We start from the raw sequence: 57671 nt of genomic DNA, 5'->3' as shown, positions 1-57671 counted from the left end.
GCTCTCCACGAACTACTCGCCCACCTATGTCTCGAACAATGTGTTCGTCTACGACGGAAGTCAGCTCGAGTCATTCCACGACGAGGTGTTGAAGAGCCGCGTGTACTTCTTCAACAACGTCTTCTACAACACGTCGACGACGCCCACCAACTGGTACCGCAAAGACGGCGCGCTCGACCTCGGCGTCTTCTCGAACAACGCGTACTACGAGGCCGGAGGCACGCCGTCCCCGAAGCAGCCGAAGGACGACGCAGCCATCACCGCCGACCCGCAGTTCACGGGGAACGTGGCCGATTACGCCCGCAACGCCGGAGTGGAGAACATCCGTCAGTCCGCCAGCCTGTTCGAGCTGAGGGACACGTCGCCGCTCATCGACAAGGGGCGCTACAACGAGCGCATCGGGACCACGGACTTCTTCGGCAACCCGAACTACCGCGGCTCCGCGCCGGACATCGGCCTGTTCGAGGCGGCGCGCGGCGACGTCGTCACCTCGCCGAAGGACACCGACCCGATCGAGAACGAGGGCGTCGACACGCGCACGAACCTCGCCCTCGGCAAGCCCGCGGTGGCCAGCTCCACCCACCCGCACAACAACTTCTCACTCAAGGCCGCCAACCTCGTCGACGGCGATGCGAGCACGCGGTGGGCGGCGGCGGACAACGCCACCTACCCCCTCACGATCGACATCGACTTCGGAGCTTCCACACGCTTCGATGAGGTCGACCTGTCCGAGTACACCGACTCCGGCACCGATGCCCGCATCGCCGCCTTCTCCCTGCAGCGATGGGACGCATCGACCGGCTCGTGGGTCACGTTCACGTCGGGCGACGGTGTCGGCGCCGAAAAGGTGGTGCGCTTCGATCCGCAGACCAGCAGCAAGCTGCGCCTGTCGATCGCGGGCATCAAGACCGGTCAGATCTACGCCCCGACCATGCGGGAGATCGCGGTCTACGACAACGGCACCGCGCAGACCAACCCCGTGGTGACCCCCGCCGCGGGCTTCTACGACCGCAACCCGTCGCAGGCCTCGTCGGCGAAGAACACGGTGTCGTACCGGGTCGACCTCGGCGGAGACACGGTGCGCTCGCTCGGTTACGTCACGACATCCGGAGCCCTGGTGGGCAGCCTGGATGCCGCGGACTTCACCGTCAGCGACGACGCCGGGGTGAAGGTCTACACCCTGACCCCCGCGTTCTTCGCCGACAAGGACCTCGGCACCTCCGGCATCGTGTTCGACTTCGCCTCGAACAAGACCGCTCGGGTGTCGATCGAGATCGGCGACACCACCGCACTCGAGAAGGCGCTGGCGACGGCGTCCTCCATCGCGCCGGGCACCTCCGCCGCGCACGCCACGCTCCAACGGGAGAAGCAGACGGCTCAGGGCGTCCTCGACGCCGCGAATCGCACGCGCGTCGGCTCGGGCAACGACACCGTCACACAGACGGCCATCACCACGACGGTGACCGCTCTGAACGCGGCCATCACGGCGGTGAATCCGCTGCCCGTCGACGCAACGGCATCTACGCGCAAGCTCGGAGGCAAGGCATACGTCACGGTCACCGCTGTGAACCGGTCGACGGTGCCGGTGCGGATCGACGTCGTGACCGTGTCCGGCAAGAAGTCGTTCGCTGACGTGCAGCCGGGGAAGAAGGTCAGCGTGTCGATCAACTCGACCAAGGCCTCGCTCCCGGCGGGTGCGGCGACGGTGACGGCCACCGCCACCGTGGACGGCAAGAAGCTCACCTCGAGCGTTCGCGCCTCCTACGCCGCGCAGAACTGACAGAACGGGCGGGGGCCGTGGCGCCTCCGCCCGTTCGCTCCGGACGGGCGCCGCGCCCCTTCGAAATCCCAGCCGAAAGAGAGAGAAATGAAGAACACGACTCGCGTCGGCGTCGCCATGCTGGCCGCCGCGCTGATGACGACCGGCGGCGCCGCCGTCGCGGCCGTCGCGGCCGACCCCGTGGACGACAGCCAGATCGGCGTCGACGTCGAGGTCTCCCCGCAGGAAGGCCCCGGAACCCTGGTCCTCACCGTGGCGGCGGGACGGGCCACCCTCGCCGAACAGGGCTCGACGGGAGACATCCGACAGTTCACCGGCACCCTCCCCGAGGTCACGGTGACCGACACACGCGACAGCGACGAGACGGCCGACGGCGCTCGATGGTCGGTGCTGGGCTCCGCCAGCGACTTCACCGCCGCCGACGGCTCCGTCATCGAAGCGAAGTACCTGGGGTGGAGTCCTCGCCTGGTGAGCGGGGACGAGGATGCCATCTCCGTCGGCGGCGACGTCGACGGCGTCTTGCAGGGCGAGCTCGGTAGCGAGCAGAGCCGAGGCCTGAAGGACCAGGAGCTGCTGTACCTCAGCGATGCGGACGCCCTTCCCGATGGCGGGGCCACCTCGGCCGCGACGGCGGACCTGACTCTCCGTGTGCCCGCCACCGTCGCCGCCGGTCGATACTCGTCCACCATCACGCTCTCACTCTTCGAGTGACTTTCCGTGTCCGGCCCGGTCGACGAATCGACCGGGCCGGACTGTTGGGACCCCCATGCCTTCCTCACGTCATTCGCGCGTGACTGCGGTGATCGTCGGCGCCATGATGCTGGCATCCTCGTCCATCGCCCTCTCGAGCCCAGCGCGGGCCGATACTCCCACGGACGCGCCTGAGACGGTCACCTGGTCGGTCGAGCCCGCCGACGAGCACGGCCCCACGGGAGAAGCCTGGACAGAGCTGACCCTGGACGCCGGGCAGTCCGTGACCGAACACATGCTCGTCACCAACCGCGGCCGGGGCGATGTCGTCTTCCACCTGAGCGCCGCCGACGGGTACTTCACCGAGTCAGGCCGGTTCAACATGCTCCCGGCCGACCAGGCATCCACCGACGCCGGCACCTGGATCACGATCCAAGACTCGATCGAAGTCGGTGCCGGGCAGAGCGTCTTGGTGCCGTTCCGCGTCGCTGTCCCCGCCAACGCGACCCCCGGCGACCACCCCGCCGGCGTCGCCGCAGGCATCCGCACCGGAGACAGCACGATCGGCGTGGAATCGCGGGTCGGCTTCCGAGTGATGACGCGCGTGAGCGGTGACCTCGCTCCCGCACTGACCGTCACCGATCAGACGGTGGCGTACACCCCGTCGTGGAACCCCTTCCTCCCCGGCTCCCTCGCCGTGACCGCGACCATCGTGAACTCGGGCAACACTCGACTCGGCGCTCTCCCTCGCGCCTCCTCATCCGGCCCCCTCGGCCTCTTCGCCGCCGACACGACGCTCGCGCAGATCCCGGAGTTCGCCCCGGGCGAGTCCCGTACGGTCAGCGTCGCCATCCCGGACGTGTGGCCCGTCTTCGTGACCGAGGCGCGCACGATCGTGGACTCCGTCCCGCTCGACGGAGCCGAACCGCTCCCCGCCGTCTCCGCTTCGACGCAGACCACCCTCTGGACGATCCCGTGGAGCCATCTCCTCCTCATCGCGGTGCTCGCTCTCGCGATCGTCCTGTTGCGCTGGCGAGGCACTGCACGACGCGCGGCGGTCTCCCGGATGATCGACGACGCGCGTGAGGAAGGGCGGCGGGATGGGGCTCTCACCAAGACGGGACTCCTCGCCGTGCTCATCGCCGTGATCGTTGCCGGCATCGTGACGAGCGAAGCCGTACCGAGCTTCGCGTCGGCGGAACCGGGCACCGTCTCCATCGACGTCGAGGTGACGTCACGTCCCCCCGATGCCCCCGGGCCGACGACAGCGACGCCGACCGCGGTGCCCGCGCGGGGAGATCTGGCGCTCACCGGACCGACTCTCGATCCGGGGGTCGCGCTCGTCGCCGGCGCCCTCGTCGCGGCCGGCGCCGCGGCCATCCATGTGTCGACGCGCCACCGACGAGCGGGCGCGTCCGCACGGCGCTCGCGACGCTGATGCCCTTCCCTCACCCGCGCGCCGGCTTTCGGCATCTCCGCGCCCGCACCGGCAGCCCCGATGGAGACGGCGGGATGCCGGAGTGTGCCAGCCGAACCCGCCCGTCAGGAGCGCGCGGACGTGCCGTCGTTTCCGTTGCATAACGGTCTTGATACATCGAATGGGAGCAGTTGTCATCGATGCCAATTGCCGCCATCATGATGTCACCCGAGCACCAGAGGGCATCAGACGAAGAAGTTGATCGCTGCAACGCAGCACTCGCGTCGGCCGCCACCCGAGGGCGTGCCCGGCCTAGCCGAAAGGAAACTCGTGAAGAAGACCACACTTGCCGGATCGATGGCGATACTCGTCACCGTCAGCCTGCTCGCCGGATGCGCCGGCGGACAGACCGGTGACTCCAGCGGAGACTCCGGCACCCTGAAGGTCGCGGCATTCGAGGGCGGCTACGGATCCGAGATGTACCAGCAGGTCGTCGACGCTTACAAAGAGGTCGCCCCCAACGTGACCATCGAGCTGACGACAAGCAAGACCCTCGCGCAGGAGCTCACCCCCCAGGTCGCCGCCGGGGATTTCCCCGACGTCGTGATCCTGGGTCAGGGAGCCAAGGAGGGCTTCACCGAAGGCTTCATCCGCGACCGAGGACTCGAGGACCTCACGAGTGTCCTCAGCGAGACCGTCCCCGGCGAGAACAAAACCGTCGGCGAGAAGCTAACCGAGGGAATCGTCGGAAACCTCAACACCAACCCCTACGGTGACGACCAGGTCTACCTGATGCCGATGTACGCCTCGCCGACGGGCCTGGTCTACAACAAGGGCCTGTTCGAGCAGAAGGGGTGGGAGGTGCCGACCACCTGGGACGACTTGTTCGCTCTGGGCGACAAGGCCAAAGCCGAGGGGATGTCGCTGTTCACCTACCCCACGGCGGGCTACCTCGACTCTTACTTCTTCGCCCTGCTGTCCTCGATCGGCGGTGACGACTTCTACCGCGACGTCGTCACCTACAAAGAGAACGTCTGGGAGCAGCCCGACGCGCGCGAAGCGCTCGAGCTGACCACGAAGCTGCTCACCGAGTACACCGCCCCCTCGACCGTCGGATACGCCAACGGCCAGGACTTCACCAAGAATCAGCAGACGATCCTCGACGACACCACGCTCTTCATGCCGAACGGCACCTGGATCGCGAACGAGATGAAGGACGCACCCCGCGCCGATGGCTTCGCCTGGGGCCTCGCTCCCGTCCCCGCCGTCAAGGCCGCCGGCCAGCGGTACCTGACGACGTTCGTCGAGAACGCCTGGGTTCCCAGCGGAGCGAGCAACAAGGATGCGGCAAAGGCGTTCATCGCGTTCTTGTACTCCGACAAGGCGGCGGCGATCTTCGCCAAGACCGGCGCGATCCAGCCGATCACCGGGCTCGCGAACACTCTGTCGGGCGACTCCGCCGAGTTCTACGCGGCGTACAGCGAGCCCGACGTCAAGGCCCTCGTCGGAGGCTTCGCCGCCACCGAGCCGGTGCCCGGCGTCGACCTGAAGGCGACGCTGTTCGACACCGCGAACAGCATCATCAACGGTACGGTCACGCTCGATCAGTGGCAGAGCCAGGTCAACGAGGCGAGCAACCGCCTCGGTGCCGCCGCGAAGTAGTCTCCCGAACATCTGTCGCCCGCCGCGCATACCGGCGGGCGACAGATGTTCACCGTTCGAGAGGTCCCCATGTCACGTCGCTCTTCCGCCCTGACCCGTGGCCGAGGTCGCTTCATCTTCTTCTGCCTGACCCCGGCATTCGTCCTCTACGTCGTCTTCATGGTGATTCCCACCGTCGACGTCTTCCGGATGTCGCTGTTCCAATGGACGGGCTTCACCGGGACCGCGCGGTTCATCGGCTTCGACAATTTCATCGCCCTGGCCGGCGACACGCAGTTCCTGCGATCAATGCAGAACACGCTGCTCCTGCTGGTCGTCGTCACGATCGTCACGATGGCTGCGGCGCTCGTCATCGCGGCTCTCCTGATGAACCCGCGCGTGAAGGCGCGCAACTTCTACCGTTTCGTGCTGTACCTGCCCAGCGTGCTGTCGATCGTCGTGGTCGCCGCCATCTTCTCGGCGGTCTACGACCAGCAGAGTGGTCTCCTCAACAACTTCCTCTCCACGATCGGACTCGGCCACCTGACGCAGGTGTGGCTCGGCAACGAGAGCATCATCATGTACAGCATCGCCATCGCGATGCTGTGGCAATCCATCGGCTACTACGTGCTGCTCTACCTCGCGGGCATGAGCTCGATCCCCGCGGACGTCTACGAAGCCGCCTCCATCGACGGCTCCGGACCCGTACGCACCTTCTTCACCATCACGCTGCCGTTGGTGTGGAGCACGTTGCGCACGACGCTGACCTTCTTCATCATCTCGTCGATCAACCTGGCCTTCGTGCTGGTCCGGGCGCTCACCGACGGCGGCCCGAACGGCTCGTCCGACGTGCTGCTGAACTACATGTACCGCCAGGCCTACACGAACTCCAGCTACGGATACGGCATGGCGATCGGCGTCGTGATCTTCGTGTTCTCGTTCGTGCTCGCCCTCATCATCAACCGCGCCACCAAGCGAGAGGTCTACCAGTTCTGATGGCTCTGAACCTCACCCCCCTGCGCCCCGAAGCGCGAAATCCGGATGCTCGACGATTGGTACCCGCGCGTCCCGGATCGACCCGCACCTCCGGCCGCCTCAACCACACCGTGATCAACGTCGTGATGGTCGCGCTCTGCGCGGCGATCATCGTTCCCACGGCGTGGGTGTTCATGGCCTCGATCAAGACCCGCCCCGAGTTCTACGGCGATCCATGGGCTTTGCCCCTCGGCGTGCACGTGCAGAACTTCGTCGACGCGTTCGTCAAGGCCCGCATGGGCGACTACTTCCTCAACTCCATCGTGGTCACCGCGCTCGCCCTGGCGATCTCGCTCGTCGTGGCGGTGCCGGCAGCATATGTGCTGGCACGCTTCGACTTCCGCGGGAAAACCGTGCTCGAGGTCGCGATCCTGGCGGGACTGTTCATCAATGTGAACTACATCGTGGTGCCGATCTTCCTCCAGTTGCTGGGCTGGGACCGCGCTTTGCGCGGGCTCTTCCCCCAGGGCGTCTTCATCGACAACCTCGCCGTTCTGGCTCTGGTGTACGCGGCGACGTCGTTGCCGTTCACTATCTACCTGCTCTCGACCTTCTTCCGCACCATCCCGATCGAGTACGAGGAGGCCGCGATGCTCGACGGCAGCTCGCGCTTGCGCACCATGGTGTCGGTGATGCTGCCGCTCGCCCTCCCCGCGATCAGCACCGCGCTGCTGTTCAACTTCTTGGCGTACTGGAACGACTTCATCATCTCGCTGACCCTCGTGCCGGGCGACTCGAAGACCCTCCAAGTGGGCCTGCTCAACCTCTTCCAGGCCCAGCGCGCCGCCGCCGATTACGGCGTGCTGTACGCCGGAATGGTCATCGTGATGGTCCCCGTCATCGTCTTCTACGCCGTCATCCAGCGCCGACTGCTGCAGTCGGTCGGAGGAGGAGGAATCAAGTGAACACCCCCCGCCACCGCCGCACCGTCGACGTACGCGAGATCGTGACGGCCACGGCCGCCCTGCTGGTCTTCCTGGTCTGCGTGACGGTCGTGATCGTGAACCAGCAGACGGTCGGCTGGGTCAACTTCCTCGCGATGCTGGCCGGCCTGGGCGGTCTCATCGTGATGCTCGCGCTCTACAACCGGAGATTCCGTTGACCTCACCTCTGTCGCCGCGCGTCCTCGAGGCCGCGGCCGTCGTCCCGTCCCCTCGCCAACTCGCGTGGCAGCAGCGCGAGTTCAGCGCGTTCTTGCACGTCGGGATGAACACCATAACCGACCGGGAGTGGGGCGCAGGCCACGAGGATCCCGCACTGTTCGACCCCTCCGGGATCGACACCGACCAGTGGATGCGAGCGGTCGCCGCCGCCGGGGCGCGGGGGGTCATCCTCACCGCCAAGCACCACGACGGCTTCTGCTTGTGGCCCAGTGCGCAGACCGCGCACACCGTCGCCGCCAGCCCCTGGCGCGACGGGCGGGGCGACCTCGTGCGCGAAACCGCCGAAGCCGCGGCCCGTCACGGTCTGGCCTTCGGTGTCTACCTCTCGCCGTGGGACCGGACCGAGGCGTGCTACGGCAGCGGTCGGGCCTATGACGACTTCTTCGTCGCCCAGCTCACCGAGCTGCTGAGCGACTACGGCGCCATCTCCACCGTCTGGCTGGACGGCGCCAACGGCGAAGGCCCCGACGGGCGCGTGCAGCTCTACGACTGGGACCGCTACTACGAGGTCGTGCGCCGCCTACAGCCCGACGCGGTCATCAGCGTCTGCGGACCCGACGTGCGGTGGTGCGGCAACGAAGCCGGCCACACCCGGGCCGACGAGTGGAGCGTCGTCCCCGCCTCGCTGCGCGACGCCGAGCGGGTGGCATCCCGCTCCCAGCAGCAGGACGACGCAGCGTTCTCGCGTCTCGTACGCTCCGATGAAGAGGACCTCGGTTCGCGCACCGCGTTGGAGACCTCCGACGACGAGCTGATCTGGTACCCGGCCGAGGTGAACACCTCCATCCGGCCCGGCTGGTTCCATCACCCCGCCGAGGACGACCAGGTGCGCTCCGCCGAGGAGCTGTTCGACATCTATCGACGCAGTGTCGGCGGCAACAGCGGCTTCCTTCTGAACGTGCCGCCGGATGCCACGGGCGTCGTGCACGCGGCCGACGTCGAGGCGCTCCGCGGCCTCGGGGCACTCGTCGCTGAACTCTCCGCCCGCGACCTCATCGGTCGCGCGACGGTTGCTCACGACGGACATCCGGTCGCGGCGGTCACCCGCGCACAGCCGCTCGACGTTGTCGAGGGTGATTCCGTCGTGGTGCGCTGGGATGAGCCGGTCGAGATCGACGGACTGATCCTCGACGAGGACATCGCCCGCGGCCAGATGATCGATCGCCTCGACGTCGATGTCGAGGATGCCGACGGCACCACCCGCACGGTGCTGACCGTCGGCGCCGTCGGGTACCGGCGAATCGCGGAGCTGCCCCGGATGCACACCCGCGAGGTGCGCATCCGGATCGTCGGCGCACGCGGTACAGTGCGCCTCTCTCGCCTCTCCCTCCTGGCACCCTCGACACTTCTCGCGACCGGCAGCGGCCCGCGGCTAGCATGAGAGTTCTGGTCGCGGGATCGCGCTCGATCGCGGAGAGGAACGTCGGGTCAATGGTCATGGAGCACAGCGGCGCCAAACGCCTGCGGGCACCCACGATGGCCGATGTCGCATCAGTGGCCGGCGTCTCGCCGCAGACCGTCTCGCGCGTGCTGCGCGGGCACCCCAATGTCTCCGACGTCACCCGGCTGCAGGTCGAAGAGGCCGTCGAGCGCACGGGCTACCGCCGCACAGGACTCGCGCGCGCGCTCGTCACCGGACGCAGCATGACCCTCGGCGTCCTCACGCACGAATCCGACCAGTACGCTCCGGCGGCCATCATGCTGGGCGTCAATCGCGCCGCGCGCGAGCGCGGATACTTCGTGAGCGCGGCGGGGACGACGTCTGTGTCACCCGCGGCGATCACCGACGGCGTGGAGCATCTGCGCGACCAAGGCGTCGACGGCCTGATCGTGGCCGTTCCGATTTGGGACGAGCTGGCACTCGGCCGGGTGACGAACGGACTCCCCACCGCCGTCATCGATGGATCCAGCTCCGCCGAAGACGACGTCGTCGCGCTCGATCAAGAGCAGTCGGGCCGTCTGGCCACCCAGCATCTGCTCGAACTCGGCCACGAGACGGTGTGGCACCTCGCCGGTCCCGCATCGTGGCGCGACGCCTCGGGACGCACGACCGGGTGGGAGTCCGCTCTGCGTGAGGCGGGCCGCTCCGTACCGCCGATCCTGCACGGCGACTGGACGGCGGAATCCGGCTACCGCAATGGCCTCATCGTCGCCCGGATGCCAGATGCCACGGCCGTGTTCACCTCATCCGATGAGATGGCCTTCGGACTCCTCCGTGCTCTCGCAGAGCAGGGCCGGCGGGTGCCGGAGGACGTCTCGGTCGTGTCGATGGACGACATCCCCCTCGCGCAGTTCGCCCATCCCCCGCTGACCACGATCCGTCAGCCGTTCGAGCAGATGGGGCGCATCGCGGTCGAGCACGTCCTCGCGGCGATCGATGATCCGAGCGTCGAGCGCACGCGCGTCACGGTGGCTCCCGAGCTGGTCATCCGCTCGAGCACCGCCCGTCGCTGATCCGGGGTCGTCGAGGCCGGTCTCACGTCTCGTTCCGGACGGATCCCGCCCCGGGCACCGCGTCCGCGCACTCAGCCGGCCCCGCTCAGAACTGCTCGATGTATTCCTCTTCGGGTCCGAGTTCGGCACGATCGCGCAGATCGATGCTCGTCCCTCGACGCTCCAACTCGAGCACGACGACCGTGTTCTCTCCGGCGCGCAGTAGCGGGGCCGGAACGTAAAGGGTCTGCTGGGGGCCGATCTCCCAGTACCGACCCAGCAAGAAGCCGTTCACCCAGACGAATCCGCGCACGAACCCGGGAAGAGCCAGGTGCGCGTCGGCCGGCTCCGGCAGGGAGAACACCGCCGAAGCGCCACCCGCGGCATCCGGAGTCCCCGGAACAGCCAGGAGCGCGAGCGCGGTTTCGCCGGCGGCCGCGATGTCGATCGACGTCGCCTGCCAGCCCTGCACCATGCGCCGCTCCACCAAGACGGGAGCGAGGAGCCCCTTCCGCTCTCCGAGCGACCACCCGTAGTTGACCCGGCCCAGATTCTCGATGACGATCTCGACGCGGGCGGGCGAACCCGTTCCGGTGATCGTGACCGCGCCGGACTCGGTGACCGTTCCCCGCGGGAGGCCATCGACGCGCACCATCGCGCGGTCGGCAACCCGGGGAAAGACGAGGTCGATCTCCCCCGGCGGAAGCAGCACATCAGCGCTGAGCAGCACCATCCCGGAGTCCTGTCCCAGCTCCTCGAAGGAGACCGTGGATGCCACGGGCCGTGCGGACGTCGAAAGGATCGCCAGAGCCTCTCCCAGACTGGCACCGGAGACGACCGCGACCCGCTGCGGACTCACGAAGCGCGGCGCCGTCGACACGAGGGGTGCGGTCACTCCCAGGACCGCTCGCATCGCGTGGAACTTCTCGGTGAGCGTGCCGTCCTCGGCGATCGGTGCGTCGGAGTCGTAGCTGGTCACCGTGCCGCGCAACTCGCCATCGACGCGATTGGCCCCCGCCCAGAGCCCGAAGTTCGTGCCGCCGTGCGCCATGTATAGGGCCACGCTCCCGCCGTCGCTCACGATGCCGGCAAGCGTCTCGGCGGCGTTGGCCGCCCCCCGTACGTGGTGGGGGTGGCCCCAGTGGTCGAACCAACCGTTCCAGTACTCGGCCACCAGGAGGGGCTCGTCGGGACGATGGGTGCGTGCGAGGTCGCGCGCAGCATCGACTCGCGAGCCCAGGGTCAGTCCCTGCAGCACACCGTCCACCGCGCCGGTGGCGAGCATGAGCTCGGTCGGCCCGTCGGCGGTGAAGAGCAGCTCGGTGATGCCGTGAGCGCGCAGTTCGCGAGCGAGCATCGCCGGATACGCGCGGTCGTCACCGAAGCTGCCGAACTCATTCTCGACCTGCACCGCCACGACCGGTCCGCCCGCGTTGGCCTGCAGGGCGGCTATGCGCGGGAGCAGGTGCGAGAACCACTCACGCACGGGTCCGAGGAAGCGCTCGTCCGAGGACCGCAGCGGGATGCCACGGCCGGTGAGCCACACGGGCAGCCCGCCATTGGACCATTCGGCGCAGATGTACGGACCAGGTCGTACCGTGGCATCCAGTCCGATCTCCGCCGCGATGCGGAGGAAGCTCTCGAAATCGCGCCAGCCGGTGAAGTCGGGCGCTCGGTCGGCCTCCGGCTGATGGAAGTTCCACGGCACGTAGGTATCGACCGTGTTCAGGCCGAGGTCCTTCACCCGCTGCAGACGATCCCGCCACTGGTCGGGGTGGACGCGGAAGTAATGCACCGATCCGGACAGGATTCGCGTGGGAACGCCGTTGCGCAGGAACCGGTTCTCGGCCCACGTGAGCGTGGACGGCGGCGCGGCGTCCGGGGCCGCCTCAGCGGCGAGGGAACGAGGGAGAGTGTCAGTCACGGTGGGCCAATCCTGTCGAAGCGCCCTCAGTCTGACATATGATTGGCATCGATGCCATGAACCGCCAGACCGCACCATAGTTGACCATGCACTGCGCCGTGCGCGCACAGGAGGGGAACAATGCAGGTCGTCATCACGACGAACGAGGTCGCCGCCGGCGAGTTCGCGGCCGACATGATCGAGCGACGGACAGAAACTGAAACGCTGCGGGTGCTGGGTGTCGCGACGGGCTCGTCGCCGCTCCCTCTCTACGAAGCCCTCGCCCGACGCGACCTCCCTGCCGTCCGCGCCGCCCGTGCATTTGCGCTCGACGAGTACGTCGGCCTCCGCCCAGGGCACCCAGAGAGCTATCGCTCGGTCATCGATCGTGAGGTGACCGTCCGCCTCGGGCTGGATCCCGACCGCGTCGAGGTGCCCGACGGGTCGATCGACGGCCTATCCACCGCCGGCGAGCGTTATGAGCGCCTGATCGCCCACGCCGGAGGAATCGATGTTCAAATCCTTGGCATTGGCACCACCGGTCACATCGGCTTCAACGAGCCGACATCGTCCTTGGCATCGCGCACCCGGGTCAAGACCCTAACCGAGCAGACACGCCGCGACAACGCCCGCTTCTTCTCGTCCCTCGAGGACGTTCCGCGCCATTGCGTCACGCAGGGACTCGGCACAATCCTCGACGCGCGTGAGGTCATCCTCATCGCAGTCGGCGCTCGTAAGGCCGCGGCCGTCGCAGCGGCCGTCGAAGGCCCTCTCGCGAGCAGGTGTCCGGCATCGGTGCTGCAGCTGCACCCTCGCACAACCGTCGTGGTTGACGAGGCCGCAGCCCGAGAACTGCGCATGCGGTCGTACTACATGGAAGCGTTCAAGCATCGACCGAGCTGGCAGATCTAACGTCGGCCCGGTCGCGGGTTCTCGCCCCTCGGTCTCGCCATCGACGGCGTAGCGAAGGCGTTCGGGGTCCACCTCGCGGCGCCCGCGTCGACACGGATGGGGGCGTCACCGAACCGCACCCGCGGCCTCACCTTCCGTCGAGGCCGCGGGGTCGATCGTCAGCGGCACCTCGTTCACGCGGAGCTCGGCGGCGGTGACGGTTTGCAGCGGCCCTCCGTGCGACACGGCGAGGAGAACCTTCTCGTCCATGCGCCGGTCGATCGCGTCGGCATAGCGGCTGTTCGTTCCCGCGGGTACCGGGGTGTCCTTTCGAAACCCCGCGTTGGGGTCTTACGGAGAGCTCCTCGACCATGCGAGGCTGACGAAGCCGACAACACAGCTCGGCTATCTGGAACATCGACGAACGGGAGCAGTCTGATGCAGAAGAAAAAGATCCTCTCCGCCCTCGGAGCCCTGGCCCTCGCCGGTGGAATTGTCGCAGCCGGTGCCGCGCCCGCCAACGCGGTGCCAGTGAAGGACTGGGGTCCCTACCCCAACTCGGGCACCTGCAACGCGGATCGAACCAACTACATCCAGCAGCATCCCGGCCAGAGGGTCACCTCATGCCAGAACTCGATGGGCACGGGCAACTGGTGGTTCACGGTCTACCTTTGAGCGTCAGATTGGGGTTCTCACCCTGAAAGCATCGGCGCCGTTCAGCTTGGGGCTGGGCGGCGCGGTTCTCTGTCATCCACACTCCCGGTCCGGGAGCTGAGCGCAATCGTGCAGCGGGTCGCACGTGCCTCCGGCTACTTGCGAATGCGGCTACCTCTCAATCCTCCGACTATGCCCGCGATTAACAACAGCGGACCGCCGACGAGGAAGAGAAATTCCCAGCGTGCTTCTTGATAGCCCCCGTCAAAACGGAGCAGCACGAGCCCGATCGCGAAGACGACGGCGCCTACGGGGACGAGCCACCATGCCGATGGAGCCGCGTGCCTCTTGCTGTTGAAGACCACGATCGGAACGCCTAGTCGCGGATCAGCCAGATGCGTGCGCTGACGGCCGTGTCGTCGACGGGCGGATCTGAGACGTCGGTGTCGTACTGGAATTTCACGGCGTAGTAGACGCCGGCCCGGGGCAGGTTGTCGACGGTGAGTGGCCAGAGACGCTTGGCGGTGTCGCCGGGGTAGATCTCTTTGTAGAGTCGCTCGGACCGTCTCGTGTAGGGGTGGTTCCGATCGGGGTCGGGGTCCCAGGTTGGCACGCCGATCGCGGCCGCCCAGGTGCCGTTCCCTATTCCGTCCACGTAGGTGCTGCTCCCCGGGGTCTTGAAGACGTCGTAGCCGAGGGCGGTGAAATCTCCTCCGAATGTCCAGTAGTGGCACGTCCCGGAGTTGGTGATGCGTGTGGGGATGTGGAGCACCTGGCCGATCTTGACCCGGTAGACCGGTTCCCGCTTGCCCGCAACGGTTCGATACTCGGTCGGCTTTTCTGCCGGGTAGGCGGCTATCTTGGCGTCGATCGCCGCGCCCGCCTTCCCGGGAACAGTAAGGCAGTGAGGCGCCGCCGCGGCATACGCGGTCGAGGGTGCGGCCAGGAGTGAAATCGCGAGCACGGTTACAGCGAGAGCGCCGAGAGTCCTCGTTCGCATGGCACCCCTTCGGATCGGATGACCTCAAAGTACGAGGCGTGTGCATGTCGGGGGTATGTCTTGCTCCGAGGCTGCGGTATCCAGTAAGGACCGCGAGCGACGCGAGACCTCAGTCCCGTGCAGAGGATCGTCGTCCGGGCGTGATGGTCAGCCCGTCGGGTCCGCTGGCGTCGGTCATCATCTCCTCAATGAGGTCACGGTCTAATGAGGGTGGTCGGCTGCCGTAGAACTGCATCACGATGGGTGTCGACGGGTGCATCCATATGCTGAGTTGACCGTGGTCGGGGTGCGGCATGCTCCGCATGAACGGCTCTTGACGGCGGAGTTTGTTCATCACCACGATCCGAAGGTGCGAGAGAAGGCGATCCTCGATGTCGACGATCGTTCGTTCTTGGTAGATCAGGCGTCCCACAGTGTCTCCTCAGACGATGTTGGCGCTGGTGTCATCTGCGCGTCACGGTGAGGCTGCTCGGCGGTGACACTGTGCGGAAGCATCTTGACAAGGGGTCCTAGGCGCGGCGGCCGCTCTCGCGATCCCATTCGAGCGAGCGCCACTGCAGGTAAGCGCAGAGGTTGCCGGCGACGACGATCTCGGCCGCGAGACCGGCGAGCTCATACGCGGTGAGTGTCTGTTCGTCAGGCCGCGCGGTCAACGTTGCTTCCCAAAGCGGTTGATCGTAACCGGTGGGCTCCATGTAAATGGACACGTTCTTGCCGAGCAACTCGACGACGACAAGCCCGGTGTCTCGCGCATCATCATCGTCTTGCGCTGCGACACGAACGGCACCCGCGATCAGGTGCCCTTGCCCTCGGAAGTCGTCCACCCACTGCTGCAGCAACGCTCGGGGTCGACGAGGTGGAAAGCCCTCGAGATCGCTGGCAGTCATGCGCGAAGCTTACTGAAACTCGGCGGGCCCGAATTGCCGCGGCCGTCCGCGGGTGCATCTCGCCCGGGCGCTACTTTGTCAGCTTGTTCGCCGTGCGGAAGAAGGATTGCGAAGACGCACATCTGCTCGCGCCAACCTGGTGACGGTGATGCCTGCCGAGATGAGAGAGAACAAGACCAGTCCGGCGCACAGCGACAACGAGGCGACAACGACAGCAAAACCACCCGGTCGCTCCTCATAGGTGTACGTCGAGTAATACGGATCCCACACAGGCGTCTCTACCCCGTAGAACATCGCGATTGCGTACAGCACGGGCACCCAGAGCAGAGCAAGCACTGCCGCCACCGCCCACAGAACCGTCTCTCTCACAACGAAGACGATATCTACGACACTGGAACTCGCGGTGAACGGTTTACACATCTCCCCGGAGGGGGTCAGATCGTCGGTTCCTAGTCCGGTGAGCCCGCGCCGTTCATGACACGGCGGATCTCGATCCGCTGCGCATTGGAGGTGGATGAGGCGAGTGGGTGGTGGTTGCGTAATCGGAATCGGAGTGTGTCACGGAGACTTGAACGCATCCAGGACTCACTGCTGGGATGAGCGGTGTCGCAACTGTTACGACGCGCGGCTGAGCAGCTCGCTGGTGACCTCAAGAAGCTCGGGGCGGCGAAAGGGTTTTGCGACAACCGCTGCGAATCCGGCGTTTCGGGCCACTTCGACATCTTCTGGCGAGTTTCGAGCACTGACCATGAGCAGTGCGGTCTGGTCGAGGGTAGGTTCGTCTCGCACGGCCCGTGCTACCTCGATACCGTCTAGCTCGGGCATCATCCAGTCCACGACCGCCAACGCGGGCCGGATCTCACGGATTGCAGCGAGTCCGTCGGATCCGGAGTGGGCGACGTGAAGGTCGTGCCCGTCACGTCGCAGGTACGCCGCGACGAGACTGGCGATGTCGCGGTCATCATCTATCACTACGATCGAGGCCATCGTCCGCGCCACCCTTCCGAATGGGCCGAGTGTACCGCGCTGAGAGGGAAGACCGTGCCGCTGAACAACCTGGCGTACCGCCTGCGAGGCTCTTCTCCGTGGAGGCGGCTGACAGTCGTCGCCGCGTTGCTGACGGCAGCCGTGATTCTTGCGTTTGTGTTCACGCAGATCAGTAGTGGCGAGCAAAGACTGGCCTCGTGGTGGCCAGCGGCTGGCTTTGCCGCCGGTGCCGCGATCATCGCGAAGCGTCGTGAGCTCCCTCTCGTCCTCGCCGTCGTGCTCGTCTCGACGGGTCTGGCGTCGCTACTCGCTCATCGGCCGGTGGTCGTGGCGGTTGCGGGCGCGGTCGGCATCACCGCTCAGTGTTGGTTGGTTCGCCGTTTTGCCGTAGATCGAGAGGATCGGCCCCGACTCTTCACACTGGGTGATGCGGCGCGACTGACTGTCGGCATAGCGCTCGGCGGCGTGGTAATCGGTGCGACCGTGTTCGCAGCGCGATTGACGACCTCGAGCGTCGACACTGCTTTCACCGGGGCGTTCCAGGTCGCCGCGGGCACCACCAGTGCCATTGTTCTCATCGTCCCATTCTTCGTCATCAGCCGCCGACGCCGGTCCACCCAGAATGTTCGTGTCGTCGCGCTGAGCTGTTCGGTGACGACTGCAGCGGCTGTTCTGGCGTTCTGGCCTTCTCAGGAACAGGCATTCGCTTTCCTGCCGCTTCCCTTTCTCGCCTGGGCGTCGCTCTCCTTGACTATGCCGGCCGCGCTCGTCCAGGTCATCATCGTCAACGCGATCGCTCTCACCTCCACAGGGGTAGATGGAGGGCCGTTCTCCGCGGTGAACGGCCCCATCAGCGCTGTCGCAATGATCGAGATCTACGTCATCGCCAGTACGGCGATGTGCGTGTTCATCGCCGCTGTGCGAAACGAGCGTGACAGCAACGCCGAGCAACACGCAGCTTCGACCGCACTCATGCGGCAGGGCTTTGCGCGAGCAGGGACCGGGTACCTCGTACTCCGCGACACCGAGCACGACACGTTCGGCATCCTTGACGTAAACGACACCGCTCTTGCCTTGATGCCCGAATCATTTCGAGGCAACGGCGGTCAGCATCTCCTCATCGAAGGGTCCCACCTTCACCGGTTGTGTCTCGAAGCTCTCGGATCGCACACTAAAGTCGATCGCTCGTGGACTGACGCCGCGCCGTTGAGCGTGGTGGCCGAAGAACTGCCCGACACGACGAACGACCGGGTTCTCCTCGTGACGGTCATGGATCTCAGCGCGGTCGAAGCCGCGCGGCGAGCGGCAAACGAACAGTTACGGCAAGAACGCGAAACGAGCGAGCGCCTCAGGCAAACCAACGAGAAGCACGATCTGTTTGTCGCCTCAGTGACTCATGAGCTGCGCACCCCCTTGACGTCGATCGTCGGTTACACAGAGGAAGCGCTCGAAGCTGCAATCGATGACGAGCAACGCGGATACCTCAAGGTTGTGCAGCGCAACGCGGATCGCCTGTTCACGCTGGTCCAAGACGTACTGAACACCACTCACCCCCACTCCAGTAGGGAGACGCACGCAAAACTCAACCTCAACAAGATCATCGAAGACACCGTCGACGACCTGCAGCATGAAGCGACCAGCCGAGGGGTGACCCTCACAGCCTCTGCACCGCTCGAAATGAGAACGAGGGGCTCGGAGTTGGAGATACGGCGTGGCTTGGTCAATTTGGTGGCTAACGCGGTCAAATTCACCCCGAGCGGCGGCTACGTGATGATCTCAGTCTCCTCATCTGACGATTCATTCATCATCGACGTATCCGACTCTGGCCCTGGGATGAACGACGTCGAGCTCGCTCAAGCATTCGATCGTTTTTACCGTTCGAATGATGCCGTCGCCCAAGGTATCCCCGGCACCGGTCTCGGCCTCGGGATCGCCCGCGACGTAATCGAAGCGAACGGCGGAACGCTCACCCTGCACCACAATTCTCCCCACGGTCTCACAGCGCGGATGCAGCTACCGCGACTGGACGGGGCGCCCCTACCCGCGTAGGCAGGGCCTACGACCTTAGGTCACAGCTAATCTGCCTTCCTGGTCTTGGCTTTCCGGTGAGTGGCCCTCGTCCAGTTTTTCGTCAGGTGAGCCGGTCGGTTCTGATGAGGTGTAAGAGTCGAATCTGTGCCGGACATAGACGATCGTGGAAGATGTGTCATCAGTGTCAGCTCGCGCGCAGTTTGAGCAAACGGTGCGGCTGGTGGCCGATCCTGTGCGTCGGTATCTGTGGCGGCGTACCAACACCGATACCGCCGACGATGTGCTCGCCGAGACCCTGCTGGCGCTTTGGCGACGTCGCGAACAAATGCCGCTTGAGGCTGAAACCATTGCCTGGGCGATCGGGGTGGCCCGGCTCCAGCTTGCCAATGCGCAGCGTGCGCAACGACGTCGCGATCGTCTCGCCGCACGAGTTGCCGCCATCGATCCGCCCGCGACTGTCACCTTCGAACCGGGTGGACCAGCCGACGAGGATGTGCGAGCGACGCTGGCCGGTATGCGCGCTGCGGATTCGGAGATTCTTCGACTGTGGGCTTGGGATGATCTCGCTCCGCGCGAACTCGCGGCCGTGCTGGGCATAACTGTTAACGCCGCGACGGTCCGGCTACACCGTGCCCGCCGGCGATTCGAAGCCGCCTGGAGTAAGACGCGACGCGTTGACGGACATGTTAAAGCGAGTGAAGGGAACCGACCGTGAACGACGCAGATCAATACCACACACGCCGTCTGCTGCGATCGGGTGACCCCGCCTCATCGCTCCCTCGCCTGCGGAGCGATCAGATCGACCGACTCGTAGAGGACGCCATGAGTATGCAAGTCAAATCGACCCGCGCCCAGACCAACAGGAGAGGGCTGCTCGTCGCCAGCGTCAGCACTGGGATCGCGGCCGTCGCCGCTGTCTCCCTCGCCGTGCCTGCCATGATGGGCATCTCCACGCCGGCCACTGAACTGACCCAACCGAGCGCGAGCGGTCCGGCGGCCATGTGCGCAGAGGTGACACCCGAGGCGGTCGCAGCCTCACAGACATCCGTCCGTGCCGAAGTCACCGGGATTGAGAGCGGCGTCGTAACGCTTGCAGTGCAAGAGCGATTCAAAGGTGAAATCGAAAACACCATAACGGTCACACAAGGTGTCGGTGCGGGCGTCGATGGCGAACCCATCCTCTTCGCCGACGGACAGAGCTACCTTCTCAGCGCGAACAGTGACGGCATGATCGTCACTTGCGGCGTAAGCGGAATCGCCGACGCGGGTCTGACCGCAGTGTACGACGCCGCGTTCGGATGAACGCCTAGAAGGAGCTTGCGGGTAGCACCGCAGTTCCATACGGCGCGGACGAAAATGGCTTTACCACGCTGCACAGAGAATCTCCTCGGCGAGCGCGAATCCTAGGTTTGGCGGAACCCAAGGCCAGCCGACCTCGGCCTGCACCGCGTTGCCGCGCGCGGCGAACTGAAGCAAGCTTACCCTCGTCGCCTCGCGGTTCGATGAGCTGTTCGAGATCCTCCTCGGTCTGCAATTTTGGATCAAACCCATCGCCGCGAACTGACGTGCTCTCGACACTCGAGTTCCCTTGCCGTTCCTTGTGGGAGTCGCGTTCGGACGACAGTCCGGATTCTTCGGCCCTTCGCGTCCGCTCAATTCGATCGATCGCAAGCACGGATTGGAGTACGGCTCCACGCATACGCCGGCACCCCTTTCCGCGGCAACAAACGTATGCCTGCAATATTACGACCGACTCGACTTCGAGTACATCCACCATCGCTGAATTATGCGAGCTGCCGAACCTCGGGTGTCCACTCTTGACGGACTGCGGTGACCACGTCCGATTCTCGCAATTAGCCGTCTTGTATATCCTCCGATTCCGCAGGTGCTTCCAGATGGAAGCCCGCGCGGCTGAAGCGCTTGACGAGATCGTGGACGTCATAAGCCAACTCGATGACCGGAACATTGACTTGATCACTATCGTCGTGATCAAGTTTCCCTATCAAAACAGGCAGAAGAAGCTCTGCCAGCGCGCCCTTCTCAAGTGACCAGCCCATCCGATCGAACACAACCTTGATGTCCAGCTTCCGCTCGCGCACGTGCGCGATGGCATCGCGTAGCTCAGCGGCGTCCACGTCATAGCCGCCCGACACGGCCACCGTCACGAGGGCGTCATTCAACTCTTGGTCTGTGAAGTTGGCCAGTTCGTACTTGAACTGACCCCACGTCCGCACGTGGACAAGCGCATCGAGTTCGGACTGCGTGAGCATCCCACCCTGGGCCTGCACGCCCAATTGGACGACATTTTGAAGTTTGCGCAGGTAGAGCGCCCTACTCTCGGTCGTTCCCCAGTATCTGCCTTCTGCGTCCATGGCGACAACCAAGGCAGTTGTCCCTGAGTCCACGTCGTAGTGACCTCCGCGCACCCGCCCGAGTCGCGGAACGACGGATCGCGCTAACTCGTGGGGCCAATCGCTCGATGTGCCCTGCTCATCAAGACGCACCTGATGCGAAGCGCCGATCCCGAGCTCCTGCAGGAGCGCGCTTAGATGCAACATCTCCGTCTTCCCCTCGACAACGAGCAGAACCCGCGGGTGCGGGGCGAGTCCGACCCGAGCCAGGCTCCGTTCCAACCCGTCGGCATGAGGCTGCGCGCCGACCCGGTCGACCAGCGGCGTCCATACGCGAGCCGCGGATGGATCCCGTAAAGGTGCCAGCTCGCCCGCCTCTGCAAGCTCTTCGTACGCACGAAGTAGTATCTCCGCCGCGAGACGCTGCCAGACCGCTTCCAGAGCACCGCCCCGTAGCTTGAACCACCCGCTGTGATCCGAGTGCCGGATCAGTCCCCACCACTCACGCATCGGATCGTTCGTGTGCGCGCGCGACAGGAGATGCTCGGCTACCGGCAGAAGCTGCTCCGCGGGGAAGGATACGGCCCGAAGCCTGGTCTTTGAGTCGGAGCCATAACGCGCGGCGGACAAGCTCTCCCGGTCGGCGCCGTCGCTGTAGCTGATCTGCCCGATGATCTGCGGGAGCCATCGTGCGGAAAGCGCCGCCATGGCGACCTGCTCATTGCGGAGCTTCTGGGCCCACGCGGCGGCGTCGGTGACAAATTCGTAACGGACGCGCCAGTTTTCTCGACCAGTGAGCGCGTCCTTCAGCCCGAGTAACTGCCACTTGCCATACAGAAACCCGTCCCACCAATCCCGTCCCGCATTCTCAGGCCGGAGGTGCGGCCACCGCGCCGAAGAATCGTCAGTGGCCGGGTCGCGAATCATCCCCTCGCGCGCGTATCGGGCGACCCTGCTGTAGTCCTTGGGATGTGGTGCAGCGACCATCGAGGCGTCCTGCTGATCGGCGGCACGGTAAAACGGCACGAGCAGACCGAGTGTGTTCAGTTCTTGCAAGTCTCGAAGTGTCAGTCTGTAGCCCCAGAGCTTCGCCTCGGCGATGAACCTCCCGCTCTCGAGAAGCCGCTCCTGAGAGAACACGAACGGTATCTCCAACAGCTTCATCGTGTCGGCCTGCATGACTCTTACCTTTCCAATCGCCTCAACATGACGGTAGACACCGTCTACCTCAGTCACGCAGATGACTGACTAACCCGCCGCGGCGCTCGGCAATGTTGTCATTCCTACGTCTTCACAGGTCGGTCGCATGCGCATACTGACCGGTAGATAGGGGCTTAGACAACCACGTCGCAACACGTTCCCGAACCCCCAGGGGGCGCGGCGAGTGATCCAGATCTCGGGCTTCGCAGAGCTTACGCCTCGGCAGCAGCACGCCATGCTCATTGCCGTGAACATGCGCAACGCCATGGAGGACTTTCCCCACGCGCGGTGGCGCCCTCTCCCCTGGATGATCTCGCCTCAATCGAACGTAGGCAAGTTCACTAAGTTGTTGGTCCACTTTCCGTCGGCGTGGGTCCGCAGGTAGGGCTTCGTCTTCTGGGGCTTCACGACGGCAACGTTTACTCGGTAACTTCCCGTTCCGACATGTGCTGAGCCTTTCTTGACGTCGATCCAGTGGACCATCGTGGGCTTATCAGTCCGCCCGGTCTTGCCCGTCTGCTCGTTCTTCCACTTGTACTCGACGATCTCATCTTCCGTCTTCTTCGTACCACCGAATCGGACGTGGGTGATCTGAATGGACATGACGTCTCGCTTTCTGCCGCGCCGTCGCGGCGATAGGAAGGGCCTCGTCCCACAGACCTCCGACACGCTGTAGTGAGGCCGTCACGCCGCCAAGTCGAGCGCGGTCTGCGGCGCTTGGTCATGACACGAACAGCTTCGTAGACCTCAGTGAGGTCGCAGTCGCGTTCTTCGCACCTGCTACGAGCTCAGCTGAGTTCGTCTAAGCGCACTGTCGCGGTGCGGTCACGTACGAGGGAACTGGGCTAGACACGGTGCTCCGCGAAGATCCGGGTAGTCCGATGGGCTGCGAGAATTGACGGGTGGTTGACATCGAAGCTCGAGGCACCGTTGCGGTCGAGGACATACTGTCGATGTGCCCTCACCTTGTGGCTTACGTCTCGAAGAAGGACAAAGCCCCGATTACGGATGGCTACGTCGAGATCTACCGGGGTCTCGGGCGCAACAAGACGGACATCACGGGCCGCCTCGACATCCAGGTCAAGGGACAGACGGCACCTGGGCGGATAGCGCCATCGTCGTTCCGAATGACTCGGGACGAACTCACGAGCATCCGCAATCACGGCACTGTTCTCCTGTTTGTCACGTTCCTGCACCGCGACGGCGCGTTCCACGGTCGCACTCATTACGCGCTCTTGCAGCCGTACTTCATCGACCTCTTCCTGGACGATTTCCCGAAGAAGCAGAAGAGCTTTGCCGTCCCGGTGAAAGAACTACCACGAACAACGGACGAGATTGAGCGTCTCGTCGCTCTCGGTGTTCGCTCGCAGAAGCAGAGCGTGTCATTCGGGTCCGTCGATGCGCTCATCGAGCGTGGTAAGAGCTTCACGATTCACGGCGCTGATGGCTTGGACTTCTCCAAACCGCTGACGATCTCTCCTCGCCACGGTGACTTCATCATCGAGGTTGAGACGCATGACGGCCTCGTCGCGCCCCTCTCCGGCGTGATGAAGATTTACCCGCCGACGTACACCGCTCGCAACGTGCCCCTGCGTGCAAGATGCGGTGCCGTCGAATATGAGGGGGCGACCATTCGTCAGGTCGACGCGGACAGACACACTCTGAGCCTATCCGCTGGCTTGACGCTCAATCTGCGTATCTCCGACCGACTCGAATCCGCATCGGCTGTGCTCACCCTTGTCAGCAACTTCGCGGACAGAAGCCGCGATCTCGCGTTCTTCAGTGCCCTTGTCGCCAATCAACCGCTGTACATCGACGGCGAACAGCAGGACGTGGACATCACCGAGCCAGAGCGCCTATCCGACCTCGTCGCGATTCAGCGGCGCATGGACATGCTCTCAGAACTCTTCGACGAGCTACATGTCGACACCTCTCTTGTCGAGCTGGCTCGCATGACGGACGAGGAGTACGACCAGTTGTCGTACATTCACGGCTCACTTCTGCACGGGCGTAGCCTTCGGTCGTCCGGTGACGATCCACCGTTGTTCTATGCCGTGGTCGCTGACTGGAAGGTTGCCCTGTTCCTGCTCCCGGACGGCGATCAGCAGGCCCTGCAATGCGCGGATCCGTTCGCGCCCACGAACCGGGATCGTTTCAAGCTTTACTCGACGGACGAGGCTGGCGGAAGCATCGAGCGCCAGGCAACCGTCTACGACACACTCGATAGCCGACAGCTCGCTGAGTACGTCAACACAAACCTCGATCAACTGGTTCCGGCGTACGAGGCCGTCGCCGATGTGCAGGGCACTATATGGCTGGCCGTCCGCACCATGCTCAACCTCATTCGCGCGGCTGACGCGTGCGACCCACGCCGTGTGGCACTCCTCAACGCGGCCAACTCACTGAACGAATGGATTGCCGGCAAGACCGGCCCATCAACAACCGCGGTCCTGAACCGTCTTCAAATCGCGGCCCGACGACCGAACGGTCTCAGCGACGACAACAGACGTGCCGTTCGCTCACTCCGACGCACGATCATCGCTAGCGGTGACGGTGATGCTGCGGTCAATGAGACAGCATGCGCCATTCTTCTCGGCGACGTTGAGGACATCCAGGAGTGTGCACAACGACTTTCAGACGCCCAGCTCGACGAGCTGAGGGAGTATCCGATCTGGAACCTCGTCCCAACGTCACCCAGCTTCAGCCCTGACCATGGAAAGTGACGGCGTCATAGGAGCGGTGACCGTTCTCGAGACGTCGCATTCAACGCAGGCCCGAGCGTGCCTCGACGTTCCGACCAATCCATCGGAAGAACCGGTAGATGCCGATGATGATGATCGCGACGAGGGCAACCATCATGATGAGCATGCTGATCCCGCCCACAGGAGCGGAGAGCTGCTGGACAATCCAATACATGGCAATTCCCACGATAAGTCCTACCGTCCCCAGGGCGAGCACGCCGGTCCAGACGAGAAGCGGCGTAACCTTAAACCGCTTCCGTGACGCCTCTATCGCTCGGCCGGTCTCGCTCACCCCATCGCGGATGACGTCGATGTCAGGTAGGACTCGGTTGACGTGAACAGTAGGCGCTCCATCGACAATTACGCGGGCCGTCGAATGAAATTTCCTATGGATGAGCGCGGGGCGCAAGACGATCTTGTCCGGCAGGAGAACCTCTAGTTGCGCGTCGGAAGTCGGCGGAACGGGGATCTGCTCGGCGATGGGCACACCGAGGTCGAAAATCAGCGGAGTGCCAGCGTCGAAAGCGTTTGTTCCGATGTCCGCCCTTCCGGATGACCACAGACTCAGCGTCACGATCTGGGGCGCGATTACTGGATGGCCTTCCAACGCGATGGTTAAGCGATCTGTTGCTCCCGCGCCGTCCGCCAGCAGCGGCGATGCTTCTAGCCGATAGCGGAGCTGACGCTTCGGGTTCATCTTGCGATAAGTCCACACGGACACCGCGGTCGTGACGATGATGCCGATGATGCTGACAAGAACCTCGATCCCCATTGGCGCAGTATCGCAGCGCTGAGACAAACCAAGGGCGTCAAGACCAGACGAGTTGGGATTTTGTGACCCTGTCGGATCCGCCGTGCACTACTTGGTGTGAGCGACGAGCGGAGTCTGTGTCGAGAACTCTTCACTGGACGAAACGGCGTGTTCAGCGTGTGCTGGAATCACCACCGCCGTCGCGTAGTTCGACATGTCGTTTGGGATGGGGCTTGCCGCGCCGGAGGCTGAGGAAGTCCACCGCCACAGCGTTCCTCGCGGCGTGGCGGCATCTTAGGCAGGTGCGCTTCGTTGGCGGGTCACTTTTACCGTGGTCGCTGGTGACAGCGAGGAACTGCGCGCGCGACGTTGACCGGTCACAGTGACGCCGGCCCTCAGCCGTAGTACCGACTATCCACGTCGAGAAACACCTGCGGAGTCTCGACCTCCTCAAGGAACACGGCCGTGCCGTGGGTGACCGGGGCGTGCTTCTCATGAACGGTCCAGACGTCGACGATCCGGTACCACTTACCCCCGAACTCAAATCCATGTCCGATAACCGGGGGAATCTTGGCGTACTCGTCTTGATGGATGTTCTCGCCGTTCGCGTAGTAGTCGACGAGGTATCGCGAATAGTCAGTGCTCACATGAGCAGTGTGCCAGTTCCGAGCTAGCAGAAGGGCGCGTGCCTCAGCCGCGCCCATCGGGACGATGTAGCCGACGTCGGTCACCACAAGAAACCGCCCGATGCATGCGAATCACATCGGGCCGTGAGGGAGTTCCGGCACCACCTACACCCTCGTCTGACATGAGCAGAGTAGGGCGAGAATGCGGCCTAGCCGTCATCGCGCTCCCCCACGCGGCCGCATCTGTACGCCTACCGCCATCAAGCATGATCTGGTCTGTGCGTAGCTGACACCAGCGGAGTCTGCGATAGCTGCGATCGCCTCGCCCTGCTCATACTGCGAGACCATCTGCTGGATCTGCTCGCTCGTAACCGCCGGCTTCTTTGGGCCACGTGAGCGGATCGGCTCACCCATCGACACGAGCAGCCGCTGCACCTTGTTTGCACTGAACCCGTGCTCTTCACCGATCGAAGCTAGGGATTCCCCTTCACGGTACTTCGCAACTAGGGAATCACGTACCTCTGCTGGCACCTCATTTGGATCGACTCGACTCAGCTTCAAACGAGCAACCAGCATGTCCAGCGTCGTGCGGTGGACTCCGAGTTGCCGAGCTAGATCAGCAACCAGCTCTCCCCGCTTGTAGCCCTCAACGAACGCCAACTTCTCCGCGTCAGTCAGACGTCGAGCTCGACGAGGTACGGGGCGGCTATCCACTGCGGCCCGGCTTGGCTTCAGATTCGCCAGCTGGCGCAGCTTCGTCACCCCCGTCGAATTGTTCGAGTACCTCTCAACAAGCCCCACCAAAATACCGAACTTCAACACAAAATGACCCCTTCACCGGGGTTATTTTTGCTTTTCGGGTGTCCAGTCACCCATCCGATCGCTTCGATGCGCAATCATCGCTGACCTCCGTCACGAATATTTCGGGTGATCCACGAGGGGTGCCGTCGGTACACCCAATCGGACGTCAAGTCACCCCTGTCAGATGTACCGATGGTGTTGTGAGTGTCACTACATAGTTGCCCTTGACGTGTCTGATGCCGCTGTCATAATCGGGGCATAGCAGCTAATCGCGTAGGGGGAACCGTGAAGAAGAAGGAAGCACTCGCACTCAAACTACCTTTCGAACCCGGAGAGTCTCTCTGTACATGGGTGGTTCCGGGTCTCGAAGGAGAGCCTGTGGAGCTATCTGGCCTGCTAACTCTAGAGGTTGGCAAGTACCCTTACGGTGTCCTTTATGGCGATATGCCAATTGAGTGGGTCGACGGGGCAGCTAGTTTTCCGCAGCGACACCGCTTCGAATCGCTGGTAGGCCGTTTATCGAGTGGTGGTTCCGTAGCGTTGATGAACGGTGAGTTGCACTATTGGTTCGAAACTCAGGGACGTGCAACGGGCGCCTTTGCGGTCCTCTCGCGTGATCAACTTGACGCCAAGAAACCTCGGAAGTACAAGGCGATTGAGTTACAAATCGATGGCATCGACGCCATAATGGGTAAGTCTCCTATATCCCAAGTGAAGATGCCGCGTAAAGCTGGGGATGAGCCAGTCTGGTCGGCTTCTATAAACCGTGACGCCAACGCGGAGTGGGAGTCGGCTGGCGATCAACTCTCTGTCTGGTTCAACGCATCGATCCGTGCGCTCGATTTCTACGAGTTTAGTATGGTCTTCGGCTCGGTTCTTAGGATCACTGTTAAAGATGCGCTGACTGTTGACGAGTGGTGGCTTGAGTGGGTGCGGCCGTTGCGTCAACTCATCTCACTTGTGACGCAAGGCTCACGCAGTATCAACGGCTTCTTGGCCGTTCAAGGCGAGAGCAACAAAGCCGGTTCTCGAGATCAGGTGTTCGGATGGGATATCTCACAGAGCCCGCGGAACACCAGCCGCGACGAGATTGAAGCGACACAGACACTTGTGAATCTGGCAGCAGATGAGGCAAATCTCCTCCTGCTACTCCAAAGTTGGCGGACCCTCTCCACCGCACATCACCCTCTCCTCGAGACGTACGGCTCGATGACGACCACTGCTGAGCAACATCCGCGGTCACGACTACTACTCCTACTGCAAGCACTTGAGGGTCTGTATGGATTTGAGACCTCCGACCAACGAGCTAAGAACGAGCAAATCTACACAGAGAAGCGTGAAGGGGTACTCAAACGGGCCGGAGAGTCTTCACTGGAAACAGCCGATGTGAAGTTTCTCAAGAAACATGTCATGAAGCGCCCATCAAGTGGACTACTTGACGCGTTAGGAGCCATCTTCAAGTCACTTCCAGTCGACATCAGACCAGAACTCGATACGACATCCCTATTTGCCACTGTCAGATCGCTCGACCCGACATTGGATAAGGAGCGCGCAGAAAGAATCCTCGTAAAGATCCGCAACGATCTTTCACACGGATCCGCAAACTACGACGTCCAGGACCTCAAGCACGTCGCAGATCTGTTAGAGCGCGTCGTACGTTCAGAAACACTGCGGGTCATCGGTGCTCCAGAGTCTTCTCGCAAGCGTGCGCTGGAAAATGCTAACGACTGAAATTATCGACATAGATGAAGTAGATGCTTCACGCCGGTCGAGCGCCATCTATACATGTGTAAGACGCCTTCGTTTGGCTATGCAACGAACGACCGGTCCGCAACTTGACCTTTGGGGAGTACCTGTCATAATCGGGTAAATGAAGATGGAGACTACAAAGGTGTCGTATCAAGGCTGGGCTCGCTTCTGGGCGGCCGATCTACATGTTCACACACCCGGCTCGCGGGACGCGCGAGAAGAAGACTTCGGCACTCCGGACGATATAGTCAAGGCGGCTATCGCGGCGGGGCTAGATGTCATTGCCGTTACAGATCACAACACCGCTAATTGGTGCGAGCCAATCGCGGCGGCAGCCGCATCGTTCCCACTTGTGGTACTACCGGGGTTCGAGCTGAGCACGCCACAAGGCCATCTATTGGGCCTATGGGAAGAGGGCACCTCACCTTCAATTCTTGAAGATGTACTCACCACGGTCGGAATCAAGCGCGCTCAACAAGGCGCATTAGACGTAGTGACGACGATGTCCATGATCGATTGCGCGAAGGAGATCGAAGAAGCTGGCGGCATGGCAATTGCGGCTCACATCGACAAGGAACGCGGGATACTGACGCAGCCCGTTCAAACGTTTGTTAATCAAATCCTCAGAGAAGAGTGTATTCGCGCGTTTGAGTACGTACTTGAAGAGACGCCTCGAACCGTTAAAAATAAACTCGGCGACGCACGCTTACCAGCTTTCGTGCAGAGCTCCGATACTTATGATGCAGCGCTTAGCCGTCACGCCCTGTCAGGGATCGGGCTGCGTCGGACATGGTTCAAAGCTGCTAGGCCCGATTTGACGGGACTCCGGCATGCAGTCGATGACCCTGAGTTGCGTATCGAGCTCACCGATCCTTGGCTGTCTGATTCACATCCCACGGTCGACGCCGTCTCCATAGATGGCGGTTTTCTTGCGGGTACGACAATTGAGTTGAGCCCGGACCTGAACAGTTTGCTCGGCGGAACAGGCGCCGGCAAGTCCCTGGTTCTTGAAGCAGTGCGCTTTGCACTAGAACAGCAGGTCGATGGAGCTGTTTTTCGCACAATATACGACGAAGTCAACGGGCGACTGCAAAAGGCGCTCGGAGAAGGGACGGAAGTTGCTGTCGAGATTCGACTAGCAAGCGGTCGTTATCGAGTTAAGCGTACTTTCACACAAAAGGGCTCTCGGGCATCCGTGGAGCAAGACGTTGACGGCGATTGGGTTCAGATCGATCGTGTCCCCTCCGACCTGATTCCCATAGCCGCATTCTCCCAGGGAGAGATCCTCGAATATGCGAGACAACCGGTCGGGCGAGTCGGACTTATTGATGTGCACCTAGACCTCTCGTCCATCGAGTCCAAAATTCAGCAATGCGAGCAGTCGCTTCGCGCGAATGCGATAAATCTCGTGAAGGCCCGAGAAGGAGTCGACCAACTCAGGATCAAGGCTGCGAGAGTTGATGAGTTGAAGGAACGCGAGCGCACACTATCTGCACTGTTTGATGAAGATCTGGTGAAAGAGCAACGTCTGTGGACTGCCGAACGGGCCAGTTTGAAAAGTCTCGCCGATGAAGCCGATGGCGTCAGGTTTACACGACCTCCGGCAACGGATGAGGTGGTGGCACGAATTACCCCTGCGCACGAGACAAAATTTGAACAGATTCAAGCAGCTCGAAACCTATATATACAGGCAATTGATGAAGCCGAGATTTCCATCAATACAGTGTTGGAGGCGTACCGTGGCTCTATCAACAGTACTCGCGAGGAGATTGATGCAGAATTCCAAGTCTTTGAGTCGCAGGTAGACCAACGGCTGGAAAAGGCCGGAAAATCATCACTGAGTGCTATCAGGCGCGAACTTGAGTCCGTCCAAGGTGATCTTACCGCAGCATCTCAAGCGGCCGAGGACTCGAGTAAAATAGCACGTCCACGCTTGCAAGCTCTTGAATCCGAAAGAGAGAATTATCTTCAATCTTTGAAAGAAAGTCGCGATGAGCGTAGGGCCTTGCGAAGAGTGCGCGTCAGGGAACTTAATAGGAAGACGGCGTCCTTCGTCAAGATTGATATCCCAGCCAAAGGAGACACCTCGGCATTCCGCACTGCCTTGGACAGTATAAAGACTGGGTCAAGAGTGCGTGACACTGTCTTGGACGTAATTGCTGAGCACATCCATCCTTATCGGTTCGCCCGAGCGCTTTGGGATGGAAAATTGTCATCACTGAACCCTCTCCCCGAAGGAGTAGACGCCGCTGACATTTCTCGACTACACACAAACATCGCCGATCGAAATTACTGGACGCAGCTTCTCGACGTTCAGCAACTGGATACGCCCGATACTTTGAATGTGAAGTTCAAGAAGCCTGAGGGCGGCGACTACGTTAGTATCGAAGACCTATCCCACGGTCAAAAATGTACGGCAATTCTCGTTATTTTGTTGGCCGACGGCGACAGTCCGGTATTGATAGATCAGCCAGAGGATGCGTTACACGCTCCGTGGATTGAAGACTATTTGGTAGACCGGCTTCGGGAATTGCGCGGTTCGAGGCAGTATGTATTTGCGACTCGCAGCGCAGGCTTGGTGGTCAGCGCAGACGCAGAACAACTGATCACGATGCACGCCTCCGCGACAAAAGGTGCAGTAGAGGCGGTCGGATCCTTGGAGCGCCATGATCTTAACAAGCTTGCGTTGCATCACTTGGAAGGTGGAAAAATTCCTTTTGGTCGCCGGACGCAGAAACTTCGCTCTTCATTGGATTCATAGTCTATTTCGGCTTAAGGTTGACATTGGCCGACAGCACGTTCATAGTCTCCGACACGTATGTCCCGCCTCACGAACACCACCTACCTGACCAATCGAAGCGCCCTCGGCGAGTATTGGAAACGTAGTGAGCTCGGCTGGTCCAGGCTCAACTTCGAAGACCAGTGCACACTGCACGAGTACTACGAACCCAGCATGGACCTCACGGACGATGAGGCCATCATGTATCGCCAGGCGGTCACGGCGAAGTGGCCGAGCCTCCCCCACCGTGCTGGCAAGGCATATGCCGAGTTCACCAAAGTAATCGCGCAGCTCGAAGCGGCACCACAGCGACCAAAAAGAGCTCTTGGCAGGAGGCGCACGAACAAGTCATACGTCATCCGCACCGACGCACTCGTTAGACGGGACGTCGACTTCGACAAGCTAGCCCGTGCCCTGCTCGCCATCGCTCGCGACAAGGCGGAGAAGAAGAAAGCCGCCTAGTCACCGCGCTCCCCCGCGCGGCCGCATCTGTACGCCCGAATCGGCCAGGCACGACCTCGTCTGCGCGTAGCTGACACCAGCGGAGTCTGCGATGGCTGCAATCGCCTCGCCCTGCTCATACCGCGAGACCATTTGCTGGATCTCCTCGCTCGTGACCGCCGGCTTCTTTGGGCCACGTGAGCGGATCGGCTCACCCATCGAAACCAACAGCCGCTGCACCTTATTTGCGCTGAACCCGTACTCCTCACCGATCGCAGCCAAGGACTCCCCCGTTCGATACATTTCGACCAGTGACTCACGTACCTTCGTCGGCACCTCATTCGGATCGACGCGGCTCAGCTTTAGGCGGGCAATCAACATGTCGAGCGTCGTGCGATGCACCCCTAGTTGCCGAGCCAGATCTGCCACCAGCTCTCCCCGCTTGTATCCCTCGACGAACACCAGCTTCTCCGAATCAGTCAGACGTCGAGCTCTGCGGGGTGCGGGGCGGTTGGCTCCTGCGACTCGGCTTGGCTTCAGATTTGCCAGCTGACGGAGCTTTGCCACCCCTGTCGAATTATTCGAGTACCTCTGAACAAGCCCCACCGAACTTGTCTACTCGAACAAATTGCCAGGCTCCGCCATGGGGGTCATGGAGTTGCGCTACGACGTCCGAGGATTTCTTCACCGCCTCAAAGCCCGACCCGCCGCGCATAGCAGGGCCGTTCGCGGGAGCCCGAAACCGCACCAGCACGTCGTGCGGTGTCAGGTCGCGCGACGACCTCGGATGAGGTCGGTGAGGGCTGCGAACGCCCCGTGTGCGTCGATGGATTCATCGAGGAGCCATTGAAGCTGCAGACCGTCCATCGCGGCGGCAAGCAGCAACGCGGCATGCTCGGGACTGAGCGCAAGGTCGCCGCCGGCTTCCACGCTCGCGGTTAGCTCCCCTGCGAACTGAGCGCGGATACGTGCATAGCGTTCGACGAAGAACGAATGTGCAGGATGATCGCGGCCGACCGCCTCGCCTGAGACGGTCGTGAAGATCTCCGTGATCGACGGGTCATCGAGGACCTGATCGAGGAGGTTGACGAGCGCATCCAGCAGGTCCGCCCCGTGGATGTCCGCCTGCTGGACGGAGTGCTCTTGATCACGTTGCTCCAGGACGGCGATGAGCAGTTCGTCCTTGGTGGCGAAGTGATGGCGCAGACCCGTGAAGGTGATCCCCGCCTCCTCCGCGATCCCCCGCATGGACGAACCGCTGTACCCCAACCGCGCGAAGACGCGGCGAGCGGCTTCGAGGATGTTGTCGCGCTGCGCGACGGATTTTGCGTAAGGTCCCCGCGGTCGCCTGGCTGCCACATCTCACACTGTACGACAGGCACATTTTTAAAAATGTTGCACGTGAGCTGTTTTAGGACTACGGTCGAGCCACCCTCTCACCGGCGCGAACGGAGTTCACAGCATCGTGACCACCTCATCCCTCGAACGGCCCATGGCCTCGCTTGCCCGACCCTGGATCGGCGTGAACTTCTGGTCGCGCGTCGGCGGGCCCTTCATGTGGCGGACGTTCGACGCGGACGTCGTGCGGGAGGAGCTGCAGACCCTCGCCGACCACGACCTCACGGTGACCCGCTCGTTCTTCTTCTGGCCCGACTTCCATCCCGAGCCCTACACGGTCGACAACGACCTCTGCGCCGCCTTCGAGCGTTTCCTGGACCTCCACGTGGAGATCGGTCTCTCCACGATCCCGACGTTCATCGTGGGTCACATGTCCGGACAGAACTGGGACCCCGCGTGGCGCAATGGCCGTGATCTCTACACCGATGTCTGGATGGTGGGACGCCAGGCGTGGTTCGTCCAACAGATGGTCCAGCGCTTCGGCGCTCACCCCGCCGTCGCGGGATGGCTGATCTCGAACGAGATGCCCCTGTATGGAGGCGGCGGGGGACTCATGGGCCCCGTCGAGCAGGTCGACAAGACGGCGGTGCGCGCGTGGTCGGAACTGATGGTGGCGGCCGTCCGAGCCGCCGGAGGGCGTCAGCCGGTCTCTCTCGGCGACGGCGCGTGGGGTCTCGAGGTCATGGGCCAGGACAACGGATATCGACTGTCCTGGTCGGCACCTCTCACCGAGTGGATCGGACCGCATTCCTACCACATGAATGACGACCCGGTGCGTCAGAATCTGATCCCCGCGTTCAATGCGGAGCTGTGCGGCCCGTACGGCAAACCCGTCGTCATGGAGGAATTCGGCGTCACCAGCGAGTTCGCCGCCGACGACAATGCCGCCGACTACTACCGACAGGTGCTGCACTCGACGGTCATGGCCGGGGTGACCGGCTGGCTCGGCTGGAACAACACGGACTTCGATCTGCCGGCACAACAGCCGTACGATCACCGCCCGTTCGAGCTGCACTTCGGTCTGACAGCACCCGACGGCACTCCCAAGCCCGCGCTGGGAGAGCTCGCATCGTTCGCGCGCGCGGTACGCGACCTCGATATCACGCGTGCCACCCGCGCCCCCAGTCGCGCCGGCCTCGTCGTCAGCGGATACTTCGATGGAGAGTTCCCGTTCTGGGGCCCGGAGGAGTCGCCGGCGCTACGCGACTCGCTGCTCGAGGGCTACATCGCCGCGCGGCTCGCCGACCTCGCTCCCGCCATCGTCCGCGATGTCGCCGAGATCCCGAGCCTGCCCCTGCTCGTGGTCCCCTCAGCGAAGGCGATCACGGCGCCCGGGGCGCAAGCGCTCCGTCGGGCCGCACGGAACGGCTCCACCGTCTGGGTCAGCTACGGCTGCGGCGAAACCCTGAATCAAAGAGGGTGGTGGTGGCCGGATGCCAACGACACCTTCGGCATCCGCCACGCTGCCCGTTATGGTCTCGCCGAGCCGGTGACGACCGACACGGTTCTCCTGCGCTTCGAAGAGGCATTCGGCGATCTGGAAGCGGGTGACGAGCTCGTCCTCCCCGTGGGCGGGCCGGGCGTGGCCCGCACCGTCTTTCCCGTGGAGCCGGCACAGGCCCGCGTCGTGGCACGAGACTCCTCGGGTCGTCCCGCGATCCTCGTGCACGAGACGGGCGAAGGTCGAATGGTCCTGTGCACGTACCCCGTTGAGTTCTTCGCCGCCCGGACCCCCTTCGTGGATCGCACCGGGCTCGTCCGGCTCTACAGCGCTCTCGGTCGCATCGCCGACGCGGCTGGGCCGGTGCAGGTGGAGGGCCTGGACGTATACGGAGACCTCCTGCGCACGCCCGACGGTCGATCGACCGCCGTCCTCCTCAGCGAAGCAGACGAGCCGCGCGAGGTCACCTTCCGCGTCGATGGCGTGGACCGGACCGCCTCGCTGCCCCCCTTCGGTGCCGCCCTCATTCCCCTGCTCTCCCCCGGCTCCGAGCACTGACCTCTCCCTCCACCTCAATGACGAGAAAGGCATGACCGAAATGACCTCACCCCGAATCCGACGAGCGCGCCGAGTCGCTGCAGCAGGTGCCGTGATCTCCCTCGCCCTGGCGACGGCGGCCTGCTCCACCGGCGATGCGACACCGAACGGCGGCGACAAGACGATCACCACTCTGAGCCTGTACTCCGCCGACAGTCCCGCCGGCGCATGGTTGACGAACATGGCCACGGAGTTCGAGCAGAAGACCGGCATCACCGTCACGAACGACTTCGTCCTGCAGACAGATCTCCCCACCACTTACGGCAAGTCGGTGGTCGCCGGTAACGAGCAGGACCTGGTCATGACGAACCTGGTCGGTGATCCGACGACGTGGCTGGCCAACGGCGCGACCGTCGACGTCTCGTCCTACCTCGACGACTGGAACCTGCGGGACGTCTTCTCGGACGAGGCACTAGCCGCGTGGACGACCAACGACGGCGCCGTCCAGGCGTTTCCCCTCGAGGGATACAACTGGCCGATGTGGTTCAACACCGACCTGCTGAAGCAAGCGGGAATCAGCTCCCCGCCGACCACATGGGACCAGCTCATCGCAGCCTCCACCGCTTTGCGTGCGATCGGCGTTCAACCCTTCGTCGTCGGCGGCGCGGACTATCCCGCCTCGGCGGTCGTCACCCTGGTCGCCCTCTCTCTCCTCAGCGAGGAGGACGTGACGCAGCTGTACGCCTCAGGCGACTGGAGCGGCGCGAACGGACAGAAGGTGATCGACGGCATCCTCCAGCTGCAGGCAGCCGGTGTCTTCGCAGACGATTCCGCAGGCCTCAGCTACTCCGATCAAATCGCTGCCTTCGGAGCGGGTAAGGCTGCGATGCTCTTCGACGGGTCCTGGGGCTACGGGAACGCCCAGAAGACATTCCCAACGGTGAACATCCAGCTCGGAGGATTCCCGCTCGCCGCATCGTCGCCGATCAGCAAGCCGGTCAGCTTCGCGGGACAGTCAACGGGCGTGTGGATCTCACCGAACGGGCAGAAGAACATCGACGCCGTCGGCCAATTCGTGTCCTTCCTCTACCAGCCGGAGAATCTGGCGAAATTCGTCGACATCGGGTACATCTCGCCGGCAAAGCCCGGCTATGTGACCCTGGACACCGCTGCGCTGCCCCCATTGAACGTCGCCTCCCAGGAGCAGCTGCCACAGACCACGACGGTGTACGCGCCGACGTACAACTCGCTGTCGCCGACGGTCACCAGCGCATTCTTCCGCGCGAGCACGCAAGCCTTCGTGCCCGGCACGACGGCGGCCCAGCTGACGCAGAGCATGGAGCAGGCGTGGCAAGCACAGTGATCTCTCCGTCGGCGCGGCGTGGCACCCCACGTCGCGCCGGCGGGACCGGTCAGGTGGCAGAGGTGACACCGGCCCTGGTCTGGTACGGGCTGTTCATGGTGGCGCCCCTGATCGCCATGGTCGTTCTCAGCTTCTTCAGCTGGAACAGCCTGGTAGCGACACCGAAGCCGAACGGACTGGACAACTACGCTTACCTGTTTCAAGACCAGATCCTGCGGGTAGCGGTCGTCAACACGATTCTTTACGTGGGCATCGGCCTCCTGCTGATCATCCCGTTCGGTTTCCTCCTCGGATTTTTTCTCTCGCGCCGGCCGCGGGGCCACGCGATCCTGTCGATCATCTTCTTCACACCGTGGATCGTGTCCGCCTCAGCGCGCGCGATGATGTTCACCGGTCTTTATCAACCCAATGGCGCAATCAACAGCATCCTGGATGCCATCGGTCTCGGTGATCTGTCGCGGGTATGGCTCGCCGACCCGGCGACCGCGCTGGCCGCGGTGATCGCCACCGAGGCGTGGGCCGGCATCGGCGCTACCGCGGTCATCTTCTCCTCCGCGCTGGGACGCATCCCGACCGAGGTCTACGAGGCGGCACGCCTGGATGGCGCAGGCATCTGGCGCGAGATCTTCTCGATCGCCGCCCCCCTGTCGAAGGACTTCATCGGGCTGATGACGATGCTGCAGTTCCTCTGGCTGTTCCTCGGCTCCGCGGGAACCGTTCTCCTGCTCACAAAAGGCGGGCCGGGCTCGACCACCATGACGCTGTCGTTCTACCTCTATGACCAAGCGTTCGTCTCGGGGCGGCTCGGGTACAGCCAGACGATCGGGGTCGTCGGACTCCTCGTCGGACTGGTCGGCATGGGCCTCATCCGCTACGCATTCCGCACGAAGGACTGACCATGCGCTCTCCCCGTCTTCGTTCCGCTCTCGGTTGGGGCGCCGCCTACGTTCCCGTGCTTCTCTACGCCGCCGCGATTCTCGTACCGCTGTACTACGTCCTCGTCAGTGCCTTCAAATCCACCGCCGATATCTCGCTGAACCCCATGGGGCTTCCGACCACGTTCGGCTTGGACCGCTTCTTCGCCGCGAACGACGCTGTCCACCTCCTCGCCGCAGAGGGAAACTCCCTCGTCGTCGCCGCCGGCTCCGTCCTCCTGACGATTGCGTTCGCCGCCCCGGCCGCCCATGGGATCGCGCGCCGAACGAACAGGTTCTCGATGGTGGCGCAGCTCGCCTTCGGCCTGGCGTTCCTCATTCCACAGTTCGCCGTGCTGGTGCCGGTGTACCTCATCGCGGTGCGTTCGGGGCTCATACAGGTCCCGCTCGTCTTCCTGATCCTGTTCTACGCGGCGATGAACATCCCCCTCGCCGTTCTTCTCCTCGTGCCGTTCTTTCGCGCCGTCCCTCGGGAGATCGAGGAGTCGGCCGAGCTCGACGGTGCCGGACTCTCCGCTCGACTGCGGCACGTGCTGCTGCCGATCGTCGTGCCCGGGCTGACGACCGTCGCGATCCTCTGCTTCCTCGCCGCGTGGAACGAGTACATCTTCGCTCAGGTCATCACGAACAGCACCTCGTACACGGTGCAGGTGGCGTTGCCCCTTCTGCGAAGCGAGGGCGCATTCCAAGGCGCCGACGTCGACCTCGGTCGCCTTGCCGCAGGAGTGGTCATCAGCGTCGTTCCGGTCTTCGTCGTCTACGCCATCCTTCGCCGCCGGCTGATCGACGCTTTCGCCGCCGGTGCGGTCAAAGGCTGAGTCCGACAGGAGTTCGACATGACGCTTCGATCGCTCATAGCGGCCACCCGCGCGCGCCTGCCCCGGCGCACCGACAAGGTCGTCGTCACGCGTGACCTCGCTGTTCCGATGCGAGATGGGACCATCCTCCGCGCCGACCTGTGGGCGCCCCGCGATGACGAGGGCGCACGCACGCTCGTGATCGTTCGCACCCCCTACGGCAGCGCCGGGATGGGGCTGATCGGCAGACTCCTCGCCGAGCGCGGGCACCTCCTCCTCGTGCAGAACTGTCGAGGGACGTTCAGCTCCGGCGGCCGGTTCGTGCCGTTCCACGACGAGTTCGACGACGGACTCGACCTCCTCGCCTGGCTCGACGATCAGGCATGGGCGCGCCGGCCGCTGGCGACGATGGGGGCGAGCTACACCGGTTACACGGCCTACACGCTTGTCGCTGCTGCCCCCGAACGCGTGACGAGCCTCGCCCTGGCGGTCACGAGCGCCGATTTCCACACGGCCGTGATGTATCCGGATCAGGTGATCGGCTCGGAGACGGCGTTGATATGGATCGGGGGCCTTCTCGCGCAAGAGCTGCCGCTGCTGCCGAAGCTTCTCGCGGTACGTCGGATCACGCGCGGCATGCGCTCCGCCCTGCTGGCATCCCCCGCGCAGGCGGACACCGTTCTCCTCGGCCGCCCCTACCCGCCGTATCAGGAGTGGATCCGCCACGACGGTGCCGAAGACCCGTGGTGGGACGCGCTCGATCGGCGCCCTCAACTGCGCCGCCTGGCACCCTCGGCGCTGGTTGCCGGCTGGTACGACCCCTTCCTGGTCGGGCAGCTCGACGACTACGCCGCCTTGAAACGGGAACGGCGCCCGGCCCGGCTGGTCGTCGGGCCGTGGACGCACGCGGCGACCGGCGTCGCCGACACCCTGGTGCGGGAGAGCCTGCGCCTGCTGGCCGATCCCGACTCTGCTGAGGGCGCATCGGTCTACGACGCGGGCGCGAAAAAATGGCAGGCACTTCCGCACTGGCCCCCTGCCACAGTCGGCACAACGCTGTTCCTCTCGGGGCGCGGCCGGCTCAGAAATCGGGTGAGCTCCCCGGTGGATGCGGCGTGGAGCGTGAGCGCCGCCGACCCGCCGCCTCCCGCCGGAGGCCGGGCGTTGAACCCCTCCTTCGCAGGACGGCGGAGGCAATCACCTCGCGAGCGACGCCCAGACGTGCGGGTTTTGACTTCCGCTCGTCCTCGACGCCCGACCATCGTGGCGGGGAGCCCGACCGTCTCCCTCCGAGTCAGGGGGACGGACCTCTCCCAGGAGTGGTTCGTACGCCTCTGCGATGTCGACCGGTTCGGCGTTTCTCGCAACATCTGCGACGGCTACCTCCTCCAGCCAGCCGGAGACGGTTCCACGACTGGCGGTCAGGAACAGAACGTGACCATCCGCTTGGCTCCGACCGCATACACATTCCGGCGCGGGCATCGCATACGCCTGCAGATCTCCGGCTCGGGCTACCCGTTTCACCCCGCGCCGCCAGGCGGGGCACCGGATCGCGGCCTGATCTCGCGCACCGATGCCCCCAGCATCCTGGAGCTTCCGGTGGTGCGCGGAGGCTGGAGAACCGCATCGAGAGGGGCACACCGATGACCCGCATCCTCAGCGAAGGAATCTGCACCACCCGTTTTCGACCGGTGCGCGACGCATTCGAGGCTTACCTGGCACAGGATCCCTCTCACAGCGCGCAGCTCTGCGTGTACGTCGACGGCTCGTGCGTCATTGATCTGGCGGGCGGACCCGATCTCGCACGCGAAGACATCACGGGGGTGTTCTCGGTGACGAAGGGTGTTGCCGCTCTCGCGCTGGCGACCCTCGTCGACAGCAATCGGCTGGACCTCGACGCACGCGTCACGGAGTACTGGCCGGAGTTCGCCCTGCAGGGCAAAGACCGCATCTCGGTCCGGCAGATGCTCTCGCATCAAGCCGGACTCCCCGCGCCGGATGGGGGTGTCACGTCAGACGACGTACTGCTGTCGAAGCAGGGCGCGGCACGGTTGGCGGCCAGCGCCCCACTCTGGCAGCCGGGCTCGCTGTTCGGATACCACGGCCTGACCATCGGCATCCTGATGGAGGAGCTCGTGCGCCGCGTCGCCGGTCGAGACCTGCAATCGATGTACGAGTCGGACATCCGTCAGGAGTACGACATCGACTTCTTCCTGGGGCTACCCGAGCACCTGGAGTACAGGTATCGCCCGCTCCGACCGCCCCGTCCCCTCTCCTCCGTCGACGCCGACCCCCTCCCCGGCGACACGATCACCGATGCGGCTTTCGGTCGCCTCGGGGCACCGACAGACACCAGTCTGTCCGCCTTCGGACCGAACACCCCCGCCGTCCGTCGCACCGGGCCAGCGGCATCCGGAGGCGTGGGCTCCGCGCACGGGCTGGCCCGGCTGTACTCGGTCGCCCTCGGACGGATCGGAGAACCTCTTCTCCGCCCGGAGACCGTGACCGAGATGTCGCGAATCCAGGTCAGCGGACATGACGTCGTCGTCGACGACGAGATGCGGTTCGCCGTGACATTCATGAAGCCGCAGCCCCGCATGCCTTTCGGCAGCTATCGGGCTTTCGGACACGACGGGGCCGGGGGCGCCCTCGCCTTCGCTGACCCCCTTTACGGCATGTCGTTCGCGTACATTCCGATGCCCATGACCAGCCCAGGCGGAGCCGATGCACGAGCGATCGAACTTTCGCGCATCCTCCGCACCTGTCTCCGCGCCGACAAGGCCGCAACCACTTCTCCGCCCACCACCTGAGAAAGCAGAAACCATGCGCGCAATCGTGTTCCCCCACGCCGGATCGGCGACGCTCGCGGACGTGGCAGAGCCCAGTCCCGGCCCCAAGGACGTCGTCATCGAAGTCGCCGCGGTCGGCATCTGCGGCACGGACACGCACGTCCACGACGGCGAGTTCGAAGGCACCGTTTACCCTCTGATTCCCGGACACGAAGCCAGCGGCCGCGTCGCGTCGATCGGTTCGCACGTGAGCCACCTCGCCGTCCGCGATCCGGTGGTGGTCAATCCCAGCACCACATGCGGCGAATGCGAGTTCTGCGTGATCGGTCGGACAAACCTTTGTCGACGGTGGAACGGACTCGGCGTCGTCGCCAGCGACGGCGCCTGCGCCCGCTTCCTCAAAGCCCCCGCCGCGAACGTGTACAAGCTGCGCGAGTCGACCGACCTGTACGAGGCGGCACTGATCGAACCGCTCGCATGCGCTTTGCGTGGCTACGACCTGCTGCCCCGCGTCATGGGCTCTCACTATCTCGTCTATGGCTCCGGCACGATGGGCCTGCTCATGGTCCAACTGGCGCCCCGGGCGGGCGCGGCGAGCGTGACGATCGTCGACACCAACCCCGCCCGGTTGGAAGCCGCGCGAGAACTCGGAATCGTCGACGCTCTCACCTCCGCCCACGACGCGGCTCGTGATCGATGGGACGTCGTGATCGACTGCACCGGGAACATCCGCGCCATCGAGGACGGACTCGCTCGGGTGAAGCCCGGCGGTCACTTCCAGCACTTCGGGGTGGCTCCCACGGAAGCACGCGCCGAGTACTCGCCGTTTCGCGTCTACCGCGACGAGATCACCATCGTCGGCACGATGGCGGTCTTGAACACCTTCGGGCGCGCGGTGGAGATGTTCGAAGCCGGCGCCATCGACCCACGTCCGATGATCAGCCACTCCTTCTCCCTGGAGGACTACGTCGAGGCGCTCGACATGTTCCGGCGTGGAACCGGGCGGAAACTCCAGATCCGTCCGGGCGATGATCGCTCTCGCGAGTTGCTTCCCTCCTCCGAACGGACTGTCGCGTGAGCTATCTCGTGAATGCACCAGAACGATTCCGTGCGGAGACGATCTCGGGGTTCGTCCGCACCCACGGGCACGAGATCACCTCTGTCGACGGAGGGGTCCTACGCCGACGGCACGAGGGACACGACAAGGTCGCCGTCATCATCGGCGGCGGTTCCGGGCACTACCCCGCCTTCGCGGGATTCGTCGGTCACGGCCTCGCCGATGGTGCGGTGATGGGCGACGTCTTCGCGTCCCCCTCCGCGACCCAGATCGCCGAGGTCGCCCGAGCAGCCGACACCGGAGCCGGAGTCGTGCTGTGCTACGGCAACTACACCGGGGACGTTCTGAACTTCTCCCTCGCCGAACAGCGTCTCAGTCGCGCAGGAATCGACTGCCGTACCGTGCGCGTCACCGACGACATCTTCAGCGCACCGCCTTCCGAGTCGAATCGCCGCCGCGGTGTCGCGGGGGATCTGGTCGTGTTCAAGATCGCCGGTGCGTCCGCCGAACGCGGAGACGTACTCGAGGCGGTGGCGTCCGTCGCTGAACGGGCGAACAGCCGCACCCGCACGATGGGGCTCGCGTTCTCCGGGTGCACCCTTCCGGGCATGACCGACCCCCTGTTCTCCATCCCACGAGGCCGCATGGCCGTGGGAATGGGCATCCACGGTGAGCCCGGGCTCCGAGAGGTGGACCGCCCACCCGCGCGTGAACTCGCCCAGATGATCGTCACCGCTCTTGCCGAGGAGGGCGAACCGCTTCGCGGGGCAAGAGTCGCCGTCGTCGTCAACGGACTCGGCTCGGTGAGCATGGAGGAGCTCTTCGTCCTCTTTCACGACGTCGCCGCGGAACTCGATGAGACCGGCGCGGTTCTCGTTGCCCCGGCCGTCGGCCAGTTCGCCACGAGCTTCGACATGGCGGGGGTGTCGGTGACGCTGACGTGGCTCGACGACGAACTCGAGCACCTCTGGTGCGCTCCGTGCGCGTCACCGGGATTCTCGCGCGCGGATTTCGCGTGGGTATCGTCGCCCGACGAAGAGCCGACGCGGAGGCGCGTTTCTCCCCTGACGACCCTGCCGACGGACGACTTCGCGCCCACGACCGGTCGTGCGGATCCTCTGGTGTGGCGAATGCTGGATGCTGCACGTCGCTCCATCGACGAGCACGCGGCGGTCTTGGGGCAGCTGGATGCCGTGGCCGGCGACGGCGACCACGGGATCGGCATGCAGCGGGGTCTGACCGCCGCCGCCACTGCTGCCCGCGGAGTCATATCGAGCCGTGAGGCGCTGCAGCGCGCCGGAGACGCCTGGGCCGACACCGCGGGGGGAACGTCCGGAGCGCTCTGGGGCATCATCCTCGGCTCGCTCGCCTCACACGTGACGACAGGTCCCCTCACGCTCACGGACGTCGCCGAGGGCTGGGCATCCGCGCGTGACGCCGTCGAACGCGCCGGCGGTGCCACGCGCGGCGACAAGACACTCGTGGATGCCCTCGCACCGTTTGCCGACGAGATCGGCTCCGACCCCTCTCGCGACCTCGTCTCATCGTGGCGCACGGCCGTGATCGCGGCGCAGAAAGGGGCCGAAAGGACCGCCGACCTCGTTGCCCGGCGAGGACGCGCGCGCACCCACGGTGAGAGCGGACGGGGACACCAGGATCCGGGGGCGGTCTCCTTCGCTCTGGTCGTGGATGCGATGCAGTCCGCGTGGGGCGAGCAGTGATGACGCCGCTTCGGGTGGTGATCGGCTCCGACGATGCCGGCTTCGAGTACAAGGAGACTCTTCGGCGCGATCTGGATCAGGACGATCGTGTCAGCGAGGTCATCGACATCGGGGTGGATGCTGACGGGCATGCGCCTTACCCACGCGTCGCCATTGCCGCCGCGGAAGAGATCGCCGCGGGCCGAGCCGACCGCGCCCTCCTGATCTGCGGAACGGGACTGGGCGTCGCTATCGCAGCCAACAAGGTTCCCGGCATCCGCGCGGTCACCGCGCACGACAGCTACTCCGTCGAGCGCGCCATCCTCAGCAATGACGCGCAGGTCCTCACCCTGGGCCAGCGCGTCATCGGGGTGGAGCTGGCCCGTCGGCTCGTGCGGGAGTGGCTCAGCTACCGGTTCGACGATTCTTCACCTTCCGCGCTCAAAGTAGAAGAGATCAGGTCCTATGAGTCGAGACGGTGACATGAGCCCCGCGCTCATCGCGGTCAGCCTGAAGATGTACTTCGACCACTCCTCGACGATCGACTGGGCTCGAGCGGTCCGACTCCACCCCGGGATCATGGCGGCGGTGGAGTCGGGAGATATCGACCTCGTCCTCTTCCCCGGCCACGTCAGCCTGGACACGGTAGGACGCATCTTCGAGGGGACGGCCGTGCGGCTGGGTGCCCAAGATCTCTCGTGGGCCTCGTCGGGCGCGTTCACCGGCGACGTGGACGGCGCAAGCATCCGTCAGGTCGGCGCATCGTTCGCCGAGGTGGGGCACGTCGAACGGCGCACGCATCACCGAGAGAATCTCGAGCGGGCGGGAGACAAGCTGGCAGCCGCACTCCGAAGCGGACTTCGCCCCCTCGTATGTGTCGGAGAGGACAACCCGACCACGCCACGACACGCTGCCGCGACCTGTGCCGCGCAGTGGGACGCCATGCTCGCTCGCTTGTCAGCGCCCGAACGCGCGACACTGGGAACCTCCGCCCCCGTGATCGCCTACGAACCGGTCTGGGCGATCGGCGCGCGCGACGCCGCGGACGCCGACTATGTCCAGACGGTCATTGCCCGTCTCCCGCACGAGACGGGCCTCCCGCACGGCACCCGACTCATCTACGGAGGGTCGGCAGGGACCGAGATCGTCGCTGCGCTCGGTGCGACCCTCGACGGCTTCTTCCTCGGACGACGTGCCCACGACCCGAGCATGCTGGCCGCAATAATTGAGGCCGCACGCGGCTCCCGCGCGTGACCTGCAGCGCGGAACGCACGACGACCATGCCATCACCGCAGACCTGAAAGCGGCGGGTACCCCTAGCGCGGCGGTACCCGCGTTCCCATCTCGATTTCCGCATCGATGCGCCTTGTATCGAAGCTCTTCGGTCCGTCAGGGTGACGACATGACGAGAACCGTTCTGTACTACATCGCCGCTGCGGGGTTCGCGGTGGCGGCGGCGGCCAGTGGCATCGGCGAGCAGTGGGTGCTGGCATCCGCCTTCGTCGCCATCGCAGCGGCGTTCCTCGTGATCGCGATCCGCTCGCAACGCGCCCGACCTCGATAGGCGACGCGCGATAACCACCGACCGTCAGGTGCTACTTGCTCGGACGACGAGCCGCGGGGTGAGAGTGAGGGATCCCAGGTGCGCATGCTCACCGTTCACCACATCGAGGATCAGCCTCATCGCCACCCGCCCCGACTCCTCGAAAGGCTGCCACACCGAGGTGATGCCGAGGATCTCCGACGTGATGCTTCCGTCGTAGCCGACGAGGGCGATCGGACGGTCACGGGACGACGCGGCGAGCACGGCGTGGATCTCGGCCGCGAGATGATCGTGGTTCGCGACGATCGCGGTGACCAGCGGATCTTCCAGGGCCACCGCGATGTGGGTCGCCAGGGCCGTCGGATCCGGCACTTCGTGCGCGACCACCTCGACGTGTCGCGACAGCCCCTCGGCCCGCAGCATGCCCGCCGACACATAGTCGGCGGATCGCTGTGCTTCGTGAACGAAAGCGACGCGGCGGTGTCCGGCATTCGCCAGGTGTCGCCCGATCAGCTCGCCGCCGCGGCGGTCGTCGATCAGCACCACCGGGATATCGGGATGAACACCCCTGCTGTCGGGGACGTCGACGAGCACGACCGGTGGGCCGGGCAACGATGCCGTCTCCGTCGCGTGCCGCGAGAGCGGCGCGCCCATCACGACGATGCCGTCGATGCCCGCCCGCACCGGCAGTGCCTCGAGAATGGGTGCCTCCGACCCCGCGGTCGAGGGCAGATCGTGCACCACGACGTCGACGCCCACCGTCGAGGCGAACGTGAGCATGCCGGTCAGTCGCGTGTAGTACGACGGGTAGGTCGAGAAGGGTGCGGCGACGGCGATCCTCTTCCCCGCGGGCACCTGGGTCTGTCCGCGGTAGCCCAGGCGGACAGCGGCATCGATGACACTCTGCCGAGTGACCTCGTTGACCTTGTGCGGACGGTTGATCGCCATCGACACCGTGGAGATGCTCACGCCGGCGGCTTTCGCGACCTCGTAGATCGTCACGCGCCCACGGTCCGCGCCCTTCTTCGCCATCTCACCGCCTAAAACGTTTGTATCGAAGTGTTTTGATCCTACAGAGTGGGGTCGGCGAAAGGACTCGACGATGAACAAGCGCCCGAAAGACGACCCGTTCGTCTCGGCGATCGCGCGCCGGATCGACACCCTGGCTCGTCGGAACGACGGCGCGCAGCAGCGCCGGCCACCGAGCGATCCGGTCGCACGACGAGAGGACGCGAGGCGACGGGATGCCATCGCCTTCGCGGCAACCGGACTCACCGTCCCGCAGGTCGCGGTCGAAGAGCACGTCGTCGCCGTCGCCGATCACCCGGACGCACGCCTCCGTGTCTACTGGCCCACCGACGAGCCGCTCGATCCTTCTGCCTCCGAGCGAGTGCCGATCCTCGTGTACTTCTTCGGCGGTTCGTTCACGATGGGGGGAATCGACTGGGTCGGACTCGATGCGATGTACCGGACGCGGGCGGCGGATGCCGGAGTCATCGTCGTCGCCGGTGAGTACTCCCTCGCTCCCGAGGTCACCTATCCCGCTCAGCCGGAACAGTGCTGGAGCGTCTTCGAATGGGCCGTCGCGCACGCCGAGTCGATCGGGGGCGATGCGAACCGCGTCGCCATCGGAGGGGCGTCGGCGGGCGGGAACCTTGCCGCGGTCGTGGCGCTCATGAATCGCAATCGCAACGCCCATCCGGTACGCCTGCAGATCCTGGAGGTGCCTGCGGTCGATCTGACCGGAGCCCACCTCGACGCGAGAGCGGTCTCCCCCTTCCTCCCCGGGTTCGTCGCGCGGCGCCTGCTCCGCCCGATCGTCGACGAGTACCTCGGAGCCGACAGCGCCCGCATCGCCGCTCTCGATCCCTACGCCTCGCCACTGCTCGCCTCGGACCATGCGGGCTTGCCGCCCGCATTGATCCTGACCGCGGAACGTGACGTGCTCCGCGGGGACGGGGAGGCATACGCGCGCGCGCTCGTGGCATCCGGTGTTCCGGCCACCTGCGTCCGCTACCTCGGTCAAGAGCACGGATCAGCCGGGTACCGCCTCCTCAACCCCGCCGCCGACCACGCCCATCGGCAGATCGTCGCCACCCTTCGCACCCTTCGCGACGACGCCGTCGACTACTCAGCGACGCTCCGGGAACCGGCCCGATGACAGACGCGACGATCGACGTCGCACCGGCGATCCTCGCATGGGCCGAGCGGATCGCTGAGCTGTCGCGCTCCCTCCCCGGTCTGGAGAGCGACGACATGAGCGCGCGTCGAAAGGCCGAGCGACGCCTCTCCGATGCCCTCGCGACCGAGTTCTGCGATCCTCTCGCGCCCGGGGTGTCCATCCGTGACGACGTGGTGGACGCGCCCGCCCGACCGCTCGCGCTGCGCCGGTATCTCCCCGACCGCCTGCCTCCCGCCGCACCCACGGAGGTCTTCCTCCACGGTGGCGGCTTCATCTCGGGATCCGCGCACGAGATCATCAACGACTCGCTGTTGACGGCTCGAGCACGACGAGCCGGCATCCAGGTGGTCTCGGTGGAGTATCGCCTCGCGCCCGAGCATCCGTATCCCGCGGCCGTTCACGACGCCGTCGCCACGGTCGACCTGCTGCGCGAGGAGCCCGAGCGTTTCGGGGTGGACGCGACGCGGATCGGCATCGCGGGCGCGTCGGCCGGGGCGGGAATCGCCGCGAGCGCGACACTGCTCCTCCGCGACCGCGGCGAAGTCGGTCTCGTCCACCAGTCACTCGAGGTTCCCGCTGTTGCGCTCGAGGCCTTCGGTCCCTCCTCGCTCCGGTTCGCGCGCGGATACGGGGTGGACGGGTACGAGAAGGTCATCGGTCTGTACCTCGGCGAGCGCCGCGGACCGAGCGTGGCCGCCGCACAACCCGTCTTCGTCTCGGATCTCTCCCGACTTCCCCCCACCTTCATCCAGGTGGCCGAGTTCGACCCGCTGCGGGACAGCGGCCTGGAGTACGGCGAGCGACTGAGAGCCGCAGGCGTCCCCACCGCTGTCCACGTCGGCGCGGGACACGTGCACGGCTCCCCCGGTCTGACGGCGACGTTCCCTCCCGCCCGCGCCTGGCAACGCCGCTCGGCAGCCGCGGCCCGACTCGCTTATCACCACGCGCCCAACCACTCCCTGTGACACCTCGAGGACGATGATGTTCCCTCCCACCCCGACCGTCGCTGCGCGCGACGACATCCCCGGCAGCGCCCAGCCGCGCGGCTTCCTCTCGCTGTTCGTCCTGGCCTGGTTCGGGGTGACGATCGCGCTCGGCACCATCGGCGGCGCATCGATCCCCAAAGCCCTCGCCTTCCTGGACGACGCGACGAAGGCGACCAATCTGTCGATCATCGCCGGGGCCGGGGGCATCGTGATCATCGTCATCACGCCGCTGTTCGGTCGACTCTCCGACCGGACGATGTCGCGTCACGGCATGCGGCGGCCCTGGCTCGTCGGTGGAGCCGTCGTGGCGGCGATCGGCGTCGTGGTCCTGTCCACGACGCAGAGTTTCGCCGGCACCCTCATCGGGTGGCTGATCGTGCAAGCGGGCTTCGGCGCGACCAACATGGTCATCCACGCGCTGCTGGCCGATCAGATCCCGCGACGCATCCGGGCGCGCGTCGCCGCAGCCGCCGGCGTCGCCACCGGGCTCGGACTCATCGTCGGCGCGCAGATCATGGCGGTGCTGCCGAACGACCAGAGATGGGCCTGGTTCGTCATCCCCGGCCTGATCGGCGTCGCACTGAGCACTCTCGTCGTGTTGCGCTTCCACGACATCGTGCGCACCGACCCGGCTCCCCCGCTGCGGCCGGCCGATGTCCTGTCGACATATTGGCTGAGCCCTCGTCGCTACCCCGACTTCTTCTGGGCGTTCTGCTCGCGCTTCCTCGTGACGATGTCGATCACCGCGATCTCGACCTTCCTCCTGTTCATCATCATCGACCGGCTCCACGTCCCCGCCACGGAAGCCTCCCCTGTTCAGGCGCTTGCCCTCGTGGTCTTCACCGTCGGCAACATCGTGACAGCGGTGCTGTTCGGTTGGATCTCGGACCGCTCGGGGCGCCGCAAGGCGATCGTGGTCATCGCGAGCGTTCTGAGCGCGGTCGGCTTGGTGGTGACGATGATCGCGTCCGATGTCGGCTCGATCCTTGTCGGCATCGCGATCGTCGGGGCCGCGCAGGGAGCATACGTGTCGGTGGACGTGGCGCTCATGACCGAGGTGCTTCCGTCCTTCGACGAGGCGGGGAAAGACCTCGGCATCGTCGCGCTGTCGTACCAGGTTCCCCAGCTCCTCATCCCGGTGATCGCCCTGCCGCTTCTCGCTGCGGGCGGCGGCGGTTACGACGCGTTCTTCGTCCTCGCCATCGCTTTCGCCCTCGTCGGCGGGCTCGCCGTCCTTCCCATCCGCTCCGTCCGCTGACCACAGGCGAAGCCGCGGCGCCCGGACGGCCATGGCCGGGTTCAGCCGTCGAGTTGGGCGATGCGTCGAGCCAACGCCAGCCGCGTCCGGGGCGAACGCAACGCCATCCCGATCCCCGTGTTCCGGATGCCACGAAGCAACGGACTGCGGAGAGTAGCCATGCGCGTCATGCGGTCGGTGAGGGCGATCACGCGACGCGCGGCGGGGCGCCGCAGCCGTTCGTAGGCCGCCAGGGAGTCCCCGCCACGTTCGCCCGTGAGGACATCGCTCAGGATGCTGCCGAGGAGGACGGCATCCTGAATCCCGAGGTTCATCCCCTGGCCCCCCGCCGGACTGTGGACGTGCGCCGCGTCACCGGCGAGGAAGACGGCACCGTCCCGGTAGGCGGAGGCCAACCGGTGCGCGACGCGGAAGCGGGAGCTCCAGACGACGGACTGCACGAGAGCATCCCCGGGGCCACGTTCGTCGAGAAGGCGCTGGACGTCCGCGATCGTGGGCTCAGCGGGGGCGTCGTCCATGGTGGCGACGATCCGATGACGTCCGCCCGGGAGTGGGGCGACCACGACCAGACCCTGTTTCGCGAGGAAGAGCTGGACCTCGTCGGGGGCCAGCGACCAGGTCATCGACACGTCGGCGAGCACGAAAGAGGCCGCGTACTCCGACCCCTCGAACGAGATCCCCCGCTGCTCCCGCACCCGGCTCCGGCTCCCGTCCGCACCGATGACGAAGCGCGGCGTCACCTTCTCGCGCGTTCCGTCGGGATGACGAAGGACGACGACCTCGGTCGTCGCGCCGGCTTCCATGCGCTCGAACGTGACGCCCCTCTCCACCTCGACCCCGAGGTGCGTCAACGCCCGGGCCACGATCTCCTCCGTGCGCGCCTGCGACAGCATGAGGGTGAACGGGTACGGGGTACGCAGCCCCCGGAAGTCGAGGTGCGCGAGCTTGGTCGCGCCGTCGCGCACGGTGAAATCGGGAACGACCACTCCCTCGTCGAGAAGAGGACCCGCCAGCTCGATGGATGCCAGGACCTCGAGGGTCCGCGCGTGGATCACGGCGGCACGGGACGTCGTGGCACCTCGCTCGGCCTCGTCGACGATTCGGACCCTGGCGCCTCGCCGCCGCAAGGAGACGGCGGCGGCGAGACCGACCGGTCCGGCCCCCACGATCAGCACATCGACGACGGGGCGCTCTGAATAAGTCATCATGCGTTGACAATCGCACCCCATCACGAGAAAGTCAACGCGTGTTGTTGAATGGAGTCATGCCCACCGAAGACGCCTCCGTCCCGACTGCGAAGGGTCGACGGTCCCGCGAGGCGATCCTGCGCGCCGCCGCCGCGCGCTTCGAATCCGATGGATTCGACCGCACAACGGTCCGGGGGATCGCCGCAGACGCGGGTATCGACGCAGCGATGATCGTCCGCTACTTCGGCGGCAAGGAGAACCTGTTCCTCGCGGCCACGTCCATCGATCTGGACCTGCCGAAGCTCGACGCCGATCCCGGACGTGGTGTGGGATACGCCCTGGCCTGTCACGCGGTCACGCTCTGGGGCAGCGAGACGCCCGGACGAGCACTGCGGATCCTGCTCCGGGCATCCACACACGACGTGGAGGCGGCGGCTCGGATACGAGACGTGTTCTCCGCCCAGGTGCTGCCGTTCCTCGCCGAGGACGGGTCACCCTCCGCCGTGCGCGCGAGCCTCGTCACCTCGCAGATCCTCGGGTATGCGTTCGGCCGCTACGTCATCGGCCTCGAGCCGCTGGTCGACGTCGATGACGACGTCATAGCGCGCGGCCTCGGAATCTCCCTCCAGGCCCTCATCGACGGCGCGTGACAGGCCGGTCGTAGGGCGCGACGCCGGTTCGTGGCCGGGAACGGCTCTCGAAAGACCGTTGGAGGCATCTCCCCCAACAGCAGATGCCTCCAACGGTGTGACCCTCACGTGCGCAGACGGAGGGAGTTCATCGGACCGCCCTGATCGGGAGGACGGCGGCGGCACCGATCAGGCCGAAGACGATCGCGGCCAGGTAGAGGGCCGTGTAGTTCTCGCCGGAGCCGATCGCCAGCAGGGGCACCGCCACGATCGGCACCAGCAACTGCGGAACCTGGTACGAGAGGGCGACGATCCCCAGGTCCTTCCCCGCGTCGACGGTGCTCGGAAGCACCTCGGTCATGAGGGCGACGTCGACGGAGACGAAGGCTCCCTGCGCCGCACCGACGATCGCGATGCCGACGAGGAAGACGGCGAGGTCGGGAGAAGCGATCGCGATGCACAGTCCCACGGCGGAGAGCACGGCGGAGAACACGACGATGGGCTTACGCCGCCCCGTACGGTCGGACACCCAGCCGAACACGAGCGCCATCACGATGTTGCCGACCGTGAACACCGCGAGCGTCAACGCCTGCACGCCCGACGCATCTTCACGCGGGATGCCGAGATGATCGATGATGAAGAACAACAGGTACGTCGACACCGAGACGATCGACATCGTGACGAGGAGGCGACACGTCCAGGCCCAGAAGAAGTCCGGATGCCGACGAGGGTTCAGCCAATAGGTGGAGAGTACGTCGGCCCACCGGAATCGCGCCGGCCGATCCGTCCGCGTGATGTCCCGCAGCACGACGAAGAGCCCGACGTTGAGCACCGCACCGATGAGACCCGGCACGACGAACCACGACCACCGGGCGTCGTTGGGCAGCACCGCGAGCACCACTGCCCCGAGGATCAAGGCAAGCCCGCCGGCAGCTCCAGCAGCGGCGGCCACCCGCGCTCGAATGCGCCGGGGAATCTGGTCCGCCAGCAGTGCGTGGACAGCGGCGTTCGCCGCACCGAATCCCGTCTGGGTCAGACACCATCCCAGGGTGATCATCACGAGCGAGTCGGCGGTGGCCAGGAGGGCGACCCCCGCCATCCCGAGGACGACTCCCCCCAGGATCCACGGTCGCCTCTTGCCGAGCCGTGACATCGTGCGGTCGCTGAGCCGGCCGAAGAGCGGCGTGATGATCATCACCACGATGCCGCCCACCCCGGCGACGATCGAGAGGTTCACCCCCTTGGTGGCGTCGTCGAGGAACGCGAACGCCTTCGGAATGGCTGCGCCCGCAATAGTCCCGGTCGCGAACGTGATGCCGAACCATGCGAGCACGAACAGCGGGAGGAAGGAGCGACGCTGTCGTGCGCCGGGCACGCTGTCGACGTCGTCGGCGTCGGCGGCGCTCTCGGTTCGCGTCACTGCAGGAGTGGGATCAAGCGACATCGTCGTCACCTTCGAGGATCGTGTTGTCAGGTGCCTTCGGCGTGGAGTACGCCGCGGCGAGGGCGAGGGAATGAGCGTTCTGAAGCCTGACCGCGGCGGGCAGGATCGCCGTGAGCCCCACCGTGCCGTGCAGGTGACCGAGGCCGCGAAGCACACGGACACGAACCCCGGCATCGCGCAGGCGCTGAGCCAGTGCCAGACCGGAGTCGCGCAGCGGGTCGTACTCGGCGACGGTGATGAGGGTCGGGGGTAGTCCGGTGAGGTCGGCGACGTCGAGCGGAGACGCCCCGACCGGAATCTCTCCCGGTCCGACATAGATCTCGACCAGCGCGGCGGCGTCGTCCAGACCGAAGCCCGACGAGTATCGGACCGCGGACTCCCCGATCGGCACCAACGCGCCGGGAACCACCTCCAGGTCGAGGTGTCTGATCGCGGGCCCGTCCCCTCCGCGGGTCGCCAGGGCGGTGCTCGCGGCGACCGCCGCACCGGCGGAGTTCCCCCCGACTCCGATCCGCTCAGCGTCCACCCCGAAGCCCGGGTCTCCCACGAGAACGCGCAGCGCCGCCAGGGTGTCGACCACGGCGGCGGGGGTACCGGTGTTCAGGAGCGAGGCGGTAGTCGAGCGAGTACAGCTGGATGCCGGCATCCTGGGCCCGACGGGCGCACAGCCGGTCGTTCAGCACCTCGTGCACGGATCCTGCGTAGAAGCCGCCCCCATGGAGGAAAAGCTGTGTGGGAGCCCTGTCAGACAGACCCTGCGGACGGTATCGACGCAGGAGCATCGTCCCACCCGGGCCTTCGATCTGATGGTCACTGATGTCGACGGTTGCCGGAGCCTCCTGCGTCGACCACGTAGCGAGAGCGTCGGACAGCTTCGCGGCCGCGGCACGGCGCCGCGGCCCGTACGGGCCGTGAAGGTCGGGAAGCTCCTGGGCGGCAGCCTCGACCCGTCTCGCCCAGTCGAGGATCGCGGGAGCGAGATCCGGGTCACGGGGAGAGTTCACCGAATCACCTCGCTCGCCCTCGGCCAGACCGCCGCCGCGTCTCGGAGGGTTCTCAAGGTCGCCACGATGTCGCGGTGCTGGTGGTCTGCTGCGGGGATCCAGCCACGCAGCCCGGCGGACGTGTGGGTCTGCCCGATGTACCGGACACCCGTCGCCGGCACCCCCGCCGCGGCGAGCGCACGGACGTACGCTTCGCCGTCACCCCGCAGCGCATCGAGCTCTGCGGTGTAGACGACGGCGGGCGGAAGCCCCCGCAGAGAGGGAGCCAGCAAGGGCGACGCGTACGGGTGCCGGCGGAGGTCGGCGTCGGGACCGAGGTAGTCGCGCACGAGACGGAGTGCCATCCGGCGCAGGATCACGCCTGGAACACGGGCATCCAGCCCCGCGGCATCCAGATGCGCCGTCGTCAGATCCAGCGCCGGGGCCTCCAGTACCTGCAGACGGATGGACCTGTCCGATCTGTCCCTGTTCATGAGAGTGACCGCCGCCGCGAGGTTCCCGCCCGACGACGTTCCCCCGATCGCAACCCGGCTCGGATCCGCCCCCAGTTCATGAGCGTGATCGACGGCCCACTCGAACGCGCTCCAGCATTGCTCCGGCTGCGCCGGGAAGCGCACCTCGGGCGCATGGGAGTAGTCGGGGGCGACGATCACGACGCCGGCGTCCCGCGCCCGCGTCCGGAAGGTGGCATCCCATCCCTCCCAGTCGATGCCGCCGATGGTGAAACCCCCGCCGTACATCGCGAGCATCAACGGACGACCATCGCCCGGCCGCCCGCGCTCCGGGGTGGGCCAGTACACGCGCACCCGGACATCGGGATAGCCATCCACCGCGACCACCTCGTCCTGCGTGGCGACGTCGGGGCGCTCGATGGCGAAGATGTCGATCGCCCGCGCATCGTTCTCGGCGGCCTGGCGTCGACGCGCCACCGGGTCTTTCAGGTCGGGTTGCGGCAGGTGCGCCGTTCGTCGCTGAGCGGCGAGGATGAAGGGATCGACCGGTGACCGTCTTGGCATCCGCAGGCTCCTTCGTCTATAGCTGATTACAGCGTGCTTCGTCGAAGTACTTCGATGCAGAGGGGATGTCCACCGATGAGAGCCGGCCCGCGAACCGTCACGATCTACGACGTCGCAGAGAAGGCGGGGGTCAGCATCTCGACGGTCTCCCTCGTCATGAACGCCCCGCACCGTGTCGCAGCGGCGACCCGCGAGCGCGTGGTCGCCGCGGCCGCCGCTCTCGGCTACCGATCCCGGTCGACGCCCTCTTCCCGCGCCACGAACACGGTCCGCGTCGCGGTCGCGGCACCGTTCGCCAGCTACCCGTCGTACCTGCGACGACTGGCGGGGATGATGGAACGAGCGCGGTCGCGCGCCGTCGATCTCGTGCCCTACGACCTGCCCTCGGCCGCGGCAGCGGAGCATCCGCTCCTGGACGCTCTTCCCACGCGGCCCGGGATCGACGCGCTCATCGTCATGGGCGTTCCCCTCGGCGGTTCCGCCTTACGCGCCAGTCGCGCAGCGCGCCTGCCGGTCGTGCTGGTCGACGTCCGACGCCGCCGTGCCGCCGCGGGCGAACCCCCACACGTCCTCGTCGACGACGTGCTCGCGGGGCGTCTTCTCGGGGAACACCTCGCCGGCCTCGGCCACCGTCGCGCGCTCTTCCTCCACGATCCGCAGCGTTCCTCCGACTACGTCTCCGCCGGGATGCTGAGATACGAAGGCCTATCGGAGTTCCTGACCCTGGACCGGCTCGCGGCCGGCACCTCCGACAGGGAAAGCCGCCTGATCGATCACCTGCGACGCGGCGCGACGGCGGTCATCGGGAGCCACGATGGGCTCTCCGCACGCGCCTGGGGCATCCTCCTCGCCGCGGGGATGCGTATCCCCGACGACGTCTCCCTCGTCGGCTTCGACGACGGCGACGTGGCCGCCGCCCTCGAGCTCACCACCGTCCATCAGCCTTTCGAGGAGACGGGCGCTGCCGCCCTCGACATCGCTCTCAGCCTCGCCTCCGGTCGAGACTCCGCGGTGGGCCACATCGAGTTGGAGCCGTCGCTGGTGGTGCGTCGAAGCGCCCGCGAACCGTCGGGCCGGTCGACCTCAGGCGGGTGACCGACGTTCGCGCGCATCACCGGATCGATGGCGCAGGATGCGCTCGTCCGCATCGATCAATCGGGGCGCCCTGACCGGCGGAGGCCCCGAAACGCGATCGCCCACCTCCTGAGGCCGGCGAGCATCAGCGATCGTGCGTCCTCGTCGGCTTCGGAGGCCTGAAACACACCGTCCACGACCTTCGACATATCCACGTGAAGCGCGCGCGGCAGACCGGCCATGCCGAGCTCCGCGGTGATCGTGCGCAGGTGCTCCACGGCGCGCACGCCGCCCGCCATGCCGTAGCCGACGAACGCCACGGGCTTGTCGTGCCATTCGGCGTAGAGGTGGTCGAGTGCGTTCTTCAGGGCCGCAGAGGTGGATGCGTTGTATTCGGGCGTGACGAGCACGACGGCGTCGAGTACGTCGATGGTGCGCGACCACGCTTTCGTCTCGGGCTCCTCGTAGCGCCCGAACGCCGCCGCGACCGGCTCCCGCAGCAGCGGCAGCCCGACGTCAACGAGGTCGAGTCGTTCGAATGCAACGCCGTCGAAGGGTGCCGCGAGGATCCAGTCCGCGATCGCCGGCGATCGACGGCTGGGGCGTGTGCTGCCCAGCACCACACCGATGCGAAGCGGGGTGTCAGGAGCCAGGGGGCGGGTGCGCGCGATGTCGTCGGGGGTATCCATGTCGGCAAGGCTCCTCGTTGAACATTGGTTGAGGTCAAGACATGATCGAGGCATGAACACCGCCGACACGACACCCTTCGGCGGCCGGCGCCTCACGATCGGCGAGGTCGCGGCGATCAGTGGCGTGGCGGCATCCGCAATCCGCTTCTATGAGAGACAAGAGCTGTTCCGTGCGGAGCGCACGGATGGCAACCAGCGTCGATACTCGGAGACCGTGCCGTGCTTGGTGCGCGTTGCGCGCGTCGCACAGCGCGTCGGTCTGTCCGTCCGCGAGATCCGGGATCTGTTCGAGGCGCTCTCAGACGATCCCCCGCTCGAGGAGTGGATGGCGATGGACGAGCAGCTCGTCCGGGAGGCGGAGCGTCGGATCGCTGACCTGCATGCTGTGCTCGATGACCTGCGCTCCGATGCACGCTTGTGCGAGCTGCCCGGCGTCGACGACGTCGCCGGAACGGACAGGCCACGCGTGGCAGCCCGCTGACGGCCTGGCACGAGGGGCGCAGCCCGCGATCCCACGTCCTCCACGGCGGAGGATCTGCTGCCCCGCGTGCAATCGCCGGCTTGACCTCAACCAATGTTCACGACCTAGCGTCACGCGTATGAACACTCCCGCAATGCAACCGGCCTCGCGACAACCCCTCGGATTCTGGACGGTCCGCGCCGGCGAGGCGATCGGCGCTCGGACGCGCGC

Annotated in this window: 56 protein-coding genes (2 of these 56 cut by a window edge); 36 read left to right on the top strand and 20 right to left on the bottom strand. The window is 65.1% G+C overall.

Going from position 1 to position 57671, the window contains the following annotated elements; genetic code table 11:
• The 9 genes from PIR02_12355 to PIR02_12315 form a co-directional block, all read left to right on the top strand.
• Positions 1–1780 carry the 3' portion of a discoidin domain-containing protein gene (locus PIR02_12355; GenBank protein WZH35565.1) on the top strand. 1316 nt of this gene lie to the left of the window's left edge, so only the last 1780 of its 3096 coding nucleotides appear in the window; its start codon lies beyond the left edge, outside the window; its stop codon occupies positions 1778–1780.
• An 87-nt stretch (positions 1781–1867) separates the two neighbouring features.
• Complete coding sequence (locus tag PIR02_12350) at positions 1868–2491, top strand: hypothetical protein (GenBank protein ID WZH35564.1); 624 nt, start codon at positions 1868–1870, stop codon at positions 2489–2491.
• Between the two features lie 79 nt (positions 2492–2570).
• Positions 2571–3908 carry a hypothetical protein gene (locus PIR02_12345; protein ID WZH35563.1) on the top strand — a complete coding sequence of 446 codons (1338 nt, stop codon included), beginning with the start codon at positions 2571–2573 and terminating at the stop codon, positions 3906–3908.
• Between the two features lie 309 nt (positions 3909–4217).
• Positions 4218–5549 carry a carbohydrate ABC transporter substrate-binding protein gene (locus PIR02_12340; protein WZH35562.1) on the top strand — a complete coding sequence of 444 codons (1332 nt, stop codon included), beginning with the start codon at positions 4218–4220 and terminating at the stop codon, positions 5547–5549.
• 69 nt (positions 5550–5618) lie between these two features.
• Entirely contained in the window at positions 5619–6524 is a 906-nt protein-coding gene (locus PIR02_12335; GenBank protein ID WZH35561.1) for a sugar ABC transporter permease, read from the top strand.
• Entirely contained in the window at positions 6524–7468 is a 945-nt protein-coding gene (locus PIR02_12330) for a carbohydrate ABC transporter permease (protein ID WZH35560.1), read from the top strand. The genes PIR02_12335 and PIR02_12330 overlap by 1 nt, the downstream gene beginning before the upstream one ends.
• On the top strand, positions 7465–7665 hold the full coding sequence (locus PIR02_12325) for a hypothetical protein (GenBank protein ID WZH35559.1): 201 nt from the start codon (positions 7465–7467) through the stop codon (positions 7663–7665). The genes PIR02_12330 and PIR02_12325 overlap by 4 nt, the downstream gene beginning before the upstream one ends.
• Positions 7662–9107: an alpha-L-fucosidase gene (locus tag PIR02_12320; GenBank protein ID WZH35558.1), complete on the top strand. Its 1446-nt coding sequence runs from the start codon at positions 7662–7664 to the stop codon at positions 9105–9107. The genes PIR02_12325 and PIR02_12320 overlap by 4 nt, the downstream gene beginning before the upstream one ends.
• A 50-nt stretch (positions 9108–9157) precedes the next feature.
• Positions 9158–10180: a substrate-binding domain-containing protein gene (locus PIR02_12315; GenBank protein WZH35557.1), complete on the top strand. Its 1023-nt coding sequence runs from the start codon at positions 9158–9160 to the stop codon at positions 10178–10180.
• An 85-nt stretch (positions 10181–10265) separates the two neighbouring features.
• Here the strand turns inward: PIR02_12315 and PIR02_12310 are convergent, their stop codons facing one another.
• Complete coding sequence (locus PIR02_12310) at positions 10266–12083, bottom strand: beta-galactosidase (GenBank protein WZH35556.1); 1818 nt, start codon at positions 12081–12083, stop codon at positions 10266–10268.
• Between the two features lie 120 nt (positions 12084–12203).
• Here PIR02_12310 and PIR02_12305 point away from each other — a divergent pair, with 120 nt between their 5' ends.
• Positions 12204–12974 carry a glucosamine-6-phosphate deaminase gene (locus PIR02_12305; protein WZH35555.1) on the top strand — a complete coding sequence of 257 codons (771 nt, stop codon included), beginning with the start codon at positions 12204–12206 and terminating at the stop codon, positions 12972–12974.
• A gap of 105 nt (positions 12975–13079) precedes the next feature.
• Here PIR02_12305 and PIR02_12300 read toward each other — a convergent pair whose 3' ends face one another.
• Positions 13080–13223 (bottom strand): hypothetical protein, encoded by a 144-nt coding sequence (locus tag PIR02_12300; protein WZH35554.1) that lies wholly within the window; start codon positions 13221–13223, stop codon positions 13080–13082.
• A 168-nt stretch (positions 13224–13391) separates the two neighbouring features.
• Between PIR02_12300 and PIR02_12295 the strand changes: the two genes are divergently transcribed.
• Complete coding sequence (locus PIR02_12295; GenBank protein WZH35553.1) at positions 13392–13628, top strand: hypothetical protein; 237 nt, start codon at positions 13392–13394, stop codon at positions 13626–13628.
• 355 nt (positions 13629–13983) lie between these two features.
• On the opposite strand, the gene PIR02_12290 is transcribed toward PIR02_12295, so the two are convergent.
• The 4 genes from PIR02_12290 to PIR02_12275 all read right to left on the bottom strand — a co-directional run bounded on the left by PIR02_12290 (position 13984) and on the right by PIR02_12275 (position 15863).
• On the bottom strand, positions 13984–14607 hold the full coding sequence (locus PIR02_12290; protein ID WZH35552.1) for a hypothetical protein: 624 nt from the start codon (positions 14605–14607) through the stop codon (positions 13984–13986).
• 109 nt (positions 14608–14716) lie between these two features.
• Complete coding sequence (locus tag PIR02_12285; GenBank protein WZH35551.1) at positions 14717–15019, bottom strand: ATP-dependent DNA ligase; 303 nt, start codon at positions 15017–15019, stop codon at positions 14717–14719.
• A 97-nt stretch (positions 15020–15116) separates the two neighbouring features.
• The gene (locus tag PIR02_12280) at positions 15117–15494 is read right to left on the bottom strand and encodes a hypothetical protein (protein ID WZH35550.1); all 378 of its coding nucleotides are present in this window, start codon (positions 15492–15494) and stop codon (positions 15117–15119) included.
• A gap of 78 nt (positions 15495–15572) precedes the next feature.
• On the bottom strand, positions 15573–15863 hold the full coding sequence (locus tag PIR02_12275) for a hypothetical protein (protein ID WZH35549.1): 291 nt from the start codon (positions 15861–15863) through the stop codon (positions 15573–15575).
• Positions 15864–16394: 531 nt separating this feature from the next.
• On the opposite strand from PIR02_12275, the gene PIR02_12270 reads away from it, so the two are divergent.
• The 3 genes from PIR02_12270 (at position 16395) to PIR02_12260 (ending at position 19814) form a co-directional block, all read left to right on the top strand.
• A complete protein-coding gene (locus PIR02_12270; protein WZH35548.1) occupies positions 16395–18530 on the top strand; it encodes an ATP-binding protein in 2136 nt (711 codons plus the stop codon).
• Positions 18531–18723: 193 nt separating this feature from the next.
• A complete protein-coding gene (locus PIR02_12265) occupies positions 18724–19227 on the top strand; it encodes a sigma-70 family RNA polymerase sigma factor (GenBank protein WZH38996.1) in 504 nt (167 codons plus the stop codon).
• A gap of 107 nt (positions 19228–19334) precedes the next feature.
• Complete coding sequence (locus tag PIR02_12260; protein ID WZH35547.1) at positions 19335–19814, top strand: hypothetical protein; 480 nt, start codon at positions 19335–19337, stop codon at positions 19812–19814.
• A gap of 551 nt (positions 19815–20365) precedes the next feature.
• On the opposite strand, the gene PIR02_12255 is transcribed toward PIR02_12260, so the two are convergent.
• Positions 20366–22042, bottom strand: coding sequence for a hypothetical protein (locus PIR02_12255; protein ID WZH35546.1), 1677 nt, complete (start codon positions 22040–22042; stop codon positions 20366–20368).
• Between the two features lie 339 nt (positions 22043–22381).
• Entirely contained in the window at positions 22382–22666 is a 285-nt protein-coding gene (locus PIR02_12250) for a DUF3892 domain-containing protein (protein WZH35545.1), read from the bottom strand.
• A gap of 299 nt (positions 22667–22965) precedes the next feature.
• Here PIR02_12250 and PIR02_12245 point away from each other — a divergent pair, with 299 nt between their 5' ends.
• Positions 22966–24786 (top strand): hypothetical protein, encoded by a 1821-nt coding sequence (locus PIR02_12245; GenBank protein WZH35544.1) that lies wholly within the window; start codon positions 22966–22968, stop codon positions 24784–24786.
• A 40-nt stretch (positions 24787–24826) separates the two neighbouring features.
• Here PIR02_12245 and PIR02_12240 read toward each other — a convergent pair whose 3' ends face one another.
• The 3 genes from PIR02_12240 to PIR02_12230 form a co-directional block, all read right to left on the bottom strand.
• Positions 24827–25576 carry a hypothetical protein gene (locus tag PIR02_12240; protein WZH35543.1) on the bottom strand — a complete coding sequence of 250 codons (750 nt, stop codon included), beginning with the start codon at positions 25574–25576 and terminating at the stop codon, positions 24827–24829.
• Between the two features lie 374 nt (positions 25577–25950).
• Positions 25951–26286: a hypothetical protein gene (locus tag PIR02_12235; GenBank protein WZH35542.1), complete on the bottom strand. Its 336-nt coding sequence runs from the start codon at positions 26284–26286 to the stop codon at positions 25951–25953.
• Between the two features lie 111 nt (positions 26287–26397).
• Entirely contained in the window at positions 26398–27003 is a 606-nt protein-coding gene (locus PIR02_12230; GenBank protein WZH35541.1) for a helix-turn-helix domain-containing protein, read from the bottom strand.
• A 264-nt stretch (positions 27004–27267) separates the two neighbouring features.
• Here PIR02_12230 and PIR02_12225 point away from each other — a divergent pair, with 264 nt between their 5' ends.
• From PIR02_12225 to PIR02_12215, 3 genes are all read left to right on the top strand, one after another.
• Positions 27268–28713: a hypothetical protein gene (locus tag PIR02_12225; GenBank protein WZH35540.1), complete on the top strand. Its 1446-nt coding sequence runs from the start codon at positions 27268–27270 to the stop codon at positions 28711–28713.
• A gap of 139 nt (positions 28714–28852) precedes the next feature.
• The gene (locus PIR02_12220) at positions 28853–31492 is read left to right on the top strand and encodes an AAA family ATPase (protein WZH35539.1); all 2640 of its coding nucleotides are present in this window, start codon (positions 28853–28855) and stop codon (positions 31490–31492) included.
• Between the two features lie 57 nt (positions 31493–31549).
• A complete protein-coding gene (locus PIR02_12215) occupies positions 31550–31972 on the top strand; it encodes a hypothetical protein (GenBank protein WZH35538.1) in 423 nt (140 codons plus the stop codon).
• Here the strand turns inward: PIR02_12215 and PIR02_12210 are convergent, their stop codons facing one another.
• A complete protein-coding gene (locus PIR02_12210) occupies positions 31973–32380 on the bottom strand; it encodes a helix-turn-helix domain-containing protein (protein WZH35537.1) in 408 nt (135 codons plus the stop codon).
• 336 nt (positions 32381–32716) lie between these two features.
• Positions 32717–33310 (bottom strand): helix-turn-helix domain containing protein, encoded by a 594-nt coding sequence (locus PIR02_12205; GenBank protein ID WZH35536.1) that lies wholly within the window; start codon positions 33308–33310, stop codon positions 32717–32719.
• Between the two features lie 106 nt (positions 33311–33416).
• Between PIR02_12205 and PIR02_12200 the strand changes: the two genes are divergently transcribed.
• The 11 genes from PIR02_12200 to PIR02_12150 all read left to right on the top strand — a co-directional run bounded on the left by PIR02_12200 (position 33417) and on the right by PIR02_12150 (position 45532).
• Positions 33417–35348: a cellulase family glycosylhydrolase gene (locus PIR02_12200; GenBank protein WZH35535.1), complete on the top strand. Its 1932-nt coding sequence runs from the start codon at positions 33417–33419 to the stop codon at positions 35346–35348.
• A 91-nt stretch (positions 35349–35439) separates the two neighbouring features.
• Positions 35440–36690 (top strand): extracellular solute-binding protein, encoded by a 1251-nt coding sequence (locus PIR02_12195; protein ID WZH35534.1) that lies wholly within the window; start codon positions 35440–35442, stop codon positions 36688–36690.
• Positions 36675–37586: a sugar ABC transporter permease gene (locus PIR02_12190; GenBank protein ID WZH35533.1), complete on the top strand. Its 912-nt coding sequence runs from the start codon at positions 36675–36677 to the stop codon at positions 37584–37586. Before PIR02_12195 ends, PIR02_12190 begins: the two co-directional genes overlap by 16 nt.
• A 2-nt stretch (positions 37587–37588) precedes the next feature.
• Positions 37589–38443 (top strand): carbohydrate ABC transporter permease, encoded by an 855-nt coding sequence (locus PIR02_12185; GenBank protein WZH35532.1) that lies wholly within the window; start codon positions 37589–37591, stop codon positions 38441–38443.
• 18 nt (positions 38444–38461) lie between these two features.
• Positions 38462–40069, top strand: a complete 1608-nt coding sequence (locus tag PIR02_12180) for a CocE/NonD family hydrolase (protein WZH35531.1) — start codon at positions 38462–38464, stop codon at positions 40067–40069.
• The gene (locus tag PIR02_12175) at positions 40066–41232 is read left to right on the top strand and encodes a serine hydrolase (protein WZH35530.1); all 1167 of its coding nucleotides are present in this window, start codon (positions 40066–40068) and stop codon (positions 41230–41232) included. Before PIR02_12180 ends, PIR02_12175 begins: the two co-directional genes overlap by 4 nt.
• A gap of 13 nt (positions 41233–41245) precedes the next feature.
• On the top strand, positions 41246–42289 hold the full coding sequence (locus PIR02_12170; GenBank protein WZH35529.1) for a zinc-dependent alcohol dehydrogenase family protein: 1044 nt from the start codon (positions 41246–41248) through the stop codon (positions 42287–42289).
• On the top strand, positions 42286–43989 hold the full coding sequence (locus tag PIR02_12165) for a dihydroxyacetone kinase family protein (protein ID WZH35528.1): 1704 nt from the start codon (positions 42286–42288) through the stop codon (positions 43987–43989). The genes PIR02_12170 and PIR02_12165 overlap by 4 nt, the downstream gene beginning before the upstream one ends.
• Positions 43986–44450, top strand: a complete 465-nt coding sequence (locus PIR02_12160; GenBank protein ID WZH38995.1) for a ribose-5-phosphate isomerase — start codon at positions 43986–43988, stop codon at positions 44448–44450. Before PIR02_12165 ends, PIR02_12160 begins: the two co-directional genes overlap by 4 nt.
• Position 44451: 1 nt before the next feature.
• Positions 44452–45222: a triose-phosphate isomerase gene (locus PIR02_12155; protein ID WZH35527.1), complete on the top strand. Its 771-nt coding sequence runs from the start codon at positions 44452–44454 to the stop codon at positions 45220–45222.
• 148 nt (positions 45223–45370) lie between these two features.
• A complete protein-coding gene (locus PIR02_12150) occupies positions 45371–45532 on the top strand; it encodes a hypothetical protein (protein ID WZH35526.1) in 162 nt (53 codons plus the stop codon).
• Positions 45533–45556: 24 nt separating this feature from the next.
• On the opposite strand, the gene PIR02_12145 is transcribed toward PIR02_12150, so the two are convergent.
• The gene (locus PIR02_12145) at positions 45557–46513 is read right to left on the bottom strand and encodes a LacI family DNA-binding transcriptional regulator (protein ID WZH35525.1); all 957 of its coding nucleotides are present in this window, start codon (positions 46511–46513) and stop codon (positions 45557–45559) included.
• 100 nt (positions 46514–46613) lie between these two features.
• Here PIR02_12145 and PIR02_12140 point away from each other — a divergent pair, with 100 nt between their 5' ends.
• From PIR02_12140 to PIR02_12130, 3 genes are read left to right on the top strand one after another with little or no spacing between them, the layout of a single operon-like run.
• Positions 46614–47672, top strand: coding sequence for an alpha/beta hydrolase (locus PIR02_12140; protein ID WZH35524.1), 1059 nt, complete (start codon positions 46614–46616; stop codon positions 47670–47672).
• A complete protein-coding gene (locus tag PIR02_12135; GenBank protein WZH35523.1) occupies positions 47669–48658 on the top strand; it encodes an alpha/beta hydrolase in 990 nt (329 codons plus the stop codon). Before PIR02_12140 ends, PIR02_12135 begins: the two co-directional genes overlap by 4 nt.
• Before the next feature lie 16 nt (positions 48659–48674).
• Positions 48675–49937: an MFS transporter gene (locus PIR02_12130; protein ID WZH35522.1), complete on the top strand. Its 1263-nt coding sequence runs from the start codon at positions 48675–48677 to the stop codon at positions 49935–49937.
• Between the two features lie 41 nt (positions 49938–49978).
• Here the strand turns inward: PIR02_12130 and PIR02_12125 are convergent, their stop codons facing one another.
• Positions 49979–51145, bottom strand: coding sequence for an FAD-dependent monooxygenase (locus PIR02_12125; GenBank protein WZH35521.1), 1167 nt, complete (start codon positions 51143–51145; stop codon positions 49979–49981).
• Between the two features lie 56 nt (positions 51146–51201).
• On the opposite strand from PIR02_12125, the gene PIR02_12120 reads away from it, so the two are divergent.
• Positions 51202–51774 (top strand): TetR family transcriptional regulator, encoded by a 573-nt coding sequence (locus PIR02_12120; protein WZH35520.1) that lies wholly within the window; start codon positions 51202–51204, stop codon positions 51772–51774.
• 127 nt (positions 51775–51901) lie between these two features.
• Here PIR02_12120 and PIR02_12115 read toward each other — a convergent pair whose 3' ends face one another.
• Genes PIR02_12115 through PIR02_12100 form a run of 4 tightly spaced genes read right to left on the bottom strand, consistent with a single transcriptional unit; the run spans position 51902 to position 55217 of the window.
• Positions 51902–53197 carry an MFS transporter gene (locus tag PIR02_12115; protein WZH35519.1) on the bottom strand — a complete coding sequence of 432 codons (1296 nt, stop codon included), beginning with the start codon at positions 53195–53197 and terminating at the stop codon, positions 51902–51904.
• Entirely contained in the window at positions 53187–53777 is a 591-nt protein-coding gene (locus PIR02_12110; GenBank protein ID WZH35518.1) for an alpha/beta hydrolase fold domain-containing protein, read from the bottom strand. The genes PIR02_12115 and PIR02_12110 overlap by 11 nt, the downstream gene beginning before the upstream one ends.
• Positions 53713–54201 carry an alpha/beta hydrolase gene (locus PIR02_12105; GenBank protein WZH35517.1) on the bottom strand — a complete coding sequence of 163 codons (489 nt, stop codon included), beginning with the start codon at positions 54199–54201 and terminating at the stop codon, positions 53713–53715. Before PIR02_12105 ends, PIR02_12110 begins: the two co-directional genes overlap by 65 nt.
• Complete coding sequence (locus PIR02_12100; GenBank protein ID WZH35516.1) at positions 54198–55217, bottom strand: alpha/beta hydrolase; 1020 nt, start codon at positions 55215–55217, stop codon at positions 54198–54200. The genes PIR02_12105 and PIR02_12100 overlap by 4 nt, the downstream gene beginning before the upstream one ends.
• A 75-nt stretch (positions 55218–55292) precedes the next feature.
• Here PIR02_12100 and PIR02_12095 point away from each other — a divergent pair, with 75 nt between their 5' ends.
• Entirely contained in the window at positions 55293–56312 is a 1020-nt protein-coding gene (locus tag PIR02_12095) for a LacI family DNA-binding transcriptional regulator (protein ID WZH35515.1), read from the top strand.
• A gap of 56 nt (positions 56313–56368) precedes the next feature.
• Here the strand turns inward: PIR02_12095 and PIR02_12090 are convergent, their stop codons facing one another.
• A complete protein-coding gene (locus PIR02_12090) occupies positions 56369–57049 on the bottom strand; it encodes an NAD(P)H-dependent oxidoreductase (GenBank protein WZH35514.1) in 681 nt (226 codons plus the stop codon).
• Here PIR02_12090 and PIR02_12085 point away from each other — a divergent pair.
• On the top strand, positions 57033–57461 hold the full coding sequence (locus tag PIR02_12085; protein ID WZH35513.1) for a MerR family DNA-binding transcriptional regulator: 429 nt from the start codon (positions 57033–57035) through the stop codon (positions 57459–57461). The two genes, PIR02_12090 and PIR02_12085, sit on opposite strands and share 17 nt — an antisense overlap.
• Before the next feature lie 118 nt (positions 57462–57579).
• Positions 57580–57671, top strand: partial view of a MarR family winged helix-turn-helix transcriptional regulator gene (locus PIR02_12080; GenBank protein ID WZH35512.1) — the 5' portion only. 355 nt of this gene lie beyond the right edge of the window; the window shows 92 of its 447 coding nt (coding positions 1–92); its start codon is at positions 57580–57582; its stop codon lies off the right edge, out of view.

It is taken from the genome of Microbacterium enclense (assembly GCA_038182865.1).
Lineage (GTDB): Bacteria > Actinomycetota > Actinomycetes > Actinomycetales > Microbacteriaceae > Microbacterium > Microbacterium enclense_B.
Note: the sequence above shows the minus strand (reverse complement) of the source record. Positions and strands in the feature narration are given on the sequence as shown.

What these genes read in the sequence shown, in the direction of transcription:
- PIR02_12280 (WZH35550.1), bottom strand. Translation starts at nt 15,494, where the DNA reads ATGACTGCCAGCGATCTCGAGGGCTTTCCACCTCGTCGACCCCGAGCG.
- PIR02_12155 (WZH35527.1), top strand. Translation starts at nt 44,452, where the DNA reads ATGAGCCCCGCGCTCATCGCGGTCAGCCTGAAGATGTACTTCGACCAC.
- PIR02_12220 (WZH35539.1), top strand. Translation starts at nt 28,853, where the DNA reads ATGAAGATGGAGACTACAAAGGTGTCGTATCAAGGCTGGGCTCGCTTC.
- PIR02_12260 (WZH35547.1), top strand. Translation starts at nt 19,335, where the DNA reads ATGAGTATGCAAGTCAAATCGACCCGCGCCCAGACCAACAGGAGAGGG.
- PIR02_12125 (WZH35521.1), bottom strand. Translation starts at nt 51,145, where the DNA reads ATGATGACTTATTCAGAGCGCCCCGTCGTCGATGTGCTGATCGTGGGG.
- PIR02_12350 (WZH35564.1), top strand. Translation starts at nt 1,868, where the DNA reads ATGAAGAACACGACTCGCGTCGGCGTCGCCATGCTGGCCGCCGCGCTG.
- PIR02_12140 (WZH35524.1), top strand. Translation starts at nt 46,614, where the DNA reads ATGAACAAGCGCCCGAAAGACGACCCGTTCGTCTCGGCGATCGCGCGC.
- PIR02_12240 (WZH35543.1), bottom strand. Translation starts at nt 25,576, where the DNA reads ATGGGGATCGAGGTTCTTGTCAGCATCATCGGCATCATCGTCACGACC.
- PIR02_12315 (WZH35557.1), top strand. Translation starts at nt 9,158, where the DNA reads ATGGTCATGGAGCACAGCGGCGCCAAACGCCTGCGGGCACCCACGATG.
- PIR02_12130 (WZH35522.1), top strand. Translation starts at nt 48,675, where the DNA reads ATGTTCCCTCCCACCCCGACCGTCGCTGCGCGCGACGACATCCCCGGC.
- PIR02_12300 (WZH35554.1), bottom strand. Translation starts at nt 13,223, where the DNA reads ATGGACGAGAAGGTTCTCCTCGCCGTGTCGCACGGAGGGCCGCTGCAA.
- PIR02_12250 (WZH35545.1), bottom strand. Translation starts at nt 22,666, where the DNA reads ATGTCCATTCAGATCACCCACGTCCGATTCGGTGGTACGAAGAAGACG.
- PIR02_12115 (WZH35519.1), bottom strand. Translation starts at nt 53,197, where the DNA reads ATGTCGCTTGATCCCACTCCTGCAGTGACGCGAACCGAGAGCGCCGCC.
- PIR02_12330 (WZH35560.1), top strand. Translation starts at nt 6,524, where the DNA reads ATGGCTCTGAACCTCACCCCCCTGCGCCCCGAAGCGCGAAATCCGGAT.
- PIR02_12135 (WZH35523.1), top strand. Translation starts at nt 47,669, where the DNA reads ATGACAGACGCGACGATCGACGTCGCACCGGCGATCCTCGCATGGGCC.
- PIR02_12175 (WZH35530.1), top strand. Translation starts at nt 40,066, where the DNA reads ATGACCCGCATCCTCAGCGAAGGAATCTGCACCACCCGTTTTCGACCG.
- PIR02_12100 (WZH35516.1), bottom strand. Translation starts at nt 55,217, where the DNA reads ATGCCAAGACGGTCACCGGTCGATCCCTTCATCCTCGCCGCTCAGCGA.
- PIR02_12290 (WZH35552.1), bottom strand. Translation starts at nt 14,607, where the DNA reads ATGCGAACGAGGACTCTCGGCGCTCTCGCTGTAACCGTGCTCGCGATT.
- PIR02_12180 (WZH35531.1), top strand. Translation starts at nt 38,462, where the DNA reads ATGACGCTTCGATCGCTCATAGCGGCCACCCGCGCGCGCCTGCCCCGG.
- PIR02_12150 (WZH35526.1), top strand. Translation starts at nt 45,371, where the DNA reads ATGACGAGAACCGTTCTGTACTACATCGCCGCTGCGGGGTTCGCGGTG.
- PIR02_12095 (WZH35515.1), top strand. Translation starts at nt 55,293, where the DNA reads ATGAGAGCCGGCCCGCGAACCGTCACGATCTACGACGTCGCAGAGAAG.
- PIR02_12185 (WZH35532.1), top strand. Translation starts at nt 37,589, where the DNA reads ATGCGCTCTCCCCGTCTTCGTTCCGCTCTCGGTTGGGGCGCCGCCTAC.
- PIR02_12305 (WZH35555.1), top strand. Translation starts at nt 12,204, where the DNA reads ATGCAGGTCGTCATCACGACGAACGAGGTCGCCGCCGGCGAGTTCGCG.
- PIR02_12295 (WZH35553.1), top strand. Translation starts at nt 13,392, where the DNA reads ATGCAGAAGAAAAAGATCCTCTCCGCCCTCGGAGCCCTGGCCCTCGCC.
- PIR02_12215 (WZH35538.1), top strand. Translation starts at nt 31,550, where the DNA reads ATGTCCCGCCTCACGAACACCACCTACCTGACCAATCGAAGCGCCCTC.
- PIR02_12170 (WZH35529.1), top strand. Translation starts at nt 41,246, where the DNA reads ATGCGCGCAATCGTGTTCCCCCACGCCGGATCGGCGACGCTCGCGGAC.
- PIR02_12255 (WZH35546.1), bottom strand. Translation starts at nt 22,042, where the DNA reads ATGCAGGCCGACACGATGAAGCTGTTGGAGATACCGTTCGTGTTCTCT.
- PIR02_12085 (WZH35513.1), top strand. Translation starts at nt 57,033, where the DNA reads ATGAACACCGCCGACACGACACCCTTCGGCGGCCGGCGCCTCACGATC.
- PIR02_12120 (WZH35520.1), top strand. Translation starts at nt 51,202, where the DNA reads ATGCCCACCGAAGACGCCTCCGTCCCGACTGCGAAGGGTCGACGGTCC.
- PIR02_12335 (WZH35561.1), top strand. Translation starts at nt 5,619, where the DNA reads ATGTCACGTCGCTCTTCCGCCCTGACCCGTGGCCGAGGTCGCTTCATC.